This is a genomic window from Marinimicrobium agarilyticum DSM 16975, from assembly GCF_000423345.1.
Taxonomy (GTDB): domain Bacteria; phylum Pseudomonadota; class Gammaproteobacteria; order Pseudomonadales; family Cellvibrionaceae; genus Marinimicrobium; species Marinimicrobium agarilyticum.
The window spans coordinates 57,672-106,359 of record NZ_AUHU01000015.1 but is presented as its reverse complement, the minus strand read 5'-3'; the positions used below and the strand labels follow the sequence as shown (position 1 = coordinate 106,359).

The 48,688-nt window shown below is 58.1% G+C and carries 31 protein-coding genes and 3 pseudogenes (1 of these 34 running past the window's edge); 15 read left to right on the top strand and 19 right to left on the bottom strand.

Annotated features, from left to right (window positions below; genetic code table 11):
• On the top strand, window positions 1-294 hold a 294-nt coding region (locus tag G547_RS0114615), incomplete at its 5' end, for an integrase core domain-containing protein (RefSeq protein ID WP_027330490.1).
• A gap of 528 nt (window positions 295-822) precedes the next feature.
• On the opposite strand, the pseudogene G547_RS23855 reads toward G547_RS0114615, so the two are convergent.
• A pseudogene (locus G547_RS23855) lies at window positions 823-1,065 on the bottom strand (transposase); the annotation flags it as partial.
• An 81-nt stretch (window positions 1,066-1,146) separates the two neighbouring features.
• On the opposite strand from G547_RS23855, the pseudogene G547_RS23150 reads away from it, so the two are divergent.
• Window positions 1,147-2,679 (top strand): annotated as a pseudogene (locus tag G547_RS23150) (IS3 family transposase).
• 43 nt (window positions 2,680-2,722) lie between these two features.
• On the opposite strand, the pseudogene G547_RS21680 reads toward G547_RS23150, so the two are convergent.
• Window positions 2,723-3,091, bottom strand: a pseudogene (locus G547_RS21680) (transposase); the annotation flags it as partial.
• 219 nt (window positions 3,092-3,310) lie between these two features.
• Between G547_RS21680 and G547_RS0114590 the strand changes: the two are divergent.
• A complete protein-coding gene (locus tag G547_RS0114590; RefSeq protein ID WP_027330486.1) occupies window positions 3,311-3,634 on the top strand; it encodes a hypothetical protein in 324 nt (107 codons plus the stop codon).
• Between the two features lie 762 nt (window positions 3,635-4,396).
• Here the strand turns inward: G547_RS0114590 and G547_RS0114580 are convergent.
• Both G547_RS0114580 and G547_RS21675 read right to left on the bottom strand, forming a co-directional pair.
• The gene (locus G547_RS0114580) at window positions 4,397-5,722 is read right to left on the bottom strand and encodes a PepSY-associated TM helix domain-containing protein (protein WP_027330485.1); all 1,326 of its coding nucleotides are present in this window, start codon (window positions 5,720-5,722) and stop codon (window positions 4,397-4,399) included.
• Window positions 5,723-5,747: 25 nt separating this feature from the next.
• Window positions 5,748-8,039, bottom strand: a complete 2,292-nt coding sequence (locus G547_RS21675) for a TonB-dependent receptor (RefSeq protein WP_245573489.1) — start codon at window positions 8,037-8,039, stop codon at window positions 5,748-5,750.
• A gap of 126 nt (window positions 8,040-8,165) precedes the next feature.
• Between G547_RS21675 and thpR the strand changes: the two genes are divergently transcribed.
• Window positions 8,166-8,702: an RNA 2',3'-cyclic phosphodiesterase gene (thpR, locus tag G547_RS0114570; RefSeq protein WP_027330484.1), complete on the top strand. Its 537-nt coding sequence runs from the start codon at window positions 8,166-8,168 to the stop codon at window positions 8,700-8,702.
• Window positions 8,703-8,733: 31 nt separating this feature from the next.
• Here thpR and G547_RS0114565 read toward each other — a convergent pair whose 3' ends face one another.
• The gene (locus tag G547_RS0114565) at window positions 8,734-11,853 is read right to left on the bottom strand and encodes a glycoside hydrolase family 9 protein (protein WP_036188861.1); all 3,120 of its coding nucleotides are present in this window, start codon (window positions 11,851-11,853) and stop codon (window positions 8,734-8,736) included.
• Window positions 11,854-12,179: 326 nt separating this feature from the next.
• Between G547_RS0114565 and G547_RS21670 the strand changes: the two genes are divergently transcribed.
• From G547_RS21670 to G547_RS21660, 6 genes are all read left to right on the top strand, one after another.
• Entirely contained in the window at window positions 12,180-14,654 is a 2,475-nt protein-coding gene (locus G547_RS21670; RefSeq protein WP_051235535.1) for a glycosyl hydrolase, read from the top strand.
• 135 nt (window positions 14,655-14,789) lie between these two features.
• Complete coding sequence (locus G547_RS0114555) at window positions 14,790-17,729, top strand: TonB-dependent receptor (RefSeq protein ID WP_027330482.1); 2,940 nt, start codon at window positions 14,790-14,792, stop codon at window positions 17,727-17,729.
• A gap of 243 nt (window positions 17,730-17,972) precedes the next feature.
• On the top strand, window positions 17,973-20,255 hold the full coding sequence (locus G547_RS21665; protein ID WP_051235533.1) for a carbohydrate-binding domain-containing protein: 2,283 nt from the start codon (window positions 17,973-17,975) through the stop codon (window positions 20,253-20,255).
• Between the two features lie 89 nt (window positions 20,256-20,344).
• Entirely contained in the window at window positions 20,345-21,160 is an 816-nt protein-coding gene (locus G547_RS0114545) for a polysaccharide deacetylase family protein (protein ID WP_027330481.1), read from the top strand.
• Between the two features lie 323 nt (window positions 21,161-21,483).
• A complete protein-coding gene (locus G547_RS0114540) occupies window positions 21,484-24,000 on the top strand; it encodes a glycoside hydrolase family 3 N-terminal domain-containing protein (protein ID WP_027330480.1) in 2,517 nt (838 codons plus the stop codon).
• An 87-nt stretch (window positions 24,001-24,087) separates the two neighbouring features.
• Window positions 24,088-26,256 (top strand): glycoside hydrolase family 16 protein, encoded by a 2,169-nt coding sequence (locus G547_RS21660; RefSeq protein ID WP_051235531.1) that lies wholly within the window; start codon window positions 24,088-24,090, stop codon window positions 26,254-26,256.
• Between the two features lie 51 nt (window positions 26,257-26,307).
• Here the strand turns inward: G547_RS21660 and G547_RS0114530 are convergent, their stop codons facing one another.
• Complete coding sequence (locus G547_RS0114530) at window positions 26,308-27,450, bottom strand: helix-turn-helix domain-containing protein (protein WP_027330479.1); 1,143 nt, start codon at window positions 27,448-27,450, stop codon at window positions 26,308-26,310.
• Window positions 27,451-27,822: 372 nt separating this feature from the next.
• Here G547_RS0114530 and G547_RS21655 point away from each other — a divergent pair, with 372 nt between their 5' ends.
• Window positions 27,823-29,763: a glycoside hydrolase family 9 protein gene (locus G547_RS21655; RefSeq protein ID WP_245573488.1), complete on the top strand. Its 1,941-nt coding sequence runs from the start codon at window positions 27,823-27,825 to the stop codon at window positions 29,761-29,763.
• A gap of 126 nt (window positions 29,764-29,889) precedes the next feature.
• Complete coding sequence (locus tag G547_RS0114520) at window positions 29,890-30,858, top strand: alpha/beta hydrolase (RefSeq protein ID WP_051235530.1); 969 nt, start codon at window positions 29,890-29,892, stop codon at window positions 30,856-30,858.
• Here the strand turns inward: G547_RS0114520 and serA are convergent.
• Together serA and tsaA are read right to left on the bottom strand one after the other, a co-directional pair.
• The gene (gene serA, locus G547_RS0114515) at window positions 30,855-32,084 is read right to left on the bottom strand and encodes a phosphoglycerate dehydrogenase (RefSeq protein ID WP_027330477.1); all 1,230 of its coding nucleotides are present in this window, start codon (window positions 32,082-32,084) and stop codon (window positions 30,855-30,857) included. The two genes, G547_RS0114520 and serA, sit on opposite strands and share 4 nt — an antisense overlap.
• A gap of 603 nt (window positions 32,085-32,687) precedes the next feature.
• Entirely contained in the window at window positions 32,688-33,410 is a 723-nt protein-coding gene (gene tsaA / locus G547_RS0114510) for a tRNA (N6-threonylcarbamoyladenosine(37)-N6)-methyltransferase TrmO (RefSeq protein WP_027330476.1), read from the bottom strand.
• Between the two features lie 164 nt (window positions 33,411-33,574).
• Between tsaA and G547_RS21650 the strand changes: the two genes are divergently transcribed.
• Window positions 33,575-34,702, top strand: coding sequence for an endonuclease/exonuclease/phosphatase family protein (locus G547_RS21650; RefSeq protein ID WP_051235529.1), 1,128 nt, complete (start codon window positions 33,575-33,577; stop codon window positions 34,700-34,702).
• On the opposite strand, the gene G547_RS0114500 is transcribed toward G547_RS21650, so the two are convergent.
• The gene (locus G547_RS0114500) at window positions 34,695-37,100 is read right to left on the bottom strand and encodes a response regulator (RefSeq protein ID WP_027330475.1); all 2,406 of its coding nucleotides are present in this window, start codon (window positions 37,098-37,100) and stop codon (window positions 34,695-34,697) included. The genes G547_RS21650 and G547_RS0114500 overlap by 8 nt on opposite strands.
• Before the next feature lie 70 nt (window positions 37,101-37,170).
• Window positions 37,171-38,526, bottom strand: coding sequence for a sugar porter family MFS transporter (locus G547_RS0114495; protein WP_051235527.1), 1,356 nt, complete (start codon window positions 38,524-38,526; stop codon window positions 37,171-37,173).
• 220 nt (window positions 38,527-38,746) lie between these two features.
• Between G547_RS0114495 and G547_RS0114490 the strand changes: the two genes are divergently transcribed.
• Entirely contained in the window at window positions 38,747-39,310 is a 564-nt protein-coding gene (locus tag G547_RS0114490; protein WP_036188856.1) for a glutathione peroxidase, read from the top strand.
• A 4-nt stretch (window positions 39,311-39,314) separates the two neighbouring features.
• Window positions 39,315-39,491 carry a DUF6435 family protein gene (locus tag G547_RS23475; RefSeq protein WP_157209894.1) on the top strand — a complete coding sequence of 59 codons (177 nt, stop codon included), beginning with the start codon at window positions 39,315-39,317 and terminating at the stop codon, window positions 39,489-39,491.
• 7 nt (window positions 39,492-39,498) lie between these two features.
• Here the strand turns inward: G547_RS23475 and hemW are convergent, their stop codons facing one another.
• The 9 genes from hemW to metX all read right to left on the bottom strand — a co-directional run.
• On the bottom strand, window positions 39,499-40,668 hold the full coding sequence (gene hemW, locus G547_RS0114480; RefSeq protein ID WP_027330472.1) for a radical SAM family heme chaperone HemW: 1,170 nt from the start codon (window positions 40,666-40,668) through the stop codon (window positions 39,499-39,501).
• A gap of 78 nt (window positions 40,669-40,746) precedes the next feature.
• Window positions 40,747-42,774 carry an alpha/beta hydrolase family protein gene (locus G547_RS21645; protein WP_051235525.1) on the bottom strand — a complete coding sequence of 676 codons (2,028 nt, stop codon included), beginning with the start codon at window positions 42,772-42,774 and terminating at the stop codon, window positions 40,747-40,749.
• A gap of 166 nt (window positions 42,775-42,940) precedes the next feature.
• Entirely contained in the window at window positions 42,941-43,540 is a 600-nt protein-coding gene (gene rdgB, locus G547_RS0114470; RefSeq protein WP_027330471.1) for an RdgB/HAM1 family non-canonical purine NTP pyrophosphatase, read from the bottom strand.
• A 10-nt stretch (window positions 43,541-43,550) separates the two neighbouring features.
• Window positions 43,551-44,003, bottom strand: coding sequence for a DUF4426 domain-containing protein (locus tag G547_RS0114465; protein WP_051235523.1), 453 nt, complete (start codon window positions 44,001-44,003; stop codon window positions 43,551-43,553).
• A 130-nt stretch (window positions 44,004-44,133) separates the two neighbouring features.
• On the bottom strand, window positions 44,134-44,547 hold the full coding sequence (locus tag G547_RS21640) for a DUF4168 domain-containing protein (protein WP_051235521.1): 414 nt from the start codon (window positions 44,545-44,547) through the stop codon (window positions 44,134-44,136).
• Between the two features lie 217 nt (window positions 44,548-44,764).
• Window positions 44,765-46,147, bottom strand: a complete 1,383-nt coding sequence (locus G547_RS0114455; RefSeq protein ID WP_027330469.1) for a sigma-54-dependent transcriptional regulator — start codon at window positions 46,145-46,147, stop codon at window positions 44,765-44,767.
• A complete protein-coding gene (locus tag G547_RS0114450; protein ID WP_027330468.1) occupies window positions 46,144-47,622 on the bottom strand; it encodes a sensor histidine kinase in 1,479 nt (492 codons plus the stop codon). Before G547_RS0114450 ends, G547_RS0114455 begins: the two co-directional genes overlap by 4 nt.
• 46 nt (window positions 47,623-47,668) lie before the next feature.
• The gene (metW, locus tag G547_RS0114445) at window positions 47,669-48,268 is read right to left on the bottom strand and encodes a methionine biosynthesis protein MetW (protein ID WP_027330467.1); all 600 of its coding nucleotides are present in this window, start codon (window positions 48,266-48,268) and stop codon (window positions 47,669-47,671) included.
• Between the two features lie 11 nt (window positions 48,269-48,279).
• Window positions 48,280-48,688, bottom strand: the 3' end of a protein-coding gene (gene metX / locus G547_RS0114440; protein ID WP_027330466.1) for a homoserine O-succinyltransferase MetX. Its footprint extends 761 nt past the window's final position; only the last 409 of its 1,170 coding nucleotides appear in the window; its start codon lies beyond the right edge, outside the window; the stop codon is at window positions 48,280-48,282.

The following is a 48,688-nucleotide window of genomic DNA, read 5'->3' as shown; positions in this document are numbered from 1 at the left end:
TATCAGCTATACTTGGCGCTGAATGAGATAGAACACACCAAAACCAAGGCTCGACACCCGCAGACCAATGGCATCTGTGAGCGATTCCATAAGACAGTGCTGCAGGAGTTTTATCAGGCCACGCTACGGCGTAAGATCTACGATACGCTGGAGGCACTTCAGTCGGACTTGGACGACTGGCTGCATGAGTACAATCATCACCGTACTCACCAGGGGAAAATGTGCTGCGGCAGGACGCCAATGGAAACCCTGGAAGATGGCAAGCGAATCTGGAAGGAAAAGTTCGTAGGCTGAACTTGACCTGACAGACACCATCGGAAAAACCGGTAACTGTCAGATCAAGTCTGGACTACTACATCTGATACACCCACTTTTTTATCCTCAACAGAAAACAGCGGCAAGGCCCCGGCCGCTGTTTTGTTCAGAAGGCCTTCAGAATATTGTGAATACGAAGGCCCCACTTTCAAAAGTTGTGACGGCTTTTCCTCTTCTGCATTGTTACCACACCCTATGCAGCTGACGCTGCGTAAACAACCCTCTGATTTACTTACCAAAAATTGTCGACAACTTTTTTACGGATTGTCCGCTCGTTTGGCGGTAAGTTGTTGAGGGTATTTAAAAAACCGTCGGCTTATGACTTCACGAAGCCTGCTGAAGCACCGTATCAATCATCTCGATCACAAACTTCTGCTTGGACTTGGGCAACTCGTTTAGCCGCTCGATCTGCTGTTGCAGCTTGGAGGCCGGGCCGCGCTTGCCACCAATCTTTTTCGGCTGGTTCCCCAGCAACTCATCAATAGAAATCCTGAACAGCTCCGCCACCACCGCCAGAACCTCTTTGCGGCCCGTGTCATCGGAGCCGATCAGCACCAGAAGACACAACTTGTCATCCATGCGGACTTGGCTGTAGACGCCATCAGACCAGAGGTACACGTATCGGCGCTTGCTCAAGTCTCGTTGGCGCCACCGGTCGTAATCCTGCTCCCAGCCCTGCTTGAGGCGGCTGACGGTGTTGGCCGACAGTCCCGTGGCCCCTTCGCCCAGCAGCGCTTCCAGCGCCGGCTGCATCTCACTGTCAGCACCGGTGTTAAAAGTCCGTAAAAAAGAGGGTGCGGCGGATATCTTGGACTACTTTGGAGGTAGTTCATGTATTCTTATTCTGATCGCCTGAAGGCCATTGAGGCCTACATCCAGTATGGGAAGAGCGCGGCGGCAACCGTCCGAGCGCTCGGATATCCGTCCAAGAAGCAACTGCGGCGTTGGTATCAGGGCTACTTGGCTTCCGGTCAAGTTCCCATGCGGAAAAAACGGAAGCCAAAATACACTTCGGAGGAGCGTCGTCGGGCTGTTGAACATTATTTCCGTACAGGCCAATGTATAGCTCGAACGGTCAGGGAACTCGGTTACCCCAACATAGAGTGGCTGCGCGCATGGGTAAACGGTGAAACGCCGGTTGCAGTAGTCAGGCGGACCAACCCGGTGGAGCCCTTTGGGCGCTCGGGCGCAGAGAGAAAAAGTGCCGTCATTGAGCTATGTACCCGTCAAGCCTCGGCCACAGAGGTTGCCCACAGATTCGCAGTCACCCGTCAGACCCTGTATAACTGGCGTAAACAGCTACTCGGCGCTGAGACGGGGAAAGCCATGAAACGACCACACAATCGGACCTCTGATGGCGATCTTGATGAACTTAGGGCCGAAGTGGAGGCTCTGGAAACGCGTGTCCATGAGCTACAACTTGAGCACGACATCCTTGTCAAGGCGAATGAACTTGTAAAAAAAGACGAGGGCGTCAACCCTCAGACCCTGAGCAACCGGGAAAAGACGCTGCTGGTTGACGCCCTGAAAGACGCTTACCAGCTTGCCGAGCTGCTCACGGCCCTCGATCTGCCCAGGAGCTCGTATTACTACGGCAGGGAAGCTCTGCAGCGCCCAGACAAGTATGCCGAGGAACGACAAGAGATAGAGATAATCTTCGAGAGCAATTAACGCTGCTATGGTTATCGACGCATAGGCGAGTGCTTGAGGCGCAGCGGTTCGCGGCTCTCTGAGAAGGTGATCCGTCGACTTATGGCGGAAGAAGGCCTGGTGGTCCGTAGCACCCGGCGTAATCGGTTCAACACCTATCGCGGAGAGTTGAGCCCGGCACCGGGGAACATAATCGCTCGAGACTTCCGTTCATCTGCGCCCAACGAGAAGTGGCTGACGGACCTGACCGAGTTCGCGATTCCGCCAGGCAAAGTCTATCTATCTCCGATGATCGATTGCTTCGACGGTCTCGTGGTCAGTTGGTCGATTAGCCCGACACCCAATGGGGACCTCGTAAACGCCATGCTTGACGAGGCTATCAGTACGCTGGCATCCGGTGAAACACCGACTGTACATTCGGACCGGGGGTGCCACTACCGCTGGCCGGGTTGGCTTCAACGCCTTGAGAGAGCGAATTTGACGCGCTCCATGTCTCGTAAAGGATGCTCGCCAGACAATGCCGCTTGCGAGGCATTCTTCGGGCGACTAAAGACAGAGTTCTTTTACCCGAGGCAATGGGCCGGCGTCACCATGGAGCAGTTCGTTGCCGAACTCGACGAGTACATCCGTTGGTACAACGAAACCCGCATCAAAATGTCGCTTGGCGGGAGGAGTCCCGTCGAGTATCGTCAGAGTTTAGGCATTGCAGCTTGAAAATTTGTCCAAGAAAAGCGCCGCACCCTCAATGAGGACAAAATAGGCCGGTGTTGACATCACCGGTGGAGATCCCCTTCAAGTACAGCCAGGGACTGAACTCCTCCATGGCCTTGGTGCGCTTGAGGTACGGCGGGACCAGGCTGCTGTTGAACTTGATGCCACTGCCGGAACGATCCCGCACCTTGACCGGCAAGTCTCCAAGCCCGCTCTGCACCGTCCTTTCCGGCAAATGGCCGTTGCGCACGACCGCTTGTCTGCCCTCCACCCGGATGTCTGAATACTGCTCCAAAAGCTCTGCCAGTTCCGCCTCAACAGCCTTCGCCAACAGCTGCTGAGCGCCGTGCTTGAGCAGGTCATTCAGCGGGTCCTGGGCTGGCGTTTTCAGGTCAAGAATATTACCATCGGTCATGCGGTGTATCTCCTCTGTTGATTGTTGATCCGCCAAGATCAATCAACAGGATACACCGCTCCTTTTTCAGGTCATACACCAGAAATCATCATAGCTCCACCGTCGACTCTGCAGGAACAACTACTTACAGGAAAGATTATGGCGAGAGAGTGGGTGCCGGCCCCAATTGGGGCGATCAGTCCCAGGTAAAAGTACATCAAGACGCTAAAGGTGTATGTCATGGTCATCCCCGTGGGCCTGAAAGATAGAGGCGTTGCAGAAATGAATAACGAAATATTTAAAAATCTTGAAAGAGATCTTCCGGTGGAAAGAAGAGTTATTGCAAGCAGAGTGGCGGGTGGCCCAGACTCTGCGCTGGGGAAGGATCTCATGAATAATTTTTGGGTCAACAACGATACGGATCTGAACGAAGATCTGGGGTTTGTGTTTGCGGTAAAACCATTAGAGTTATCGGGTAGCCGGTTGAAAGGTTATTACCGTTTGTACTTATCTAGCGTGTCTTCGTACTTTGCAGTACGAGCGTTCGAGTATGATGATCTTTAAGAATATTTGACGGAGGTCAACGAAGAAAAATTTATTAACAATAGGGAGTTTTTTCTGTTGAAGAGCATAGTTGAGAATTATGGATATACTTTTCTCGACAAAGATAGTTGGTCTCAATCGCCATGTGTGAACATTCTTGAGCTTGTTTACGATAAACCTTCCAACTATTTCAATTTACTTTTCTCGACGGAAGGGAAAGATTATTAATTAATAGATTGAGAATGCTTTTTATATTAAGTAGGGTGTTAGGGGTATAGTGATTACTGTCACCTGATTTTTAGTGTATTATCACTCACGGAGAAAGCCAGGTACGTGCAATGGAAAAGATGATAATTTCTGACCCCGAGTTCCGTTTGGACGCAGCCCAGCTTGTGGTTGACCAAGGCTACGCAGTGAAAGCTGCTTGATGCGTCATCGGAATCAACAAGCTCACCATACAGTAAGTGGGGGTGCAGGTTTCGAGCCCAGCGGTTAGGAAAAACGCCACCAAAAAAGGAAAGGATGATTAAAAGGCCTGAGTCGTTGGTTTTTAGTGGCAACGCATTGGATGTGACCAGCTGCGGCAACCTATATCCAATAGCGGATCTGGCTCAGTGACGATTGACAGAAATGGAACATTACGCCGGTGGATGGCGACTACCGTCGCATCTCTTCGGTTAATACCGGCGAATTGACATTGAGTGTGGATGTTTTTAACGGACAACGGTGCCAATCTGGTCCAGTGCGAATGCATTTCCGGGAACACCAACCCGCCGTTTTCGGTTAATGGTGGATCTGCATTCCCAGCCAAACCGCCACCGGTTCAATCCGCCGGATCACCAACCACTCCAAAGCCCAAAGCGCGACCAGAGAGATGCCCACCAAGGGTAGGAAAATTCCCAGTGCTAAAATTCCCACGCCAACAATTTTCGCTTTGCGATGATCCAATGGTGAGGGTGCGCCCAATGTGCTTTCCGGTTTCCGCTTGCGCCACAAAATAAATCCACTCACGGCCAAGGTAACGAGTCCAAGCGCCGTGACCACACCCAGAAGCTGATTAAACCATCCGAACAGTTGACCTTCGTGGGCGGCGATGCCGACGCCCACTACTTTGTCCACCGTACTCTTATCGTTAAACCCGCTGCGTTTTTCCACGCTTCCCGTTTCTGGATTGAGCCAGGCGGTGGCTCTTAAGGGGCGGTTTTGGTGTTGAGAGGCCACCTTCCAGAGGCCCTCGTCCCAAGACAATTCTACCGGAGGCGCGAACTGTAAATCTTGCGCGGCGTTGACAATGTTTGGCTTGAGGTTGGGTCGGTCATTCGGACTTTCCGTGCCATGGTGATGGTGTTCTTCAACGGAGCGAACTCGCCAATCCTGCTGCACGGGCTCCTCGGTCCATTGCCGCACCTCTTTGAAGGCGCTGCCCCATACCAGGCTCCAGGGCAAACCGCTGAGCAATAAAAACAATGCCATGATGGAAATCCAGAAGCCGACCACCGCGTGCAGATCGCGCCAGAAAACGCGGCCGGTTTTGGTCAGGCGTGGATACAGAACGCCGGCCAGGCCTTTGGCGGAACGCGGCCACCAGAGGTAGAGGCCGGTGAGGATCAGTACGATGGCCCAGCAGGCGGCCAGCTCCACAAAAAGGGAGCCGGTGGTGCCGACCAACAATTCGCCGTGGAAGGTTCGAACCTGCCGAATAAACTGGTTTTCATAACTCATCTGGTGCAGCATTTTGGCATTGCTCGGGTGGATGTAGGTCAAATAGCGCTCGCCGTCTTTGGTGACGCTGACTAGCACCGCGTCGTCGGCGTCGCCGGGCAATCGAAAATTCTGGAAAGTGCTGCCGGGAAGGTGTTCGGTGGCCGCCTTAATCAGCGTTTCCGGTGCGGCGGGTGTGCCCACCTCCGACAGGTTGTGGAAAGGTCGCTCATTCCATTGATCGATTTGCGGCTTGAACAGATAGATCGCGCCAGAGAGCGCGAGCGTGATGATAAATGGAATGCAGAACAGGCCAGCGTAAAAGTGCCACCGCCAGATGGTCCGGTACCACTGCTTGGTGTTGGCAGCGACGGTGGGTGTATTGTTGGTATCGACGGCCTGATTCATTGCATTTCACGCTCAAGGTTTTTTGTTATTGCCAGTCATAGGAAAAGTTGGCGTACACCGTTCGCCCCGGCCAGGGGTGTGCTACATAGGCGCGTTGGTCGGTAATGTTGTCCACGCCCAGGCTGAAACCCCAACGGTCGTCGAACTGGTAGCGCGTTTTCAGCCCGATAAAAGCATAGCCGTCCTGCGCGCCGTAGACTTCGTCCTCGGTGTCGCTGTTGTCCAGGTTGCCGTAACTGTCACTGGCGTACTGGAGGCTGGCGCTGAGGTCCCATTTCGGGGTCAGATGGTAAGTCGTCAGCAGGTTCCCGCGCCAACGGGGCATGCGTGGGAAGGTGTTGCCTTCCAGATCTGGGTTGGGGTCGTTCTCGGTGATTTCCGAGCGGGTGTAGGTGAGGTTGAAGCGCAGGTCGAGCTGCGGATGCCAGAGCCCTTGCAGGTTGGCAATCCATTCCGCCCCCCAGGTAGTCACTTCGTCTACCGGCACAAAGGTGCGGACCGAACCGCCGCCAGGAAGAAGGTCGGTTTGGGATTCGATCACATCGTCAATGGTTTCCTGAAACAGGTTAAAACGCATGACCCCATGGTCGAGCTCGCGCTCCAGCATCAGGTTCTGATGCACGCCGTCTTCGGGTTTCAATTCCGGGTTGGCTTGGCTGACCGCGTTGTAGGCCCGGTACTGGCTGAATAGCTCCTCCACGATGGGAAATCGGTAAGCCTGAGCCAAGGAGTACCGCCATTGCCATTCACTGTTGGGCGCAAAACCGAGCGAAAACTTGGGGGAGATGTGTTGACGATCATTGCCCGGTACCGGGGTCAGGTCCAGTTCCGGTGTGCCGGGCTGGTCGTTCGAAAAGTAGCCGTTATTGCTTTGCCAGTCTTCGTAGCGAAGTCCCAGTGTAGTATCCCATTGGGGATGGAATTGCCAAGCGGCCTGTGCGTAGAGTGCATCGATGCGAGTCTCGCCCCCACTGCGCCCGACCGCTGCGGTTTTTTCACCGTTGCGATAATCATCGGAGTCGTAAATATTGAGGTTCAACTCATAAGCTTCAGTGCGGGCACCGGTAACCAGTGAGAGCCCTTCGGTGAGCCAGTCTTCAGCGTGCAGTTTGACCTCGGCGGTCTGCCAGCCGGTGTCGCCGTAGTCGCTGACTTGGCCTGTCGGTGAGGCGTCGGGGTGGGCCGGGTTGACTGCGGACTCTCGGCTTTCGTCCCGAATGATGGTGAAGTGACTCAGGCTGGTTTCTAGGGAAACGCCCTCAGCCAGTTCCCCGCGAATACGCCAGCCGGTGGATAGAGTGTCGCGCTCCATCGTGCTCACGTTCAGCCGGGAGGCGGGCATGGAAAAGGCCGTGCCGTCTTGCGTGACGGCGCCGCCCCAGACGAATTCCCCAACCGGGCCGGTGACGTAACTGTTGGCGTCGTCGCTGCGAGAGAGGCGGTCTTCGTAGGCGATATTGACCAGCGTGGACCAGCGCTTCCAGTCGTAACCGAGTTTCAACTTTATATTGTCGGTGGTGGTGTTCACCATCCCGGTGTCCCCAAAATACAGCCTTGGACTTCCCTCCTTGTCCAGCCCGGGAATGGCACCGCTAACCGGCGTCGGGTTGGCGGCGTCGGTTTTGCCGCCGTAATAGTAGGATTGCGGTTGGGCCTCATTGTCCAGATGGTTGTAGGAGAGGTAAACGCTTAAATCCCCAAAGCGATCGCCGTAGGAGGCGAAGCCTTTATAGCCGTTAATCGTGTCGTCAAAACCGTAGGCGTCGAAGTCCTGCGAGAAAAAGCTGCCATCCATATGAATGCGGCGGCCCTCGGGAATAGCGGTCTCGATATTGATCACACCGCCCATTGAATTGCCGCTGTACTCGGCCGAGAAGGGGCCGTAGAGCAGTTCGACTTGGGCGATTTCGCTGGCGGAGACCAGTGTCCAGCGCGGGGCGCCGCTCCAGCGCGATTCCAGTAAGTAGTGAAGCGGTACGCCGTCGGCAAAGACCATGGAGCGCGCCGTCTGGAACATATTGGAACCGCGCATGCCCAAAGTCCCATTGGCGTCGCCAATAAAACGGCGTCGGATCACCAGGCTGGGCTCGAACTTGACCAGATCCTCGGTGGTGGCGATGTTGATGGCCTTGACGTCGTCCGGCGTGATGACGCTGCTGGGGCCGCTGGTTGGGGTGTTCTGGCCGTCGCCGCGCTCGCCCCAGACACGCACCTCTTCCATGGCCAATGCAGGCATTGCCGGTTCGGCTGAGAGCATGGGAGCGAACAGCGCCAACCCGGCACAACACACGATGTTATGCTTGTGAATGTGCAACACAATGCGCCTCCTGTTGGTTCGCGAGTCGCAGCATAGTCAACGGCGAAACGGTCGCACAGTGACAAATTGTCGCACCTCGACAAACGCGGTCACAGTGTGCACGGTTGATGTCTAAGGAGAATGTTCATGCGAGTTTTTCTCGGAATCGAATTACCTGATGAAGTCAAACGGTCCCTGCTTTCGTTGCCTCGCGAGTCGATCGAAGCTCGGTGGCAGACGGCTGAGCAGTTACACCTGACGTTGAACTTTATTGGAGAGCTAGACGAGGCCATGGTGGCCACGCTCCGGGAACGGTTGCAATCTCCTCCGTTGGAGCCGGTGTCTCTGCGGTTAAAAGGCGTTGATGTGTTCGGTTCCGCCGAACATCCCAAGGCATTGTGGGTGAGGGTCGAACCCGCCGCGCTGTTGCAGCACTGGCACCATACCCTGAGGGACCGGCTGGAGGCCGTGGGCCTTGAGCAGGATGAACGGGATTTTCAGCCCCATGTCACTTTGGCGCGGTTCGGGCGCAAGGCTGTGTCTGTGAAGGAATTCCTGAAAGCGAACGAGGAGTACATCTCCCCCAACTTTACCGTGGATCAGCTGTGTCTGTTTGAAAGCCATTTGAGCGATAAAGGCGCGCGCTATGAGGTGATTGAGCGCTTCCCGGTGGGGACGCTTTAGAAGAGGCACGTCCTTGTGCCTGGGTTCATGATCAGTCGCAGGTGCTACCGGTCAAAGTCGGAACGACCGCATCCGCCTGGCCTTTGCTGACCTGGAAGCCGAACTCCACGGTCTGGTTCGGCTGCACGGTGCTGTTCCAGCTTAGCGGCTCGGCGCTGTAAGGATTGCTGCCAGTGATGGTGGCGTTCCAGCTGTTCTGCAGGCTGGAGCCGTCGGTGAACTCCCAGCCGACTTGCCAGCCGTTCAACGCGCTGTCTCCCTGGTTGGTAATGCGGATAAGCCCAACGTAGCCGCTGTTCCATTCATTCTGGATAACGAACTCACACTGGCTGTCGCCGCCGGTGCCGGGGTCTTCGATCGTGATCACCTGGGTGACGCTGTCGCTGTCCGTTCCGTCGTCGACGGTCAGAGTGATCGGCGTTTCGCCGATGACCGTCAGGCTGTTTTCCACCACTTCACCCGCCATCAGGTAATCCGAGTCAAAGTCCCAGCTATAGAACAGCTCGTCACCATCGGCGTCGCTGCTGCAGCTGCCGTCGAAGGTGATGGTTTCACCCTGATCCGGGTTGGCTGGGTTGTAGGTGAAGCAGGCCTCCGGCGGGGTGTTCACCGGTTCCGTCACCACGTAGTAGGTCGCGCTGTCGGTGGCATCCAGCGCATTGCCGTTGGCATCCAGTGCGGTGACTGACACGGTAAAGGCGCCCACCCTGGCCGGGGCAGTCAGGCTGATGGTCTCGCCCGGGCCAAACTCTCCGGCCGCATTGCCATCCACCATTACACCGATGGAAGCGGCATTGCTCAGGCTGACATCCAGGGTAAAGTTCTGCCCCGGATTGAGTTCGGCGCCGCCGGCGGGGGCGTCAATGGCGATGCTCGGGAAGTCCGGCTCATCGACGCTGATGCTCACGGTCGCCTCGCCAGAGTCCGCGCCAGCGTCATCGGTTACCGTGTAGGTGAAGCTGTCGCTGCCGGAAAAACCCGTGTTGGGCGTGTAAGTGCGGCTCGAGCCGCTGCCGCTCAGGGTGCCATTGCTCGGCGCGCTCACCACCTGATAGCCCGTGATGCTGCCGTCGGAATCATTGCCTTCGAGCGCTATGGACACCGGCATCTCGTAGTCGGTAGTGACGCTGACGTCCGCTGCGGTCGGCGCGCAGTTGACGCCGGTATCGCCGCCACAGCCACCGCCGGGCTCATCACCCCAAAGCAGGCCTTCGTCGCCGTAGATCGCGATTTGCGGGGCGGTCGCGCCGTACTGCTCTGACGTAGTCTCGTATACCGGGTCCCAGGAGGGATCATTGCTGTTGTCCCACTCGGCCGCGTCGGTGGTGGTGGGCAGCGAGGCCCGGAACTGGACTTCGCGCCGGTGCGCGGATTGGCCGCCGGGGAAGATGACATCGCCCGCGAAGCTGATTTCCGCGTAGTAGATATTGTCCGCCGGGTCGCCCCAGGCGTGCAGGCCGGTAACTGAGGTGGCCTGGGAATAGGCGGTGCTCAGGGTGACGTCGTCAGCGGTGTAGCCGGCGGCATAAATTTCGCTCAGATCGTAGAAATAGCGGAAGTAGAGATCATCCCGTCCGTCGGCGGGCGTGGTGGTGCGGTTTTGCAGCACGGCTTTGATCTCGATATGACGCGGGCCACTGCTGTTGACCTGGGCTCCAACCAACAACTCGTTGGGTTCGGGCGTGACCGTGGGCGGAAACTCGCTCTCGGGCAAAGGCTCGCCGCCGTAGTCGTTATAGAGGGCGGCCACCGCCCCGGTAAAGCCGGAGTTGTAGTCCACCGCGACTTCGTTCATCACATAGTCGCCCCGGTCTTCGGTGTAGTTGGTGTCGTTGTCCGGGCCGGCCACGACCGCGCCGATCAGCTCGTGGCGTTGCTCCTCGGGCACTTCCAGACTGTCTGCCCAGGAGCCGTGGGAGCCCCGATGGTGCACGTTGGTGGGGTAGTCGTCACCGTAGCCGATCAGGTAGCTCAGGTTCAGCGGGTTGTCGCCCAGAATGTAATCGATCTGTTGCTTACCGAAATCCTGGTAGCGGTCATAGAGGTTGTGCTCCGGCCCGATGACGTCGGCGTAGCGCAGAGACAGGAACGCGAGGTTGGCGGCGTAGCGGTTGACGCCCCAGCCGGAGCTGTCCACCACGGCAATGCCGCCGGGAGTGCGGGTGCCGTCCCCGATGCTCCAGTGGTCCAGGTAGCGCTGGGCGTCCTGGTGGAAGCGCTCATCGCCGATCAGGTCCGCCATCATCACATAGACGGCGTAGGCTTTGTCGTTCCAGTTGAGCGACCAGGTGTAAACCGGCGTTTCGGTGCGGTTTTCAAAGCCCATCCGGTCGTAGTAGTAGAGGGCCCGTTCGCGGTACTGGTCCTCGCCGGTGGCGCGCCAGAGCCACACGGCGCCCCAGGCCATTTCGTCCCAGTAGACGCCGTAGGTCGAGTTATAGAATTGCTGGGCGTCGGTAATGCAGTTGGAGTAGGCGTTATCGGTGCCATCCTCGCCCGTGGTGTTTTCCGCGAACTCGTACAGCTCCCGGGCGTGACTCAGCAGCGTTGCGGCGTAGGTGCTGTCTTCGGGCTCGAACACCATGGCGGAGGAGGCCATGGCCGCGGCGGTTTCCGCCGCCAGATCGGGTCCGGGGCAGTTCATGTCGATCTTCATCGCTTCCCGGGACTCGGGAATTTTGTGATGCACCACTTCCGCCGGGCCCCAGAAACTGTGGTCGGCATTGCCCAGGCCAACCTGGCCGTAGAGCACGTTGGGGCTGGGATGGGCGTTGATGAAGTAGTCGTTGACGAAGCGCAGGTTGTTCAGCAGGTGCTCCATCTGGCCGGACTGCTCGTAGGCCTGGCGGTAGTCCACACCGCCCCAGGCTAGCAGGGTGGTGGTAGCCGCCATGGGGAAACCGAATTTGACGTGATCGCCGGCGTCGAACCAGCCGCCGCGTAGGTCCAGACCCACGTCGGCCCCGTCGTCGGGCACCGAGTCACCGCGCCATTCCACCCGGTTCCAGTCGGGCAGCGGGCCCGCCTGTTGGGCTTCGTAAAAGAGCAGGGATTTCTGTAGCGCCTCGCCGTACTGTTGGGCATTGACCGAAGCGGTGGCGCCGAGGCCGAGCGCCAGCACCGCCATTGCCTTTAGAGGTTGGACTTTCATAAGAGTCTCCTGAGTTATCGTTGTTGTGCTCATCGTGCGATCGACCCTGGCCGAGCGCACCCGAAATTGTCCGAGTGACTCAGAGCTTTGCCTGTTAACTGAGTCACGGGACGAAAAACTTTCGGCGCCGAAAGTTTCATAGAGGGGCGTAGGGAGCGGATGGGGGCGCTGTCCCAGTTTTCTTTTGCTCGTCCCAGTTTCGAAAATCCGCAAAGTGGGGCGACGGGTGAGCCCTCAATGGCGTCTTATCGCAGGTAACGTGCCGGCAATGAATCGGTGACCGACAGATAAAAGCGATAAGAGTGGGAGGCTGTGCCTTGAGGGTAATGATCTTGCAGTGGGGATTGGTGGTGGTCGGGCTGACGTTGGTGGCCGCCTGCAAAGCGCCCGATGAGTACGGTGCGGGCTCAGTCAGCGCGCGTATTTACCCACAGAGCTATCAGTGCGAAAAGCAGGGAGATCGGGCTCGTGTTCGCAGCGCGGGCGTGGTTTACCCCGAGGTGCCCTCGTGCGAGGGTCAGGTTCGCCCCCACCAACGCCTGCCGCAGACCGTGGCCCCCGCGGCCCGCAAACCCACCATGGCCCACCGGTGGTGGGGAAATGTCGCCTTCTTTGGTGAGCACGGCATCGGCGATCCGGACGGTATTGGCTATATTACGCCCGACCCCCTTACCGCGCGGATCACCGAGCGAGGCATGCGTCTGATGGGCATTCCCGCCGGTTTGCGCGTGCAGGAGGACCGGGTGACCTACCCCATTCCCAACCCTTTGGACGAAGTGTTTGATGGTATTGCCCTGGCCAACAGCCAGTTCGACGAACTGGATGCCTTCGTTCGGGACTACAGCGACGGCTCGGTCACTCTGGAGTGGCGCAGCGGGCATCGGCCGGTGATGGCGGCCACCTTCGTGCAGGGCTCCCCCTACGTCTATCTGAGTGTCTACCGGGGCGACCTGTTACTGCGAACTCATGCACCGGATGGTGAGCACAAGGGGGTATTTCATCAGACCGGCAATACACTGGGCTTGTGGACCGACGTGGCCGGCCAACGGAACCATTTTCTGCTCACGGGCCACGGTGACACGGCTTTCAGAGGACTCCACGGCAGGGAGATTCGGGCGGTCAGCAAGACCAGCCATTTCACTCTGACGTGGTTACCGGTGGGGGAGGAGGAACCTACCCTCGATATGGTAAATGCCTTCCTGGCCCACGCACGCCAGCCGGTGGACGAAGTGCGGGTCGAGTATCAGGTCGACCCGGCGGACTATTCGGTCACCGTTTCCCACCAATACCGCTATCAAGGGCAGCCGGTAGAAACCCTGGCAGGCCTTCAGCCTCTGCACTGGAAAAACAGTAAGCAGGTACTTACTGACTACCAGGTGCGCAGCAGCCGGGGACTGCTTCGTTTTGCCCAAACCGACGGCTTTGACTACCAGTTGGCTTATACCGGTGTTCTGCCGGGCTTGCCGCCGGGCGTGGGCGATTACGACCCGAAGCGGCTGCAGGGCATGATTCGCGCCTTCGTTGACAGCGGCCCCGGCACCTGGACCCAGGCGACCGATACCTACTGGGCGGGTAAGCAATACGGCAAGGTGGCGGAGCTCGCCCTGCTGGCCCGTACCCACGGTATGACCGCCGAAGCCGACGCGCTGATTGACGGTCTCAAGGCCGAGCTGGAGGACTGGTTCCGGGCGGAGGAGCAAGGGCAGCCCAAGGCGGCCAAGTACTTTGTCTACGACGAGCGTTGGCACACGGTCTTGGGGGTCCACGAATCGTTCGGCGCGCATCAGGCGCTTAATGATCACCACTTTCACTACGGTTACTTCGTACGCGCGGCCGCCGAAATTTGTCGGGTCGACCCGCACTGGTGCAGTGCCAGTCAGTGGGGCCCCATGGTCGAACTGCTGATTCGGGATTACGCCGCTGGCCGGGATGATTCACGCTTTCCGTATTTACGCCATTTCGACCCCGCCTTTGGCTTTTCCTGGGCCTCGGGGTCGGCCAATTACCTGCTGGGCAACAACAACGAGTCCACTTCCGAGGCCGCCTCCGCCTACGGAGCCATGATTCTCTACGGCCTGGTCACCGACCAGCCGGAACTGGTGGATCGCGGCGTTTATCTTCATGCTTCCACGGCAGCCGCTTTTTGGGAATATTGGAGCGATATCGACGGGTATCGCGACGAAAAGCCGGACTTTCACAACTTTCCCCGCGACTATAACAAGATCACCACGTCCATCGTCTGGGGTAGCGGCCACGTATTCGCCACCTGGTTCAGTGACGCCCACGCCCATATCCTGGGTATTCAGGGCCTGCCCTCCAGCCCCTTGATACTGCACCTTGGCCAGCACCCCGGTTACCTGAGGGACTACGTTGAGCTCGGTCTCAGTGAGGCCGTCAATGGCAAACCCTCGGGGTTGCCTGATGGCCAGTGGCGGGACATCTGGTGGAATATCTGGGCTATGACCGACGCCGACGCCGCCATGGCAGATATGGCGCAACATGGCTTTGACTACGCGCCGGAAGAGGGTGAAACCAAAGCGCACAGCTACCACTGGGTGAGCACTTGGCAGAATCTCGGGCATCTGGCGATGGGCGCGCTGACGGCGGATGACCCCGCGGCCGTGGCCTTTGAGAAGGGCGGGCGATATACCTACATTGCCTACAACTTCGACCGCTCAGAGCGTCGGGTTACCTTCTCCGATGGCACAGTGCTGACGGTCGCGCCGGGGAGCTTCGAAATTCAACAATCGCCCGGGAAGGCGCCGCGAGCGGGCGTCTCGCTTTACGAAAACGCAAAGTGAGACTCACCACCTTGAGGTGTTTCGGCAAAGTGGGACGACCCTCGCACGGCTCAGGTGGATAGTGTGCAATAAGCGGTCGGCGCCTGCCGACCCGCTTCTTCAAGACTACAATTATAACGGTTTGAGGATTTGGATATGACCAACAACAGCAGTTTCAAACGCAAGCTCATCGCCTCCGTCGTGGCGTCCTCCGCGCTGGCCGGTCTGTCTGGTGGTGTCTACGCCCAGGATGCAGACGCGCCCATGATGGATGAGATTGTCGTCACCGGCATTCGGGCCAGTCTGACCCGTGCGATGGACATCAAACGAGACTCAGGTGGCATTGTCGACGCAATTTCCGCGGAAGATATCGGTAAATTCCCCGACACCAACCTGGCGGAGTCGCTGCAGCGGATTACCGGTGTATCGATCGACCGCTCCAATAATGAGGGTAGCAAAATCACTGTTCGAGGGTTTGGTCCAAACTACAACCTTGTGTTGTTGAATGGTCGCAAAATGCCCAGCGTCGGTGATTCCCGGTCTTTCGAATTTGGTGACATTGCGGCGGAAATCGTCAGCGGTGTGGAGGTCCACAAGACCTTCAGCGCGGATAATGTGACCGGCGGGATCGGCTCAATGGTCAATATCAAGACGGCTCGCCCGTTGGACAACCCCGGTTTGAACTTTTCGATCGGCACCAAAGCCATGATGGATACCACCAACGAAACGGGTGACGATGTCACGCCTGAGGTTGCCGCCATCATTAGTAATACCTTTGCAGATGACACTTTCGGTGCTCAACTGGCTTTGTCTTATCAAGAGCGCGACAGTCGTTTGGTGAACGCAGATGTCGCCAACTGGCGCAATAACTTCCATACCGATGCCGGCAATATTGACATGTCGCTCGTGGAAGATAACCGGGCTGACCCGGACGGCCCCACCTTTTACCCCCGTAACTTTGGTTACGGTATTGACGATATTAGCCGCGACCGGCTGAATGGCCAAGCGGTGCTCCAGTTCGCGCCCACGGATAAGATTGAGGCAACCCTTGATTATACCTTTGTTGACGTCGATTATGAGGCCCTGAACACCGGTGTAGGGATCTGGTTTAGCGACACGGGCGACGCTCTGACTGACGGCGTCATTGATGAGAACGGGACGTTCGTATCCGTGACCGAGGCGGGTCAGGATTACGCTTCCAATATCCGTCGAAATACGTCGGAAACCGAACTTGACTCGGTTGGCTTGAATGTCACTTGGGATGTGAACGAAAACCTCGCATTGACGTTTGATGCGCACGATTCTTCTCGTCTCAACCAGGGTGTGGGTCGTGGTAACGATGCCTTCCTGATCCTGGGAGCGGTTGAAATCGACGAGAAAACCTATGACGCGACAGCGGGCGAAGACATTCCCTTTATGCACATCGATTTTCTGGACGATGGTGCTGGTATCGTGGATGGCGTACCTACGGCCGCTTCGTATGACTCGCTGTTTGCACAGTCCGGTATCAATATCAACGAGTCAGATGTGCAGCAGTTCCAGGTTGACGGCGTGTGGACCACCAACGACGACAGCGGTCTGGTTTCAGTTGATTTTGGCGTTGCGCATACGGAGATAGCCAACCGCTGGCGTTCGTTCAATACGGGGCAGCTGCCATTGGGGTGGTACTCGGATAATCAGGAACTATGGCCTGCTGACATGTTCACTGCCTTGCCAACAGCTGGACTGTTCCCTTCATTCTCTGGTGGGGACACCAATGTGCCCGTGTACCATACATGGGACTTCGAGCGCGGTGTTGCCATTGCCGAACAGCAGTGGGCTGATCATTCGGCATCTCCGCTTCCAGACTGGGGCACTGCGCCAGAGGGCACCAAGATGCGTGCCGACACTTCAGGCAGCCCTGTCAGCGACCATCGCGTGACAGAGGAAACCATGTCTGCCTATCTTCAGTTCAATATGGAGGGTGAGCTTTCGGGCATGCCGTTCCAGGTAGTTAGTGGGCTGCGCTATGAGCAAACGGATGTAGTATCCAACAGCTACCAGCAGGACCCGCTCGAACTCGTATGGCAGAACCCGACTGAATGGGGTTTGAATCTGGCCGAAGATAGCACCTATACCAATCGTACCGGTGACTATAAGGTGTTCTTGCCGAGCTTAGATGCGGCACTTGATATCCGTGAAGATGTAATTGGCCGCTTTAGCTTCAGCCAATCCATTACCCGGCCGACCTTGGGTAGCATGATCGGTACTCGGTCAGTAACAGATCGGCCCAAACCGGGTGAGCGTTCAGGTACTCAGGGCAATCCTAACCTGAGGCCGTTCTCATCCAACAACCTGGATTTGTCCCTTGAGTGGTATTATGACGATGCCAGTTACGCGTCGGTAGGCTTGTTCGTCAAGAAGGTGGATAACTTCATTGTCGATCAGTTTGTTTCAACCGAAGTGTTGAACTTGCGAGACCCACTCGAGGGGCCGAGGGCTCAACGGGCACGCGAAGAGCTTGCCGCTGAGGGGTTGGAAATTACCGATGAGACGGTGTTTAATCGCATCAATGAGAATCAGGGCACCGAAGGTGCGATAACACAGGTCGACGCTGATCCGCTGGCACCCTTCGAAATATCGACCCCCAGCAACATGGAAGAGGCCACTTTGCAGGGCGCTGAGTTCGCGGTGCAGCACAATTTTAGCGATACAGGTTTTGGCGTCATTGCGAACTTGACTTTGGTCGCGGGTGACCTGGAGGTTGACAACTCTTCGACCGATTTCCAGTTTGTTCTGCCGGGACTGAGCGATTCCGCAAACTTCATTGCCTTCTACGACAAAAATGGCTTGCAGGGGCGTATTGCCTATAACTGGCGCGATAGCTTCCTCAACGGTGTGGGACAGAACAATACTCCCATTTATACCGAGGAGTACGGGCAGGTGGATGTGACTATCAGTTACGATCTTCCATTCGTTGATGGTTTGACCGTCTTTGCCGAAGGCATCAATGTCACGGACGAGTCGCAGCGTCAGTACGCCCGTTACGAGAACATGTTCAAACACGCTGAGCAGTATGGCGCGCGCTATAACATCGGCGCCCGCTACACTTTCTAAACTGGACTAGGAAGTGCACTGAAAAGCCGCTCTTCGGAGCGGCTTTTTTTTGATGGGTGATTGGCGTCACACTTTTACCGTCCCACCTTTGTGGAGTCGTTAAAGTGCGACGCTTTACCACCCACTTCACTCTAGGGTAAGTCTGCATCGGAGAGGTATGGTGCAGGCTTATGCTAAGAGCAAATTTCGCTCACCATTCGCCTGCCAGGGAATAATCAATAATCAAATCCTGGAGTTATATCTATGAATGATTTTCATGAACGGTCGAATCGGTCATCGCGCCTTCCGGCGCTCATGGCGACTGTCGTTTTCGGCATTGCCGCCCATTCTCAGGCTCAGGTTGGGCCCCTGTTGTGGGAAGACAACTTTGATACGCTGAATTCCGAACATTGGAACGTCATCGAAGGCGATGGTTGTCCCAATCTGTGTGGTTGGGGCAACCAGGAACTTGAGTACTACCAGGGGGACAATGTCTCCATTGAGCCCGTGCCGGGTGAGTCCGGAAACTCTGCCATCGTGCTCGAAGCGCGCAATGAAACGGTGGAAAGTCGGGCGTTTACCTCGGGCAAACTCGATAGCAAGGGCGGGGTGTCCATTCAGTACGGTATGATCGAAACCCGCATTCGGGTGCCAGATCTGGACACCGGTCTGTGGCCTGCCTTCTGGTTGCTGGGCACCAGCACCGCAAGTTGGCCCGCGAAAGGCGAGATCGACATGATGGAAATGGGGCATAGCCAAGCCGTCATTGATGAAACGCACCCTGGCACCAGCATGAACCGGTTTGTTGGCAGCAACGCTATTTTCTACGCGGAGGAAGCCTGCACCGATGCCAACCCCACCTGTGCGGCGTCGACCGCCTGGCAAACCGATAATGCCTATGTCGCGAATACGTCTCTGAGTGACCGCTTTGTGACCTACCGGTTGTACTGGACCGATCAATCTTTGCGTTTTTCGGTGGTGGACAATGGCGTGGAGTACGATATGTACGACGCACCGATTGGTATTACGGACGCCTCTGACGAATTCCGCCAGCCGTTCTACCTGCTGATGAATATGGCGGTCGGCGGCACCTTTACCGACGCCATGCAAAATAGCGAAGTGACGGCGCCTCTGCCGGCCAAAATGTACATCGACTATGTGCGGGTATATGAGTACAACGGCATGGGGGAAGTGACGTTGGGCAATCCGGTGGAACCGGAAACCGGCACATTCGGCGTCTTTACCGAGCAGTCGGGAACCAGTCGCTCTCTGGAGGCAGGGGAAACGTCGGATATTTATATCTGGAGTACCGGCTCACTGGCGGGCGGTAACGAGCCGGCTTACGAAGGCTCGGAGGTTATTTCCTGGGACTACACCGCTCCGGGTCAATGGTTCGGTGGGGGCGTTCAATCCCGCCAGCCATTGGATATGAGTAACTTTGAGGATGGGCACCTGAGCTTCCGGATCAAGGTGCCTACCGATGTAGGCTTCCGCGTTGGTATTACCGACACCTACACCAACGAGCATTATATTGACTTTCCCGCCGGTGAAGAAAAGTACGGTCTGGTGCGCAATGGTGACTGGAGCCGGGTGAGCATTCCCGTGTCCGACTTGCGTGGCGATCTGGTGGCACTGCAGTCCATCAGCTACCCCTTCGCGCTTCTCAACACCGCCACCACACCGGCGCGCACTGTGTCGATCGCGATTGACGATATCGTCTGGGAAGGCGGTGGTTCGGATGACGGCGGCACTGGCACCAGCGATAGTGATGGCGACGGTGTCGATGACAGCGCCGACCAGTGCCCCGGAACGGCCAGCGGCGCCCAGGTAAACGCCAATGGCTGCTCGACCGACAGCGTCAAAATTCAGGCCGAGGATTACGTCAACTTTGTCGATAGCGATGTCGGCAACAACGGTGGCGCTTACCGTTCCGATGATGTCGATATCGAAGCAACCTCGGATACCGATGGTGGCTATAACGTGGGTTGGACCACCCCCGGTGAATGGTTGGAATACGACCTGAACCTCGCGCCGGGCACCTACCAAGTGACCGCGCGTGTTGCCTCCCTTAATGGTGGTGGTCAGTTCTCGGTCAGTCGTGGTGGTGCCTCGCTTTCTTCCAGCGTCAATGCCACGGGGGGCTGGCAGAATTGGGCCAGTCTGAATCTGGGCGAGTTGGAGGTCAGTGCAGCGGGCACTTTGCGCCTGGACGTCCAGACCGGCGACTTCAATCTCAACTGGCTGCGCTTTGAGCAGGTCGCCAGCGATGGTGGCAGCGGCGAACCACCCACGGGGCCTTACGGCGTGAGCCAGGTCTCCGCGAGTGAGGCCGAGTTCTACGTGGACACGTCGGCTTGGGCCGACGTGCATTACTCGATCAACGGTGGTAGCCAGCTTAACGTCCGCATGACCCAGGAAGGGAGTCGGAATGTGTACCGGGTCACCGGCCTCTCGGCGGGCGACACCTTGAGCTACCATTTCACCTACTGGAATCCAGACACTGGTTCGGCGGTGGACACAGCGCCGCAAACGTTTGTGATGGAATAAGAATTTTTCGGTAGACTATTCCCCTTGTGCGGCACCTTACGGTGCCGCTTTTTTGCGTTATCACTCTTTACCTTGTCAAAGGTCCCGCTATGAACCATAAAATTCCGGGTTTTTGGAAGTCTTCCCTGTTTTTCGCAGCCATTTTCAGTCTGCTGCCCTTGGTATCTCATGCCGGGGAATTCTCCTGGCCCAACGGCGCCAAGGCGGCGGTTAACCTTGCTTATGACGATGCCTTGGCCTCCCAGCTTGAGAACGTCATTCCCGCATTGAACGAGCGGGGCTTTCGCGGCAGCTTTTACATTCCCGCAGGCGCGCCTCTGGTGATGGAGCGGCTGGAAGAATGGCGTGCGGCTGCCAAGCAAGGGCATGAATTGGGCAATCACTCTCTGTTTCACCAGTGTGACAAGCAACTGGCTGGCCGGGAGTGGGTCGAGCCGCACCGGGATTTGAGCCAGATTCCGCCGGCCGCGTGGGCTGAGCAGATCGCTTTGGCCAACGATTTTCTGAAACTGATCGATGGCAAAGATGAACGCACCTTCACTCCGCCCTGCGGGGACCTGAAGGTTGGTGATACGGACTACCTCGGCCGGGTCAAATCGCTATTCGTTGCCTCCAAGGCCTTCGGGGCCGGAGCCGTCACCGCGTCCATGCAAGACCTGGACCCTTACGCCGTTACCGTGACCGCTCCGGCCGGCGTTACTGGGGAGGCGTTGATTGCGTTGGTGGAGGAGGCGGCCCGCAAGGGAACCATGGCAAACTTCACCTTTCATGGCGTGGGTGGCGACCACCTCAGTGTTTCGGTGGCAGCCCATAATGCCCTGCTCGACCATTTGGCGGCCCACCCTGAGCGTTACTGGGTGGACAGTTTTGTCAATATCATGACCTACGTCACCGACCAGCAGTAACCCCATGAGCCCGGCGCCTGTCGGGCTGTCCCACCTTTCCCTGTCCACGTTCGATTAAAAGTGGCAAACACCACCTTTTGCCCACCTCCCAAAGTGGGACGACGGCTTGTGACGCTTCCCTAACAATGGCAATACGGGCGAGCTTGGGACTCGTCCGTGGTTGCTGTACGACGTTATCTCCTGGTACGTGTCGGGTCCGGAAGCACTGTTACCTCAGTGATGGGCCGGGCCCTCAAACGTCGGACTCTCCTTGATACCATTGGCTCCGCGCGGGTGACCCCGGGGCCTTTTTTCTCCCATACCGAATAACAGTGAGATCGAGAATGAAGAAGTCCATGACCCGCTGGGTTCCTCTGACGCTGGCGTTGCTGGTCGGCTGCAGTGGCTCCCCCTCAACTGACACCGCTGTCTCGCCTAAAACGGGTGATGCCTCTGTCTGGCCTGAAATGCACTCTCCGCTGAACGATCCGGGCGCCTACGAGGCTGAGATCGATGCGATGCTGGCCAAGATGAGTGTGGAAGAGAAAGTTGGCCAATTGATTCAGCCTGAATTGCGCAACGTGACTCCCGAGGACGTCAAGCGCTACCATTTGGGCTCGATCCTGAACGGCGGTGGTTCCTTTCCCGGCGGTGATAAAAATGCCCCGGCCAGCGCCTGGCTGGCGTTGGCTGATGAGTTCTATCGGGCCTCCATGGATACCAGCGACGGTCGCGTCGCCATCCCCCTTGTCTGGGCTACGGACGCGGTCCACGGGCATAATAACGTCAAGGGCGCGACGCTCTTTCCCCACAATATTGCCCTTGGCGCGACGCGTAATCCGAACCTGATTCGACGCATCGGTGAAGTGACGGCGCGAGAAGTGTCTGTGACCGGGCTGGACTGGAATTTCTCTCCGACGCTGGCCGTGGCCCGGGATGACCGATGGGGGCGGACTTACGAAGCCTACTCTGAGGACCCGGAGACTCTGTACGAGTATGGCAAAGCCATGGTGACCGGCCTGCAGGGAGAGGTAAATACCGAAGGCTTTTTTGATCGTGGCCACGTCTGGGCGACCGCCAAGCATTTCATCGCGGATGGTGGCACTGAAGGTGGTATCGATCGTGGTGATGCCAAAATCAGCGAATCCGAGTTGCGCGATCTTCACGCCGCCGGCTACTTCGGAGCGCTGGATGCCGGGGTGCAGACGGTGATGGCTTCGTTTAGTAGCTGGCAGGGCGAAAAGCTGCACGGGCACCGCTACCTGTTAACCGATGTCCTCAAGGGGGAGCTTGGTTTTGACGGCCTGATTGTCGGTGACTGGAATGGTCACGAGTTTGTTGATGGCTGCCGCCAGGATAGCTGTCCCCAGGCGATTAATGCGGGACTGGACATCTTCATGGTCCCGGATCAGTGGCGGACACTGCATGCCAACACCGTGGCGCAAGTCAAAAGTGGCGAGATTTCCAAAGCCCGTTTGAACGACGCCGTGCGGCGTGTGTTACGGGTCAAATTCCGTTCCGGGATGTTTGATAAAGGGCTGCCCTCAGAGCGCTATTACGCCGGAGCGAGCGAGCTGCTTGGCGCGCCGGCGCATCGGGCCGTGGCGCGGCAAGCGGTTCGGGAAAGCCTGGTGCTTCTAAAAAATAACAACCAGCTATTGCCGTTGAGCCCTGGCCAGGATGTGCTTGTGGCCGGTGACGGGGCGGACAATATCGGTAAACAGGCTGGTGGCTGGACCCTCACCTGGCAAGGCACGGGCAATACCAGTGACGACTTCCCCGGGGCTACCTCGATTTACGATGGCATCGTCAATGCGGTCGAAGCGGCCGGAGGCCGTGCCGAGCTCAGCGTTGAGGGCCATTACAGCACGAAACCGGATGTTGCCGTAGTCGTTTTCGGTGAGGACCCCTATGCGGAAATGCAAGGGGACCGCGCGAACCTGGACTACGAACCGGAGGCTGACTGGGTGCTACTGAAACGTCTGCAGTCGGAAGGCATTCCGGTTGTTTCGGTCTTTCTCACCGGGCGCCCCTTGTGGGTCAACCCCGAAATCAACGCTTCCGATGCCTTTGTCGTTGCCTGGTTGCCGGGCTCGGAAGGTGGCGGCGTGGCTGATGTTCTCTTCCGGAATGAAAACGGTGATATCGCCTACGATTTTACCGGAAAGCTGTCATTTTCCTGGCCTGCTCGGGCGGATCAGACACCCGTCAACCGCAATGATGATCGGGAGCCGCTATTCCCCTACGGCTATGGGTTGACCTACGAGGATGACGGCGAGCTGGGCTCGCTCCCCGAAGACAGCGGCCTGTCCCGGGCAGCAGCGCAAACCCGACTATTCCTGTTTGATAATCGCCCCATGGAACCCTGGGAACTCGTATTGAGCGATGTCTCCGAGCGCGCGCTCGTCATGAGCGGCAGCGAGGCTTCCTTGCCGGGCATCGAAGCAACCGCTGTGGACCGCGAGTTCCAGGAAGACAGCCGCCAATTGCACTGGACGGGCGCTGGCGAGGCAGAAGTCGCGTTGCGCTCACAAGGTCGGGTGGACTTGTCTGCCTATCGCGAGTCGGGCGTGTTGTTGCTCGACCTGAAAATCGACGCAGCGCCGAACGCTCCGGTTACTCTGGGTATGCGCTGTGGCCAGGATTGCGTCAGCGCAGTCGATATCAGCGGTTGGCTTGACGCCCACGCGGATGGCCAATGGCACACCCTGGCTATCGATGCGGACTGCCTGATGAGCGGGGGCGTAAACCCCTCCATGGTGCTTTCGCCTCTGTATCTCGCCACGGGTGGTGAGCTGACCCTCACCCTGAATGACGTGCGTTTGGTCACTGAATACGAGGAGGAAGGACTCTGCCCGTAACAGGGGTGGTGTAACCACCCCAATGGTCTCTCTCGCGGGACGTGGGTGAGACCAACACACACGACTGATGATAATAACGAGGTGTTTATGAAAGCATTCAATCACCCAACGATCGGCTTGGGTTTGGCTTTACTGTTACTGGCCGGTTGCGGCAGTGACTCCGACGATGATTCCGGGAGCTCTAGTAGTAGCGAGTCCTCCGCCAGCAGTAGCGAATCGTCTTCCAGCAACAGCGCGAGTTCCAGCAGTGAAGGTCCCGGTAATGGTTGGGCCATGGTTTGGAGCGATGAGTTCGAAGGCGAGACCATCGATTCTGAAAAATGGTCCCACGAAGTGAATTGCGCCGGCGGTGGCAACAACGAACTCCAGTGTTATACCGACCGGGAAGAAAACAGTTTTGTTGAAGACGGCATGCTGCACCTTGTGGCAAAAGCGGAAACCTTCAGCGGACCGGGCGTCTTTGATGATGATCCCGCCTACAGTCCTGATGATACGTCCGTCACTCGCGACTATACCTCCGCCCGCCTGCGCAGCAAAAACAAGGGCGACTGGACCTACGGGCGCATTGAAGTCCGGGCGAAAATGCCCCAGGGGCAGGGCCTGTGGCCCGCCATCTGGATGTTGCCGACCGATTTCTCCTATGGCGCTTGGGCCGCCAGTGGAGAGATTGATATTTTTGAAGCGGTTAATAGCAATACCGAAGGGTTCGGTAACGAAATGCACGGCACCCTGCACTATGGTGGCGCCTGGCCCAACAACGTTTATAGCGGCACCTCACACGAACCGGATGATCCTATTTGGGACAACTTCCACACCTATGCTCTTGAATGGGAAGAAGGCGAAATGCGCTGGTACGTGAACGATGTTCACTTCGCAACACAAACCAGTGATGGCTGGTACAACGTGTACTGGGCCGGAGAGGAAAAGGGTTTTAAAGTGGGTGAGGGCGCGGCGCCGTTTAATGAGCGCTTCCATTTGCTGTTGAACGTGGCCGTAGGCGGTACCTGGCCCGGCGCGCCGAATGATCAGACCAGTTTCCCGCAGGAAATGGTGGTGGACTATGTGCGCGTGTATGAATGCAGTGATGACCCGGAAACCGGGAAGGGTTGTGCCACGAACGTGGATGAGTCCATTGAACCGCTATCCGGCCACACGCCCCCCGAACAGGTATCGACCGACCTGTATCGCAATGGTGCGGCGACGCTGACCTTCCAGGTGGATGGGACGACCGTGGAGAATACATTGGTTCCGGGTTTTTACTCGCCGACGGCGGGCAATGTTGTCTCAACCCCGATGGCGGATGGCCCCTGGTCCATCCAGTTCAATGCCTCTCCGGGCAACGCTTTTCTCAGCTCCGAGTCCATGGCAGAAGAGCCCGCTGTTGAGGACGGCTTTCAGTTCACCAACATGGAAGATTACGGCGAGCTACGTTTCGATCTTTTGGTAGAGGCCATTGAGCCGGAGACCGAACTGTTGGTCAAGGTAGACAGCGGCTGGCCCGACGTCAGCTTTACTTCCATAGACGTTCCGCAAACGGGGGAGTGGACGACCATTACCGTTCCCATGTCCGAACTTCAACCCAATGACGTCCAACCCGGAGCGGTGGACTTTGGAGCGGTTACCAATCCTTTCGTTATCGAGCCCAAGGGGGGTACCGCGGAAATCGAACTCAATAATATTCAAGTGCGTTGTATGTCTCCTTGCGGTATTGAACCTATTCCCGCCGGTGTCAGTACCGTGCTGGACAGCAGCTTCGATGTCTACGTTGACGGAGCGCCAGGGGTGAATTGGGATTTTGGCGTTGGGACCTGGGACAATAATACCGGACATGTGAGTGTGTCTGATGTGGAAGACCCGGATCGCGGCACCGTGCTGCAAGTGGTTTTCAGTGAAAGCTCGAACAATGGCTTGATGTTTGTGCAAAGTACCAACGCCAAAGATGCGACCGCTTTCGCGGCCGACGGTAAACTGGAGTTTGATATCAAAGTGTTAAGCTATGGCTCAAATACCGCTGGCCTGGTAGTGAAGGCAGAAAGTGGGCCCAGCGAGGGCACCGGCGATTTGCTTATTGAGCCGGCGCCTCCGGTCGGAGAGTGGACTTCGGTCTCCATTCCGGTTGCCGATATGCTCAATCACCCGGGAACCAACCCAGCTTTTGATCTCGGGGCCTTCAATACACCGTTCGTTTTTCTTCCCGTGTGGGATGACCAAAGCGGCGTTCAAGTGCAGTTTGATAATATCCGGTGGACTCGTTAACCCCACTGGGTGATCAGTGCTTCTAAAGCGGCTCCTTGAGAGCCGCTTTTTTTATTCCGCTTTATGATTCATTCGTTTGCGGTACTCCGAAGGAGACTCTCCTACCAAGCGTTTGAAAAAGCGGTGAAACGCGGACTTGCTGTTGAAGCCTGATTCCAGAAGAATATCCAGAATGGTCTTTTCCGTCAGTGTCGGGTCAGCCAGTAACCGTTTGGCTTCCTCCACCCGATAAGAGTTGATGAACTCAAAAAAATTTGTGCCGAAATGCTTGTTGATGACCGATGACACCTCTTTAACTGGCAATTTCAGTCGGGCACCGAACTGCTCGATGTTGAGGTTTTGCTGCAGGTAGATTTTGTCGTTCTCCATCGCATCGCGAACCCGGTCGATGGCTGAATCGGACGGCTTCTCCTCCGCGGGGGCCCGTGTGTCATCGGAGCGGGTCGTCAGTAACTGGTGGGCGTAGACCAGACTATAGGTGAACAGAGCATTAATCAGAATAAAGGTGAAGTAGTTGTCGGCAATGCCCAGGTAGTCTGCGGTTTCTGGAGAGCTGTACTTTGCCAGAACGTGTACCGTGGTGGACCAGGCCCAACTGGCAAAGAAACCGAGCGTGAGAATATTCAGCCAGCGCGGCTCGGTGCTGGAAAAGTGAGAGTATTCATCTTTCAGCTCGGAGCGGTAGCGCTGCACCAGCGCCACGGCGGCGAAAGAGTAGACCAGGGGTACCAGCTTGGCGGCGTCCCATAGTGAAGTGACCACTTGCTCAGGCTGAGGTTCGCCCATGGCCCAGATATAGCGTAACGAGTTGCTGTCGATACCGAACGTCGCCATTATTATGACGGCTACCAGTGCGGGGATGAGATGTAGCAAGTGCAAGGGCTTGAGAGTGAAGTGCGCCCGGGTGATCGACGCCACGTAGAGGTAGAGCGTCGGCCCTTTCACCATGAGAGACACTATCAGAAAGTAAGGGATCCAATAGTGATCGATGGTGGGCGTAGTGTGCAGCTGGTCGTTCCAGAGCACCAGGGTGGTGACCGCGGCCACCGCAATAACGATCAAGAAAACGCTCAAAAGCCGCCCGTAGAGCCGATTCTGGGCAGGGAGCGCGGCCTGTAATAGCGCGAGCAGGATGCTTTCCGCCACGGTCATCAACAGGACCACGTCGTGAATATTAAAAATATAATCTTTCATTAACTTTGGTATGCCGATTTTTATAGTAATGACGGAGTTTGACTGTTTTTGGCGAGTTACCCCTCCGTGACCACTATTCAGCTTGTCCGAGCCGGGTGTGCTTGCTCTTCGGCTACTCACCAGTGGCGTTATTATCGCACGGATTCACTTTATCTGTGTCTCATGCGTTGAGCAATCTTTTGCCCGCTTCGTATTGCGTCAGGTCGGTTTGGTAGCTTTGGCCTCAAAATGAGAACTTGTCGCACAAACTGCCTCTTGAAAAGCGCGAGAGAGGCCCCTATTGTCTTATTGTTAGGTAGACTAAAAGAGGGTTCCAGAAGCAACCCCTATGGACGTTAACAATCGATAATAACTCCCACGAGGCCCCTCCCCATGTTTGGAATGATCAAGCGGTCAATATCCTGCCTTTTGTGTCTGGCGTTCCTGTCAGGCTGCGGTTCTTCCTCCGGTGATGACAGCCCGGAGTCGGACAGCTCCAGCTCAGACGAGCAAAGCAGCTCAGAGACACAGAGTAGTTCTGAGACCCAGAACAGCTCGGATGGCACCTCCAGTGAGTCAACCTCGGAGGGGCAGTCAAGCAGTCTGGCCAGCAGCTCCGCGGCTCAGCAGAGTGAATCCAGTGACCAGAGTAGCGCCAGCAGTGCGCCGGCCGAACTGGGCGGCATACGGGTGAACCAGGTTGGCTTTCTGCCTCAGGCTCAAAAGCTGGCGGTCATCCCCGAGGCCGAGGCAGAGATGTTCTCCCTGATCGACCGCCAGTCCGGAGAGGCCGTTTACACGGGCGCGCTGTCGACCGCCCTTCAGTGGTCTCCAGCGGGTGAAGCGGTCAGCTTGGCTGATTTTTCCGGGTGGGTAGAGCCGGGCGACTATCTCGTGCGTGTGGAGGGCGTGGGCGACTCACACCCCTTCGAAATTGGAAGCGATGTTTACGACTCACTGAGTGACGCGGCCTTGAAAGCCTACTATTTCAACCGGGCAAGCACGGCACTGAGTGAGGTGCATGCGGGTGAGTATGCCCGGCCGATGGGGCATCCCGATATGAATGTGTTGGTTCACGAGACCGCCGCTGATGGCTCGCGCTCTCCCGGAGACAGCATTGAAGCTCCCAGAGGTTGGTATGACGCGGGGGATTTTGGCAAGTATGTAGTTAACTCCGGGATTTCCACCTATACCCTACTGGCAGCCTACGAACACTTCCCGGAGTATTACACCGGCAAAGACGTGAATATCCCTGAAAGCGACAATGGCCGGGCGGACATCCTCGACGAGGCGTTGTGGAATCTGTCCTGGATGCTCCAAATGCAAGACGAAGACGGGGGCGTTTACCATAAACTGACGACGCTCAACTTTGCCGGTATTCAGATGCCTCACGAGGCCGCGGGCGATCGCTATGTGATTGGTAAGGGCACCTCGGCGACCCTGAACTTTGCCGCCGTTATGGCGATGGCCAGCCGGGTGTACGAGCCGATTGACGCGACGCTGTCCACTGAGATGCTGAACGCCGCGATCAGTGCCTGGCAATGGGCGCTCGACAATCCTGACGTGGCGTTTGAAAACCCGGCGGATGTCAGCACCGGGGAGTACGGGGACGCGGGCCCGTTCGTGGACGAATTTGCTTGGGCCGCCGCCGAGCTTTTCATTACCACGGAAGAAACCCACTACTATGACGCCTTTAAGCGGCGCAATATTGATAACTGGGTTCCCGCTTGGCCCGACACTCGCGGGCTGGCCTGGATGTCGCTGGCGTTTCATAAAGACCTGCTGAGCGATCCGGCGGATGTCGAGGCGGTTGAAACCCAGATACTGAATGTCGCCAATACGCTGGCCAGCCTCGATCAAAGTTCCAGTTACCGGGTGGCCATGGTGGACGGCGACTTTTATTGGGGCAGCAACGGCAATGTGCTCAACCGGGCGATGATGCTGCTGCAGGGCTACCGGCTGAGGCCTTCGGAAACCCGCTACCGGGAAGCGGCCCAGTCGCTGTTCGATTACATTCTGGGGCGCAATCCCACCGGCTATTCCTACGTGACCGGCCACGGCGATAAAACGCCCATGCATATTCACCATCGTGCCTCGGAGGCGGACGATATCGAAGCGCCGGTCCCCGGCTTTGTGGTGGGCGGCCCGAATATCGACTACCCGGCAGACTGCGAAGACCAGGGTATCAACTATCCGGCGGGGGATGAGGCCATCGCCAAGGCCTACCTGGATGATTGGTGCAGCTACTCCACCAACGAAGTCACCATCAACTGGAATGCGCCTCTGGTTTATGTAAGTGGCGCGCTCCAGGTGATGACCGATACCGCGGAATAAACGATCGCCCCGGCGATCGGGGCCCTTCTCCACGCCGCGTGCCCTCTCTTGGCGCGCGGCTTTCTTTCCTCGTTTGTCTTTCCAATTTTGCTAGACTGGAAGCTCCTTTGTCGACGGAGCCCGCTTGTGAGTCTGTCTGAAAATGCCCCCGATTTTTCCCGGTTGCCCGCGCTCCTGCCCGAGTTGCACTTTGATCTGGAGCGCGATGCGCGCTGCCAAGGTGACCCACAGGTTCGAGCCTACCTTAAGCACTATGGACTCGACATGGAGGCGGCTTTTCCCGATGTGGCGCACCGGATGGGGTACTCGCGGGTGGAAGGTTGGGATATCGCCGTACAATACTGGGTTCCCGAAAACCCTCAAGGCACTTTCACCATCGTGCACGGCTATTTTGATCATTCGGCGTTGTATGCCCAGGCGGTGCACTTTGCTCTGGAAAGAAGGCTTTCGGTCTTGGCCTATGATCACCCCGGCCATGGGTTGAGCTCGGGAGAACGTTTGGTTATCGACAGTTTTAACCGCTATGCCGACGTGCTTGATGCACTGTTGCAGAGCTCAGCCAGGCTGTTCTCGGGGCCCCGTTACGCCTTTGGCCAGAGTATGGGCGGTGCCACCTTGCTCAACCACCTTTGGCGTTACGGGCCCGCTCTCACCGGTAGAACCGCTCTGTTCGCACCGTTAGTGTTACCTCAAGCCTGGGGGCTCAGTAAGTGGTTGTATGCGCTGCTGCACCGTTGGGTGAAGGAAGTGCCTCGTACTTTCACTGACAGCTCTCACGATGATGACTTCAACGATTTTCTCGAGCACAAGGACCCCCTTCAGTACCGCAAAGTCAGCGTCGAGTGGGTGGGGGCCATGAAGGCCTGGGACGAAACTTTTCGTAGCTGGCCCGTGAGGGACGATGAGCTGCTCATTGTTCAGGGAACGGGGGATGGTACCGTGGACTGGCAGTACAACCTGCAGCAGATCGGCCGGCTATTGCCGAATCTGAGGGTCGAGATGATTACCGAGGCGAGGCATCACTTGGTCAACGAGAGTCAAGGGTACCGCGACCCCGCTTTCGCGGCGGTCGCGGACTTCTTTTTCGGGCGTTAGAAAAGCACCCGGCAGCGGATCGTGCCCTGAATCTCCCGAAGCTGTTTGAGCACTTCGGGGCTGTAGGGCGAGTAGATATCCAGCACCACGTAGCCCACCTTCTCGTTGGTCTGCAGGTACTGGGCCGCGATATTGATTTCGTTGTCCGAGAAAATCCGGTTGATTGCGGACATGACACCGGGCACGTTGGCATGTACGTGCAGCAGGCGGTGCGCGTCCGGGTGCCCCGGCAGGGCGACTTCCGGGAAGTTGACCGAGCTGGTGGTGGTGCCGTTGTCGGAGTACATCACCAGCTTTTCCGCCACTTCCACCCCGATATTCTGCTGCGCCTCTACGGTGGAGCCACCAATGTGTGGGGTCAGAATCACATTGTCCAGGCCTCGCAGGGGGCTGACGAACTCGTCGCTGTTGCCTTTGGGCTCGACCGGAAATACATCGATGGCCGCGCCGGCCAGTTTGTCGGCCTTGATCGCCTCCGCCAGAGCATCGATCTCGATGACCGTACCGCGAGAAGCGTTGATCAGAATCGAGCCGGGCTTCATCTGCTCAAGCTCTTCGGCTCCGATCATGTTCTTGGTGGACCCGGTTTCCGGTACATGCAGGCTGACGATGTCGGAGTGGTTCAGCAGTTCGTTCAGGCTGCGCATCTGGGCGGCATTACCCAGCGGTAGCTTGGGGATCACATCGTAAAAGCAGACTTTCATTCCCAGCGACTCGGCCAGAACACTCAGCTGACTGCCGATCGAGCCGTAGCCGATAATCCCCAGGGTCTTGCCCCGAATCTCGTAGGATCCCAGGGCGGATTTCTTCCAGCCGCCGCGATGGCAGGCGGCGTTCTTTTCCGGGATGCCCCGAAGCAACAGGATGGCTTCGGCCAACACCAGTTCGGCGACCGAGCGGGTGTTGGAGTAGGGGGCGTTGAAGACTGCCACGCCGTGTTCCTGGGCTGCCTGCAGGTCGACCTGATTGGTACCGATGCAGAAGCAGCCGGCGGCGATCAGCTTGTGGGCGTTTTCAAAGACGTTGCGGGTCAGTTGAGTGCGCGAACGCAGGCCGACGAAGTGGGCGTCTTTGATCCGTTCGATCAGTTCCTCTTCGGACAGCGCGGTTTTGAGGTAGTCGATGTTGGTGTAACCGGCGGCGTTGAGGGTGTCGACGGCGGACTGGTGGACGCCTTCCAGCAGCAGGAATTTGATTTTGCTTTTGTCCAATGACTTCTTGCTCATGAACGCTGTCACCTCAGCTGATTCGGGTTGTGCGGGGGAGGGGTGGAAAAGAGGGTCGGCATGATAGCACATCTTCCTCTGGCGTTGGATGTCGTTTAGTCCGGTTCGGTATGGGGTGCACTGTCCCCGGACACGCCGTAAACCCATGACGTGAAGGGATTCACTAATGCCGCGATGGCATGGATGCCAGAGAGCGGCCCCTGGGGGCTCGAATCGCGGGTCCCCCGCTCCACGGTCCGGGAACAGTGCACCCCATACCGAACCTCAGTGCCGGGATCAGCCGTAGGGCGGTATAAGCGAAGCGCATCCGCCAGAAAGGGGAGCTTCGAGAAAAACCGCTCCGGGTGAGCCCCACCTTGTTTTGAGGTAGCGGCCTGCGGTTCAATTCACTCTCATGGCCAGAATCGCCAACCAATCGCCTCTGGGGTTCTATTGGCACTGAGGCCCGAGGTGGAATAGACCGGTTGTAGACTCTCTGAGGCATGGATGCCGATGAGAAGCCCCCATGGATGGGTTTACGGCGGGTCTACAACCGGTCTATTCCACCTTGGGCCGGGCGTGAAGCAATCCTTCACGGTTAGGTTTTGCGTGTTACCAAGGGCTTCATGGTTTGTGAGGAATTACTTCAGTCACCATTAATTGGTGCTCTCCTTCGGCTGTCGGGTGATAATACCAACGCACCTCCGCCTCCTTCAGCGTCATGCCATAGCGCCGCTGTGGGTCCGGCTTCTGGTACTGGGGCCGTGGGTCCTGTTGCAGAATCTGCTGGAGCAACGCCCGCCAATCCTGCCCCGTGGTGTCGCTCAACGCCCTGCAGGCCGAGTCGGCCTCCGGTGTGAACTCCACCGGCACCCAGGCCGGGGCCTCCCCCGCGAAGCGATTCTCCGCCTCCGGCACCGAATCCGTGTATGGCACATACGGCTTGATATCCAGCACCGGCGTGCCGTCCAGCAAATCCGCCCCCGACAATAGTAGGAACAGCTTACCGTGCGCCTGTTCAATGCCCTCAAGCTTCACCACCGACAAACCGATCGGGTTGGGGCGCAGGGGGGAGCGGGTCGCGAAAACGCCCAGACTCTTGTTTCCACCCAACCGGGGAGGGCGGACCCGCGGCCGCCATTGGTCGCTCGGCGGCCGGTGGAACACGAACTGCAGCCAGAGATGGGTGCATTGTTCCAGCCCCTCCAGTGCTTGCGGGTCATCGTAAGGGGGCAGCAGCTCCAGACGCGCCCGAACCGCGGGCGCCAACCCCGGCTGTCGGGGAATACCAAACTTCTCTATAAAGCTCGAGTGCACGATGCCGATGGGTGAAAAGCAATAGGTCATGGGTTTGGCTCGGTGGTTGGTAGTTACGCGACAGTAATATGTTGTTGCTGGGCGCAATGCGACGCCTTTCCTTGTCCGCTTCGTGTAATTGCCCTAACCTCGAAGACAGACCGATCAACCGCGGCTTGGACCGAACCCGAGCCGCTTGCGCAAGGAACGTATTCATGCTGACAGGACTTTGGGTAGCGGTGGTCTTACTGCTGTTGCTGACCCTGATTCCACTTTCCCGCATCGAAGCCTGGTGGGTGCGAGGGCTGGACTTTCCCCGCTTGCAACTGTCCTGCCTGGCGTTGGTCCTGGTGGGGGCGCTCCTGTGCCTGCTCGATTGGGGGCAGCTCTCCACCTGGATATTGCTCACCCTGAGCTCAGCCTGTCTGGCGTACCACGCTTGGTGGATTGTGCCATATACGCCACTGCACTCGAAAGAAGTGCGCTCCGCCGGGACTCTCTCGGAGAAGGACCGCCAGCAACGCATCGCCATTATGACCGCCAATGTGCTGACCCCCAACCGCAACGCCGAACGGCTCTTGGCAATCGTGGCCGAAAACCGGCCCGATATACTGGTGACACTGGAGTCTGATGACTGGTGGCAAGAGCAACTCGATGTCCTCGAGCAGGACTATCCCCACACCATCAAGTGCCCGCAGGACAACCTGTACGGAATGCATGTCTACTCCCGCTATCCGTTGGAAAACGCCGCCTTACAGTTTCTGGTGGAGGAGGACGTGCCCTCCATACACGCCGAAGCGGTGCTGCCCTCCGGCCGCCGGGTGGTGTTGCACTTTTTGCACCCCGCCCCGCCGAGCCCCTCCGAAAATGCAACCTCCTCCGAGCGCGACGCCGAGCTGGTGATGGTCGGTCGCAGCGTTGCGGAAAGTGAACGTGATGTGCCGACCATCGTTACCGGCGACCTGAACGATGTGGCCTGGTCGCTAACCACCCGGCTATTCCGCAAAGTCAGTGGACTGTTGGACCCGCGCATCGGGCGCGGTATGTTCAACAGCTTTCACGCTGACTATCCGTTTATCCGCTGGCCTCTGGATCATCTGTTCCACAGTGAGCATTTTGTGCTGGAGGATATGCAGCGTCTGCCATCCTTTGGCTCCGATCACTTCCCGGTACTGGTACGATTGGTGTATCGGGAGCGTGCCAAGCCGCAGGAGGGAATTGACGCCGATGCAGAGGATCGGGCACTGGCGCGAGAGAAAATGGCGGATGAGGCGGTGGGCCCGGGTGAGGTGCATCGCCCTGAGATGCCCGCCAGTCGGTACTCGCTAGAGCCGGTTATCTGACCGGCGCAGAGCCGCTTGAGGGCCGTGTGAACCCCATTTTCTCAAAGGCCTGATAGAGCTTGGCGAGGGTGATGGGCTTGCCCAGGTAGTGGTTCATGCCGCAGGCAAATACTTCCTCGCGGTGCTCCTGAAGGGCGTGAGCGGTCAGGGCCACAATGGGAATGGCGGCGCGGTGATGATGGCGCTCGTGCTCCCGGATACTGCGGGTCGCCTCGAAGCCGTCCATTTCCGGCATCTCGCAATCCATCAGGATCAGGTCATAGTGATTCTGACAGACCGCCTCAAAGGCCTGTAGCCCGTCTTCGACCAGTTCCGCCTCGATGGCCATTCTGCCCAGCAGCCCTTTTATTACCATCCGGTTCACGGCATTGTCCTCGGCGACCAGAACCTTCAGGTGGGAAAACTGCCGGTAATCCGTTTCGTTTTGGGTCGTCTCCTGCTCAGTTTCCAGGCTTTCGCCGAGCATACTGATCAGGCGCCGACGAAGGCTGCGGGCCGAGAAAGGTTTGTGCAGCAGGCTGTGTATCCGTAGCTTCTCCAGCGTATCCGGGCCCAGCCGCAACTCGCCAGCGTTGAGAATAACCCGGGGTATCTCCCCGGCAGCCGGTTCCTGCAGCAGCCGCTCGGCGAAGGTCACGCCCTTCATATCGTCGAGCTGACTGCCAATGGCGATAAAGTCGACCGCTTTGTCATCACGGTTGAGTTCGCGCAGCCGAGTCATTGCGCGTTCGCCGGAAGGGACGCAGTCCAGAGTCATGCCCCAGCGTTTCGCGTGGCGATTGAGAAAGTCGCCCAGGCGTTCGCTCGGGTCGACAAACAGCAGTCGGCGACCGCTCAGCAATTGCAGCGCGCGTTGTTCCCGTTGAAGGCTGTCGGGGACGGTTTCAAACGTGGCGGTAAACCAGAACCGGGCGCCCTGGCCCTTTTCGCTCTCCACGCCGATCTCGCCACCCATCAGCTCCGCGAGACTTTTGCAGATTGCCAGACCGAGCCCGGTACCGCCGTACTGGCGGGTAGTGGAGGTGTCTTCCTGGTTGAATGAGTCGAACAGGGTCTGTTGAGCGGAGTGGGCGATGCCGATCCCCGTGTCCTGAATAGCGAACAATAGCTTGGGTTTCTGAGGCGTGCTGTCCTGAGCCTGAGACACCTCTAAAGCAATGTGCCCTTTGGCGGTGAATTTGAAGGCGTTGCCCAGAAGGTTGATCAGAATTTGGCGCAGTCGGGTCGGGTCGCCTTTGAGCCGGCGGGGGACTTCCGGGTCCACCCCGCCCATCAACTCGATATCATGCTTGTTGGCTGTGGCCCCGAACAGTTGCAGACAGTCTTCCACCAGGTCTTCCAGGTCGAAGGCGGCCACTTCCAGCTGCATTTTGCCGGCTTCGATCTTGGAATAGTCCAGAATGTCATTGATGATATCGAGCAGGGTTTCGCCGGAGCGGTGAATGACATCCAGGTAATGGCGCTGATTGTCGTTCAGGGGGGTATCCCGCAACATGTCCAGCATACCGATGACCCCGTTCATCGGTGTGCGAATTTCATGACTCATGGTTGCCAAAAATTGGCTCTTGGCCCGGTTGGCGTCCTCGGCGGCCAGTTTCTGGCGCTGACTTTTGATTTTTTCCTCTTTCTCACTCAGCAAGGCCAGCTCAATGGCATGACGTTGCTCGATGTCCTCGAGCAGCGTCTCGCGCATGTGGTTAATGGCATTCACCACATTGTCCAGCTCATCGGGCTTGTCGTCACTTTTGACCCGTTTGAGTTTCAGCGGCGTGGTCAGATTATCCAGGTGCAATTGGCGAGCGTACTGGGCGATGGTTTCCATATGGCGGGTGAGTAGAGTGAACACCAGCCACAGTATGAAAAATGACACCACCAGAGTTTTGGTGCCCTGGACCCCAGCGATAAACAATGTGCGCTGCCACAGTCGATCGTAGATATTGTTCAGGCTGGCGGTAATCCGCAGGGTGCCCAACTCCTGCCGGGGGGTGCTGTCGTCCTCATAAACCAGCGGGTACTCTTTGACCAGAAACTGGTTGGGCGTGGCCTCGATGTCTTCCAGAGTGATACCGTCCCGATGGGCCACGAGGGTTTGCTCGCTGTTGTTCCAGTCACTCCAGGAGACGCTGACATGAACCACATCCTCCACATCCAGCACGCTTTCAATCTGAATCGAGAGTTGTTCCTGGTCAAAGCCCCACAGGCTCTTGGTAATGCTGGCCAGGGTGCTGACCCGCACCTGATCCATACGCTCTTCCAGAGCGGAGATGTCGTCGTGAAAACTCGAATACAGCTGCATCAGTATCGCGACGAGCGTGATCGCGGAGCTGCTGAGAATAATCAGACCGAGCAGGCGGGCGGCGATGGGGTTCTCTCGCGTGTAGCGAATCAGTCGAAGCATGGGGTCAGGCGTCGCTGGATGAATTGGGCGAAATGCTCGGCTTAAGTGTAGCACTTCGCCCCCGTCGCGTTTACCGGTTTTGCTCGAGCTGTCCCTCCAGTGCTTCCAGCGATGTGCCTTTGGTTTCGGGCATCAGGTAGCGGACAAACAGCAACTGCAGCACCATCATCGCCGCGAAAAAGGCGAAAATCGGCGCGCCGCCAAAGGTGCCGGCGACGTAGGGGAAGCTGAAGGCGACCAAAGCGGCGAAAACCCAGTGTGTGCCCGAGCCGAGCGACATGCCGTAGCCGCGCACCCGATTGGGGAAAATTTCCGCGATAAACACCCAAATACAGGCCCCCTGCCCAATGGCGTGGGAGGCGATAAAGCCGAAAATCAGCAATGGCACCAGGCTGCCGTTAAAGGCCTCCCGATAGAAAATCAGGGCCAGGCAGGTGAGCGAGACAATGTAGCCCACCGAGCCGATGTACATCAGAAACCGGCGCCCAAAACGGTCGATGAGTGCCAGCCCCAACAAGGTGAACACCAGGTTGACCAGCCCCAGGCCGGCGGAGGAAAGAAGGGCGGCGCTGCTTTCCATCCCCGCCATGGTGAAAATGCGTGGTGCGTAGTAGATCACGGCATTGATGCCGGAGAGCTGATTGAAAAAAGCGAACAGAAAGGCGAGCAGGATAGGCCAACGATACCGCCCTGATAAAAACGTACGCCATTCGCTCTGGCCACTTTGCGCTTTATGGCTGTGTTCAATTTCCTCGAGCGATTGCTCCACCCGGCTGGGGTCGATCAAAGCGAGCACCCGCCGGGCCTCGTCCCGGTTACCGCGCTGGGTGATCAGCCAGCGGGGGCTGCGGGGCACAAAGAGCACCAGAACGACAAACACCAGCGCTGGTATCGCTTCAATACCCAGCATCAGGCGCCACTCTCCCCCCGCGGCGGCCACCCAGTAGTTGGAGAGATAGGCGCAGAGAATGCCGAATACCAGGTTGAATTGGAACATGGCGGTCAATCGGCCCCGGCTCCCGGCGGGGGCGATTTCCGAAATATACACCGGCGCGGCGACTGAGGAAGCCCCGACGCCAAGACCGCCGATAAAGCGAAAGGCCATCAGGCTGTAAGCGTCTGGTGCCAAAGCCGAGCCCAGCGCGGAGACCAGATAGAGGATACCAATCCAGAAAAGGGTAATTTTTCGGCCGTAGCGGTCGCAGGGAATGCCACCGAAAATGGCGCCGATAACCGTGCCGATCAGCGCCGATGAGACCATCAGCCCCAAGAGCGTATCCGACAGCGCCCACTGGCGTTGAATGGCCTGTTCCGCTCCGGAAATGACGGCCGTGTCGAAACCGAACAGAAAGCCCCCCAGGGCGACGGTGAAAGACCAGAATAGCAGTCGGCCATGGTGTGTGGTTTTGGAGTGAGTCAAGGTCATAGAGGGCCCCGTTATTGCTGTTATGTAACCGGTGTCATCGGTGCGGATTATCATACGTCGTGGCGGGCGTTTGGGCCAGCCCTACGGCCCACGCTCGCGTTTTGAAAGGCAGTGGTCCAATGACGCCGGTAAGACGTACCATAAGGTCATACTAGGCTAGTATAGAGATTCTGGCTCCCATCCAACTGGGGCGCACTGCCGCCCACCGAGAGGAAATATCATGATTGCTCGCTACCTTGCCCTGTTGATACTGGCACTGCTCTGTGCCAACGCCTGGAGCGCCGAGTGCCCCGAGGCTCTGGACCATGAGTATCGCCGTCTGCACAGCAGCGAAGATATCAACTTGTGCGAACGCTTCGCGGGACAGGCACTGTTGGTGGTAAACACCGCCAGCCACTGCGGATACGCTTCCCAGTTCAATCCCTTGGAGGCGCTGCACCAGCGTTACAAAGACAGGGGGCTGGCCGTCGTGGGTTTTGCCAGTGATGACTTCAACCAGGAAGCGGACTCCGAAGAGGAAGCGGCTACGGTCTGCTACGAGAACTTCGGCGTGACCTTCACCATGATCGCGCCCTCAGCGGTGACCGGCGATGACGCCAATCCGCTATTTCTCGAGTTGGCCCGCCAGAGCGAGGCGCCGGGTTGGAATTTCAACAAATACGTCGTGGCGCCGGACGGGACCGTGGTGGCCCACTTTGACAGTCGCACCGCGCCCGACTCCGAGGCGGTAATTGAGGCCATTGAGCGGGCGATGACGACAACTTCTAACACAGTGACGGAGTAAACGTATGTTTGGCTGGTTAAAGCCCGACCCCCAAAAGCGCTTGCAGAAAGCTTATGAAAAGAAGCTGGAAGCGGCCATGGTGGCGCAGCGCAGCGGCGACATCAAAACCTATTCGCTCCTGAGTGAGGAGGCGGACGGGCTCTATCGCGAGCTTCAGGCGCTGGCCTCCTCCAAACGTTAGTGCTCGTCTAGAAGGCGGCCAGAACATCATTCAGAAATCGACGCCCCAGATCGGTGGTGACCAGTCGCTCCCGATAGGGGTGGACCAGCCCCTTTTCTTCCAGTCCTTGCCAGGCGGGTTGAAGCGCCTGCAAAAGCAACCCCGTGCGTTCGGTGAATTGAGCGGATGGTACCCCCTCATTCAGTCGCAATGCATTCAATAAGTAATCCAGTGGCAGGGCCTCGGGCTCCAGCGTCTGCTCGCCGGCGAGCATGGGGCCGGTCGAGCCCCCGTGGCGACGTTCAAGGTAATGCGCCGGCAATCGGGTTTTCCAGCGACGGACGATACGGCCCGACTCTGGCAGAGTGATTTTGCCGTGGGCGCCAGCGCCAACCCCCAGATAGTCGCCATAGGTCCAGTAATTGAGGTTATGGCCTGCTCGGCGCTGGGGGCGCGCGTAGGCCGACACCTCATACTGCTGGTAACCGGCGGCGGCCAGCAGGGCTTCACCGGTGTCCTGGATGTCCGCCAGCGTGTCCTCCACCGGTAGCAGCGGCGGCGCATTGTAGAAGTGGGTGTTGGGCTCAATGGTGAGCTGATACCAGGACAAGTGCTCCGGCGCCAGGGCGATGGCCTGCGCCAGATCGGCCCGGGCAGCGGCCGTGGTCTGGTCTGGCAGGCCGTGCATCAAGTCCAGGTTGAGGTTATCAAAGCCCGCCTTGCGCGCCACTTCCACGGCGGCGAGGGCTTCCTCTCGTCCGTGAATGCGCCCCAGACGCTGTAGCTGCGCCTCCTGGAAGCTCTGTATGCCGATTGACAGGCGGTTCACCCCAGCGTGGCGGTAGCCGGAGAAACGCGCCTGTTCGAACGTGCCCGGGTTGGCCTCAAGGGTGATTTCCGCATCGGTGCTCAGACCCACCAGCCGGTCGACGTTCTCCAGAATACGGCCGATGGCATCGGCGGAAAACAGGCTGGGCGTGCCGCCCCCGAAGAAAACGGTATGAATTCGCCGTCCCTGCGCCATAGGCGCCTCGGCTTTCAGGTCTTCAATCAGTGCGTCGACATACTCGTGCTCGGGCAGGTTTTCCCCCGCCTGGTGGGAATTGAAGTCGCAGTAAGGGCACTTTCGTACGCACCAGGGGATGTGTACGTATAGGGAGAGCGGCGGCAGAGTCAGGGAGGGCAAGGCGGCGGACATGGAGCCTGGGTTCGTCAGTGGTGAAAACCGGCACTATAACATGGACGGCTCCCGCCCGTAGCGGGCGGGAGCCTGTGCTCACTCGGCTGTGGCCAGATGCTGGTCAAGAAACTTCAGTACCTCGCTCAGCGCTTTCACCCTGGACTCTTCCTTCCAGAGATTGTGGCCGGCCTCCTTCAGACGAACGAATTCGACGGCCTTATCGGCTTTTCTCAGGTTCTCTGCCATCAGCTCGGACTGCTCAACGGGAACTCGCTTGTCGTCTTCGCCATGAATCAAAAGAATCGGGGTCTTGATACCGCCAGCGAAGTTTGCGGGGGAATAGGCGGCAATGCGTTCGGGAGTGAAGAAATCTTTGGCGACCGAGCGGGTCAGGTACTCATAGACCCAATCGCTTTCTTCAAACTTCTCTTCGTCGTGCTCCATCATGGATGTCAGGTCACTGACACCGTTGATGGAAACGGCGCAACGGTAGACGGTGGGCGTGAAGGCCGCGCCCGCGAGCGCGGCGTAACCGCCGTAGCTGCCTCCGACAATACAAACGCGTTCCGCGTCGGTGAGCCCGGCCTCGGTCAGGTAGCGGACGGCATCCGTCAGGTCGTCTTGCATGCCCCGGCCCCATTCGCCCTGTCCAGCTTTCCAATGGTCGATGCCAAAACCGGTGGAGCCTCGAAATTGAGGCTGAACGACCGCGTACCCGCGCGCAGCCATGGCTTGTACAAACCCGTCATACCCAACCCGGTCGTAAGTGTGGGGCCCGCCATGAGGATAGATCACCGTCGGCAAGTTTTTTGGGTTGTCGACTTTGGCTTGAGGAAGTGTGAGCAACGTCGGAATTTTCAACCCATCCCGGGTTTCGTACTCGATCTGCACGGTCGGGTTGACGCCTCCTTCCGGTATCTGGGGGTGGTTGCTGGTCAGGTAGCGAAGCGGTTGGCCTTCGGTAGCCAGGTAGTAATCACCAGCGGTAGAGTTTCCCTGGACGTTGATCACAATGTGCTTGTTATCTTCGCTGAGACTGGAGAGTTCCACCGCGTGTCCTTCCAACTGGTTCTGCAGTGCTTTCAGTCGACGGGAGGCGTCGCTATCGAATAAGTGATATTGGGGGGTGAAGCCGCCAAACCTGATCCCGACCGCCACTCGGTCGAGGCCCAAAAAAACGTCTTCAATGTCCACATCATCCCGGCCCAGATGTAACTCCTGTTCAGAGCCATCGCTCAAAGAGAGCTTGAAATAGTTTCCTTCGCCGGTGTTTTTGTTGCTTCGTATCGCCAACAGAGACTTCATGTCCTTGGTCAGTCCGGCGAACTGGGTGATCAGGTTGGCGTCTTTCTCGGAATAGATCGTTCGATCGCCGCCACCGTTTTCCGGCACGACCACATACAGTCTGTGCGCTTCCTGGTCATAGCGAATTTCCGCAAGCACGTCACCCTTATCGTTGACGTAATAATCGATAGTATGGGAATGGCCTGGCTCGAGTACCTTGGGGCTTCGAGGGTTTTCAATGTCCACGGCGAGCAGTGCCAGGTCGGGGTCACGATCCTGGCGGTTACGCCCGGTGTAGGCCGGCATGTATAGCGTCTTCCGGTCTTTGGAAACGCCCGAGACCCGGCCCAGCCCGCTCTGTGCTTTCCAGATGACATCGCCTGGGCGCAACAACTGCTCAATGTCGCCGGTTTTCAGATCCAGCACATAAGCGGTGCTGATTTCCATGTGCGTGACGTTGAACCCTCGCAGGCGTTTCTCTTCCGAGGCGATCATGATCAGCTTTTGGTCCGTGAGGAAATACAAGTGTTTCGGATTGATTTCACTGACATTTGCCCCAGTGATCATTTTGTTGTCCACGAGCGAGTGCACCAGAACGAAATCGCCCTTCTCCGAACGACTGCGCAAAGCGATGGCGGTGCCATTGGGCGAGATGGTAACCATTTCACGGGCGGCGTCGGCGCCGTAACGTTCGGCAACCTGCTTGGCATTCTCTGCGGCATTGGCCTGAAGGACACAAAATGCAAGCGAGACTACCACCAGAAGCGTTTTGAAAGGCTTGGAAAGGTGGGACTTGGTAGAGGGGGTGAAGTCTAAAAAATGCCGTGTATGCTGTTCCATGAGGCAATAATCCTGAGGTGGTCGGTAGTGATACTCAGGAGCTTTGAACGTGCGGATGGGAATCAGCTTGGTGGTTTCGCCTAAGCCCCTGGCGTTTTTATTTGTATATTGAGGCTCAATTACGCCACAAGGAGCACCAAACTTCAAGGAGCCTCGGCGCGAGAGGTCAAACCGTTCGCGTTTTCAAGGCGTCCAGCAGAGTCCGGGTGGCGATTGCCCTGTGGCTGATGTGGGCCTTTTCTGTTTTATCCAGTTGTGCCGCGCTGCAATGGCGGCCCGGTACCTGGAACAGAGGGTCGTAGCCGAAACCGCCATCGCCTGCGGGCTCGGTGCGGATATGGCCGCGCCACTCGCCCTGGGCGATGAGCGGCGTCGGGTCCTCGGCGTGGCGGACCAGCACCAGCACACAGTGATAGGCCGCCCCTCGTTCCGCCTCTGGCAGGCCTTGGAGCTCGTCGAGCAGCTTGGCGTTATTGTCGGCGTCGGTGGCCTCCGGGCCGGCGTAGCGCGCCGAATAGATGCCTGGACGGCCCCCGAGCGCGTCTACGGCGATGCCGGAGTCGTCCGCCAAGGCGGGTAGCCCGGTCTGGGCGCTGGCGTGTCGGGCTTTCAGAAGGGCATTTTCCACAAAAGTCAGGCCGGTTTCCTCGGCGCTGTCCAGGCCAAATTCGCCCTGGGATTTGACGTCGTAGCCGCAGTCGGCGAGTAGCTGTTGAAACTCCCGAAGCTTGCCGGGATTGCCGCTGGCGAGAACCAGGTTTTGCATTCGGGGCTCCTTAATGCGACGGCTCGGTGTACATTTTCTGGGAGAACGTCAGCTCAAAGGCACGTTCGGCCCCTTCCGGTTTAACGTTGACCCGGAAGTTGTATACCTCTTCCTCGGTGTGGCGCATGGGGGCGATGTAATAGTAGGTACCGCCTTCATTGATTTCCTGGAAGTCCAGAGGTTGTGCTTGTTGCATCAGATTGGTGGCGGTGCCGTTGACCTCGGCTTTCTGGCCGAGGCCGCCCTCGGCCGAAGTGACGCTGATATTGATCAGTGCACGGTCTTCGCCCCGCACCAGCCCGTGTATGGCGGCGATGTCTGCGGGCACAAAGGTGCTGTTGAACACGCTGTAGTAGACCTGGTAGTCGCCAAAGCGCTCAGAGCCGCTCTGAGCCAGCGCCGGAGAGGCGAGAAAGAACGTCAATAGCAGGGAGATCCAAAACGACCGGGTATTTGACATCATGAAGTTCTCCAACAGCGTTTACGGGAGTGTTGATATGGCAACCTGTGTGGAGGGAGAGTCTAGCGCAATTGGGGGGAGATGACACGGTAGGCGCCGGGGCTGGCGCCCCGGCTGAATCGTACTCGCGCGCTTACGAGTCCTGTTCGGTTTCAATGCGTGAAGTCAGCTCCTTTTCGATCTGGCTGCGCAGCTCCTGATCCTGACCCGCCGCTTGGGCGATTTTCTGATATTCGGAGATGCTCAGACCGGAGTTTGAAACGGCTTCCTGCATTTTGGTCTGTGCTTCCTGCTGCATTTTGGTGGCTTTCTCGGGGTCTTCCACGTTCTGCAGCTTCTGGGTGTACTCCTGATTGATGCCCTGCACGGCCATGTAGGCATCCACAAAGTTTTCCACCTGGCTCTCGCTGACGTCCATGGCCGGCGCTTGGGTCTGTGGCTGTGCTGGCGCCTGCTGGGGCTGGCCTTGCGCGCTTACGGTGGCGGCACCCGCCAGCAAGCCAGCGGCGGCAAGAAGGGCCATTACGGGATGTTTGATGGTACGCATAGTGTTCTCCTCGTTTCTGATTGCAATGGACTCAAACGGAGAGTCGTTTATTTCACCTGTCCTGTCGCAAAGCCCGTGCCACCCTTGGGGCAGTTTCTTAACCTACTGAAAACAGGGCGTTTTTCGAAAGTAGAACGGTTGGGGATGTGAACCGAATCACTGTGCGTTTCTGCCCATGTGCCAATTTGACTCACCCTCGGCTGTGCCAAATTGAGCCTCAGGCATCTGTCTCCAGCCACCGATACAATGTGCGACGGCCAATATTGAGGATATCGGCGGCTCGCTTTTTATTGCCGTCTACCTGTTCGAGTACGTAATGAATGTAGCTGCGCTCGACATTGTCCAGTGACACCAACTGGCCGCCGGTGGTGGGTGGTTGCCAGTCGGAGCCCTCGCTCAACTCCGGGGTGGGGGGCGAGAGATGGACGCGCTCGGGCAGGTGTTCGGGTCCGATCAGTCGGTCGGTGCAGAAGGTCACCGCGCGCTCGATAATGTTGGCCAGCTCGCGCACATTGCCGGGAAAGGAGTAGCGCTTGAGCAGGTTCAGCGCCTCGGTGCTCAGGCCGTCCACCGGTTGCTGGCGGCGCTGGTTGAACTGGTGAATCAGGTGGGCGATCAACCGCTCCAGGTCGTCGCCCCGCTGGCGTAGCGGCGGCACCTCCAGCGCAAAGGTTTCCAGCCGGTAATAGAGGTCTTCCCGAAAGCGCCCCTCGGTCACATCCTCCGGCAGTTCCCGGTTGGTGGCGGCAATGATGCGTACATCCAGGCTCTGTTCGGCATTGCTGCCCACCGGCCGGACCTTGCCGTCCTGGAGGATGCGCAGCAGGCTGGATTGCATCTCAATCGGCATTTCGCCAATCTCGTCCAGCATCAATGTGCCGCCATTGGCACTCGCAAACAGCCCGCGTCGGGCCTTGGTGGCGCCGGTGAAGGCGCCGGCGGCATGGCCGAACAATTCACTCTCCAGCAGGTTGGCCGCAATGCCGCCGCAATTGATCGCAATGAAGGGGCCCTCGCGCCGGTCGCTCTCTCGGTGGATAGCGCGGGCCACGAGCTCCTTGCCCACGCCACTTTCGCCAGTGACCAGCACCGGGCCGCCGGCCTGTGCCACCTGCTGGATCTGGGTGAACAGCTGACGCATACGCGGGCTGCGCCCGATCATGCCGTGGAATTCGCCCTGCTCCAGCAGCCGGCGGTAGTAGCTCAGTTCCTGCTCCAATTGTTGGCGCTGGAGCGTACGGGTGATCGAGAGATTGAAGTGATCCAGATCCAGGGGTTTGGTAAGAAAGTCATCCGCCCCGCGCTTGAGAGCATCGACCGCCTGATCAATGGTGCCAAAGGCGGTGATGGCGATGAAGCTGGGCCGCACCGGCAGTTGGCGCAGCTCCTCCAGCATATCCAGCCCGTTGCCATCGGGCAGGTGCAGATCGCTGACCACCAGCTTGGGGGCCTCCTCGGCCAGCCAGCGGCGCGCCCCTGCCAGGTCCCCGGCGCCGGCACAGCGGTAGCCGGCGTCCGTCAATTCTTCCGTCAGCAGTTGTCGCAGGTCCGGGTCATCCTCAATCAGGAGGATATCGGTGGGGCTGGCCGGTGTGGTCATTCGCGGGCTCCTGGCTCGGATCGGTTCAGGGGAAGGTCAAGGTCAAAGCGGGCGCCACCCAGCTCGCTGGTGCCGATGTCGATACGCCCGCCGTGCTCGGTAATGACGGCGTTGACCACCGCCAGGCCGAGGCCGGTACCCACGCCCACGGGTTTGGTGGTGACAAAGGGTTCCAGCAACTGTGAGCGGATGCTTTCATCAATGCCGGGTCCGTCGTCCTCAACGATTAGGTGGGCCTGGTCGGCCGTGCAGTGCCAGCTCAGCCGCACCCGCCCGCCTGGGGTTGCCTGAATGCCATTGCGCAGCAGGTTGATCAGCGCCTGTTCAAGGCGAAGGCGATCGGCGTTGATGGGGGGGCAGCGTTGATCCGGGGGGCGGGTCTCCAGGGTGACGCCTTCTTTCTGGCGTTCCCCCTCCACTTGTTGCAGAGACGACTGAATCATCTCATGCAGGCGGATTTCGCGGCGCTCGGGGGTGACGGGGCGGGCGAAATCCATCAACTGTCGAATAATCCGCTCCATCCGTTGGAGTTGTTGGCGAATGTCCTGCAGCGGTGGCGCCTGCTCCTCGGGCAGTTTGCGCAGCGCCCGCTGGGCTTTGCCGTCGGCCACGCTCAACGGGGTGCCCAGCTCGTGCGCAACACCGGCAGCAAAACGGCCGATTGCGGCCAGTTTCTCCGCCTGGTAGAGCTGATTCTTGAGCTGATATTCGCGTTCGCGCCGGGTGCTGATCTCCCGCTCCGAGGCGACGATACTGTCGAGCATACGGTTGATGCCCTGGGCCAGATAGCGCAGCTCGGTCGGTCCTTGAGTGGTCAGGCGGTGGCCCCGATCGCCGCTGGCGACCAAAGCCATGCCCGAGCCCATCCCCTGGATGTGGCGACCGATCGCGCGCTGATAGCCAACCCATACCAGCAGCAGAACAAGTAGTGCCGAGCCGGACAACACCGCAATCGCTTGCGTGCGGAAGGCGCGGATCTGCTGCACGAAATCACTGCCTCGGCGGGTGACCTGGAGCAGACCATTGATCTGGCCACCGCTGTCGGACAGCGGCATGAAATAGGAAAAGATTGCCTCGCCGTCAATCTCCTCGAAGGCGCTCTGCTCGCTCCCCCGGGAGGCAAGATCGGCGGCTTTGAAATCGGGGACCTGGACCTGACTGGGCCCCTGGGCGGTAATGCGCTCGCCGTTTTCGTCGTACACGTAAACGCCATAAACCCGGCCGATGTCGCCGGCAGAGGTCACCGTCCGGCGCAGGGTTTCCATATGGCCGTTTTCCAGCGCGTAGCTCAATGGGCGGCGAATGGAGCGGGCAATCAGCTCGATCTCTTCCTCCATGCCCTCCTCGGCGGCCTGCTCGAGCTGCTGCAGGCTGAAGCCGGCGGTAATCACCATCACCAGCAAAAACGGGGCGAGCACAAAGGCCAGCAATGCCGTGCGGATGTTATAGAGGCCGAACGGTTGTCGCGTTCCCATGGGGTGACTCCCGGTTTCGGTGGGTGGTGGCGCAAAAGGGCGAGCCTTAGCCGTTCTCTCCCCGGCACAGGTGGTAAATGGCCGTTTCGCCAAAGAGATTGGGCGATAAGTCTTTCAAAAAGTTCGGTGACTGCTCGTTCACCACCTGCCGGTGCAATACGGTGATGCCTTTTTCCCGGCAGAGCACTTCAAAGTCCCGAAAGGTACAGAAGTGGATGTTGGGGGTGTCGTACCACTCGTAGGGCAGCAGGTCAGAGACCGGCATGCGCCCGCGCACGGTCAGGTGCCAGCGGGCCTTCCAGTGACCGAAGTTGGGAAAGGTGACGATACACTCCTTGCCTACCCTCAGCATTTCATCCAGTACCCGGTGGGGGTAATGCATGGTCTGGATGGCCTGAGCCATGATCACGGTGTCAAAACTGTGGTCGGCGAAGTTCCCCAGCCCGTCATCCAGGTTCTGCTCGATGACGTTCAGGCCTTTGTCGATACAGGCGTTGATCTGGTCAGCACCGATTTCCAGCCCATAGCCACTGGCGTTTTTGGTGTCCTGCAAGTATTGCAGCAGGGTGCCGTCACCACAGCCCAGGTCGAGAATGCGGCTGCCGTCGGCAATCCAGTGCTGAATTTCAGTCTGATCAAGGCGCATGGCTGGGCCGTTCATGCTGGCTCCCCCGTTGGTTGTGCTTCTCGGGCGATGCCCGCCATATATCGGGTAAAGGCTTCCCGGTAGCGTTCGCTGGGCAGCAGGAAGGCGTCGTGGCCATAGGGCGAGTCGATGGCGGTGTAGGTCACCGGTTGCTGCGCTCCGAGCAGGGCATCGACGATCTCCCGGGAACGCTGGGGCGAGAAGCGCCAGTCGCTGCTGAACGAGACCACGAAGAACTTACACTGCGCTTCCTTGAAGGCCTTCACCGGGTCATCGTCGTACTCCCGGGCCAGGTCAAAATAATCCAGCGCCCGGGTAATCAGGATGTAACTGTTGGCATCGAAGTTGTTGGCAAAACTGTCGCCCTGGTAGCGCAGGTAGCTCTCCACCTGAAACTCCACCGGATCGTACTGCCCACGC

Coding starts and splice junctions, on each gene's coding strand:
- metW (WP_027330467.1), bottom strand. CDS start 48,268: ATGCGCCTTGATCAGACTGAAATTCAGCACTGGATTGCCGACGGCAGC.
- hemW (WP_027330472.1), bottom strand. CDS start 40,668: ATGTCCGCCGCCTTGCCCTCCCTGACTCTGCCGCCGCTCTCCCTATAC.
- G547_RS21640 (WP_051235521.1), bottom strand. CDS start 44,547: ATGCGTACCATCAAACATCCCGTAATGGCCCTTCTTGCCGCCGCTGGC.
- G547_RS0114455 (WP_027330469.1), bottom strand. CDS start 46,147: ATGACCACACCGGCCAGCCCCACCGATATCCTCCTGATTGAGGATGAC.
- G547_RS0114450 (WP_027330468.1), bottom strand. CDS start 47,622: ATGGGAACGCGACAACCGTTCGGCCTCTATAACATCCGCACGGCATTG.
- G547_RS0114495 (WP_051235527.1), bottom strand. CDS start 38,526: ATGACCTTGACTCACTCCAAAACCACACACCATGGCCGACTGCTATTC.
- G547_RS0114500 (WP_027330475.1), bottom strand. CDS start 37,100: ATGCTTCGACTGATTCGCTACACGCGAGAGAACCCCATCGCCGCCCGC.
- G547_RS21665 (WP_051235533.1), top strand. CDS start 17,973: ATGAATGATTTTCATGAACGGTCGAATCGGTCATCGCGCCTTCCGGCG.
- G547_RS0114490 (WP_036188856.1), top strand. CDS start 38,747: ATGATTGCTCGCTACCTTGCCCTGTTGATACTGGCACTGCTCTGTGCC.
- G547_RS0114590 (WP_027330486.1), top strand. CDS start 3,311: ATGGTCATCCCCGTGGGCCTGAAAGATAGAGGCGTTGCAGAAATGAAT.
- G547_RS21670 (WP_051235535.1), top strand. CDS start 12,180: ATGATCTTGCAGTGGGGATTGGTGGTGGTCGGGCTGACGTTGGTGGCC.
- G547_RS21645 (WP_051235525.1), bottom strand. CDS start 42,774: ATGGAACAGCATACACGGCATTTTTTAGACTTCACCCCCTCTACCAAG.
- rdgB (WP_027330471.1), bottom strand. CDS start 43,540: ATGCAAAACCTGGTTCTCGCCAGCGGCAATCCCGGCAAGCTTCGGGAG.
- tsaA (WP_027330476.1), bottom strand. CDS start 33,410: ATGACCTATTGCTTTTCACCCATCGGCATCGTGCACTCGAGCTTTATA.
- serA (WP_027330477.1), bottom strand. CDS start 32,084: ATGAGCAAGAAGTCATTGGACAAAAGCAAAATCAAATTCCTGCTGCTG.
- G547_RS0114530 (WP_027330479.1), bottom strand. CDS start 27,450: ATGAAAGATTATATTTTTAATATTCACGACGTGGTCCTGTTGATGACC.
- G547_RS0114555 (WP_027330482.1), top strand. CDS start 14,790: ATGACCAACAACAGCAGTTTCAAACGCAAGCTCATCGCCTCCGTCGTG.
- G547_RS0114580 (WP_027330485.1), bottom strand. CDS start 5,722: ATGAATCAGGCCGTCGATACCAACAATACACCCACCGTCGCTGCCAAC.
- thpR (WP_027330484.1), top strand. CDS start 8,166: ATGCGAGTTTTTCTCGGAATCGAATTACCTGATGAAGTCAAACGGTCC.
- G547_RS21650 (WP_051235529.1), top strand. CDS start 33,575: ATGCTGACAGGACTTTGGGTAGCGGTGGTCTTACTGCTGTTGCTGACC.
- G547_RS0114540 (WP_027330480.1), top strand. CDS start 21,484: ATGAAGAAGTCCATGACCCGCTGGGTTCCTCTGACGCTGGCGTTGCTG.
- G547_RS0114465 (WP_051235523.1), bottom strand. CDS start 44,003: ATGATGTCAAATACCCGGTCGTTTTGGATCTCCCTGCTATTGACGTTC.
- G547_RS0114565 (WP_036188861.1), bottom strand. CDS start 11,853: ATGAAAGTCCAACCTCTAAAGGCAATGGCGGTGCTGGCGCTCGGCCTC.
- G547_RS21655 (WP_245573488.1), top strand. CDS start 27,823: ATGTTTGGAATGATCAAGCGGTCAATATCCTGCCTTTTGTGTCTGGCG.
- G547_RS21660 (WP_051235531.1), top strand. CDS start 24,088: ATGAAAGCATTCAATCACCCAACGATCGGCTTGGGTTTGGCTTTACTG.
- G547_RS0114545 (WP_027330481.1), top strand. CDS start 20,345: ATGAACCATAAAATTCCGGGTTTTTGGAAGTCTTCCCTGTTTTTCGCA.
- G547_RS23475 (WP_157209894.1), top strand. CDS start 39,315: ATGTTTGGCTGGTTAAAGCCCGACCCCCAAAAGCGCTTGCAGAAAGCT.